The 56233-nt window shown below is 73.0% G+C and carries 53 protein-coding genes, 1 tRNA gene and 1 pseudogene (1 of these 55 running past the window's edge); 25 read left to right on the plus strand and 30 right to left on the minus strand.

The annotated features are described in order from the left end of the window. On the plus strand, positions 1–3405 hold the 3' portion of the coding sequence (locus tag OHQ87_RS15345; RefSeq protein ID WP_328338450.1) for an ATP-binding protein. Its footprint begins 2061 nt before the window's first position; only the last 3405 of its 5466 coding nucleotides appear in the window; its start codon lies beyond the left edge, outside the window; the stop codon is at positions 3403–3405. 675 nt (positions 3406–4080) lie between these two features. Here OHQ87_RS15345 and OHQ87_RS15350 read toward each other — a convergent pair. The 4 genes from OHQ87_RS15350 to OHQ87_RS15365 all read right to left on the minus strand — a co-directional run bounded on the left by OHQ87_RS15350 (position 4081) and on the right by OHQ87_RS15365 (position 8954). Then, the gene (locus OHQ87_RS15350; protein WP_328348862.1) at positions 4081–5694 is read right to left on the minus strand and encodes a class I adenylate-forming enzyme family protein; all 1614 of its coding nucleotides are present in this window, start codon (positions 5692–5694) and stop codon (positions 4081–4083) included. Between the two features lie 225 nt (positions 5695–5919). After that, complete coding sequence (locus OHQ87_RS15355) at positions 5920–6684, minus strand: ABC transporter permease (protein ID WP_328338452.1); 765 nt, start codon at positions 6682–6684, stop codon at positions 5920–5922. A 23-nt stretch (positions 6685–6707) separates the two neighbouring features. Continuing rightward, positions 6708–7688, minus strand: a complete 981-nt coding sequence (locus tag OHQ87_RS15360) for an ATP-binding cassette domain-containing protein (RefSeq protein ID WP_328338453.1) — start codon at positions 7686–7688, stop codon at positions 6708–6710. Between the two features lie 78 nt (positions 7689–7766). After that, the gene (locus OHQ87_RS15365) at positions 7767–8954 is read right to left on the minus strand and encodes a glycosyltransferase (RefSeq protein WP_328338455.1); all 1188 of its coding nucleotides are present in this window, start codon (positions 8952–8954) and stop codon (positions 7767–7769) included. A 159-nt stretch (positions 8955–9113) separates the two neighbouring features. Here OHQ87_RS15365 and OHQ87_RS15370 point away from each other — a divergent pair, with 159 nt between their 5' ends. Next, entirely contained in the window at positions 9114–10061 is a 948-nt protein-coding gene (locus OHQ87_RS15370; RefSeq protein WP_328338457.1) for a 3-oxoacyl-[acyl-carrier-protein] synthase III C-terminal domain-containing protein, read from the plus strand. 54 nt (positions 10062–10115) lie between these two features. After that, on the plus strand, positions 10116–11168 hold the full coding sequence (locus OHQ87_RS15375; protein WP_328338459.1) for a 2-hydroxy-acid oxidase: 1053 nt from the start codon (positions 10116–10118) through the stop codon (positions 11166–11168). Between the two features lie 18 nt (positions 11169–11186). On the opposite strand, the gene OHQ87_RS15380 is transcribed toward OHQ87_RS15375, so the two are convergent. From OHQ87_RS15380 to OHQ87_RS15405, 6 genes are all read right to left on the minus strand, one after another. Next, positions 11187–12212: an aminotransferase class I/II-fold pyridoxal phosphate-dependent enzyme gene (locus tag OHQ87_RS15380; RefSeq protein ID WP_328338461.1), complete on the minus strand. Its 1026-nt coding sequence runs from the start codon at positions 12210–12212 to the stop codon at positions 11187–11189. Further along, entirely contained in the window at positions 12209–13492 is a 1284-nt protein-coding gene (locus OHQ87_RS15385; protein ID WP_328338462.1) for an FAD-dependent oxidoreductase, read from the minus strand. Before OHQ87_RS15385 ends, OHQ87_RS15380 begins: the two co-directional genes overlap by 4 nt. After that, positions 13489–15189, minus strand: a complete 1701-nt coding sequence (locus tag OHQ87_RS15390) for a prenyltransferase/squalene oxidase repeat-containing protein (RefSeq protein WP_328338463.1) — start codon at positions 15187–15189, stop codon at positions 13489–13491. Before OHQ87_RS15390 ends, OHQ87_RS15385 begins: the two co-directional genes overlap by 4 nt. Then, on the minus strand, positions 15186–16223 hold the full coding sequence (locus tag OHQ87_RS15395) for a UbiA family prenyltransferase (protein WP_328338465.1): 1038 nt from the start codon (positions 16221–16223) through the stop codon (positions 15186–15188). The genes OHQ87_RS15390 and OHQ87_RS15395 overlap by 4 nt, the downstream gene beginning before the upstream one ends. Further along, a complete protein-coding gene (locus OHQ87_RS15400; protein WP_328338467.1) occupies positions 16220–17239 on the minus strand; it encodes a polyprenyl synthetase family protein in 1020 nt (339 codons plus the stop codon). Before OHQ87_RS15400 ends, OHQ87_RS15395 begins: the two co-directional genes overlap by 4 nt. Positions 17240–17455: 216 nt before the next feature. Beyond that, positions 17456–18496 carry a methyltransferase gene (locus tag OHQ87_RS15405; RefSeq protein ID WP_328338469.1) on the minus strand — a complete coding sequence of 347 codons (1041 nt, stop codon included), beginning with the start codon at positions 18494–18496 and terminating at the stop codon, positions 17456–17458. A 183-nt stretch (positions 18497–18679) separates the two neighbouring features. Here OHQ87_RS15405 and OHQ87_RS15410 point away from each other — a divergent pair, with 183 nt between their 5' ends. Together OHQ87_RS15410 and OHQ87_RS15415 are read left to right on the plus strand one after the other, a co-directional pair. Beyond that, positions 18680–19543 (plus strand): TauD/TfdA dioxygenase family protein, encoded by an 864-nt coding sequence (locus OHQ87_RS15410; protein ID WP_328338471.1) that lies wholly within the window; start codon positions 18680–18682, stop codon positions 19541–19543. 254 nt (positions 19544–19797) lie between these two features. Beyond that, on the plus strand, positions 19798–20841 hold the full coding sequence (locus OHQ87_RS15415) for an IS110 family transposase (protein WP_328338473.1): 1044 nt from the start codon (positions 19798–19800) through the stop codon (positions 20839–20841). Between the two features lie 144 nt (positions 20842–20985). Here OHQ87_RS15415 and OHQ87_RS15420 read toward each other — a convergent pair whose 3' ends face one another. Continuing rightward, positions 20986–22158, minus strand: coding sequence for a cytochrome P450 (locus OHQ87_RS15420; RefSeq protein ID WP_328338475.1), 1173 nt, complete (start codon positions 22156–22158; stop codon positions 20986–20988). Positions 22159–22355: 197 nt separating this feature from the next. Between OHQ87_RS15420 and OHQ87_RS15425 the strand changes: the two genes are divergently transcribed. Together OHQ87_RS15425 and OHQ87_RS15430 are read left to right on the plus strand one after the other, a co-directional pair. Then, a complete protein-coding gene (locus tag OHQ87_RS15425) occupies positions 22356–23534 on the plus strand; it encodes a nucleotide disphospho-sugar-binding domain-containing protein (RefSeq protein ID WP_328338477.1) in 1179 nt (392 codons plus the stop codon). 70 nt (positions 23535–23604) lie between these two features. Further along, positions 23605–24804 (plus strand): cytochrome P450, encoded by a 1200-nt coding sequence (locus OHQ87_RS15430; RefSeq protein ID WP_328338479.1) that lies wholly within the window; start codon positions 23605–23607, stop codon positions 24802–24804. Positions 24805–24918: 114 nt separating this feature from the next. On the opposite strand, the gene OHQ87_RS15435 is transcribed toward OHQ87_RS15430, so the two are convergent. Next, the gene (locus OHQ87_RS15435) at positions 24919–26331 is read right to left on the minus strand and encodes a condensation domain-containing protein (protein ID WP_328338481.1); all 1413 of its coding nucleotides are present in this window, start codon (positions 26329–26331) and stop codon (positions 24919–24921) included. An 89-nt stretch (positions 26332–26420) separates the two neighbouring features. Between OHQ87_RS15435 and OHQ87_RS15440 the strand changes: the two genes are divergently transcribed. From OHQ87_RS15440 to OHQ87_RS15450, 3 genes are all read left to right on the plus strand, one after another. Next, on the plus strand, positions 26421–27095 hold the full coding sequence (locus tag OHQ87_RS15440; RefSeq protein ID WP_328338483.1) for a 4'-phosphopantetheinyl transferase family protein: 675 nt from the start codon (positions 26421–26423) through the stop codon (positions 27093–27095). A 93-nt stretch (positions 27096–27188) separates the two neighbouring features. Continuing rightward, the gene (locus OHQ87_RS15445; protein WP_328338485.1) at positions 27189–27470 is read left to right on the plus strand and encodes a phosphopantetheine-binding protein; all 282 of its coding nucleotides are present in this window, start codon (positions 27189–27191) and stop codon (positions 27468–27470) included. Between the two features lie 51 nt (positions 27471–27521). Next, entirely contained in the window at positions 27522–28835 is a 1314-nt protein-coding gene (locus OHQ87_RS15450) for a glycosyltransferase family 2 protein (RefSeq protein WP_328338487.1), read from the plus strand. 93 nt (positions 28836–28928) lie between these two features. Here OHQ87_RS15450 and OHQ87_RS15455 read toward each other — a convergent pair whose 3' ends face one another. The 3 genes from OHQ87_RS15455 to OHQ87_RS15465 all read right to left on the minus strand — a co-directional run bounded on the left by OHQ87_RS15455 (position 28929) and on the right by OHQ87_RS15465 (position 31964). Beyond that, complete coding sequence (locus tag OHQ87_RS15455; RefSeq protein ID WP_328338489.1) at positions 28929–30164, minus strand: beta-ketoacyl-[acyl-carrier-protein] synthase family protein; 1236 nt, start codon at positions 30162–30164, stop codon at positions 28929–28931. An 85-nt stretch (positions 30165–30249) separates the two neighbouring features. After that, positions 30250–30510 (minus strand): acyl carrier protein, encoded by a 261-nt coding sequence (locus OHQ87_RS15460; protein ID WP_328338491.1) that lies wholly within the window; start codon positions 30508–30510, stop codon positions 30250–30252. A 170-nt stretch (positions 30511–30680) separates the two neighbouring features. Next, entirely contained in the window at positions 30681–31964 is a 1284-nt protein-coding gene (locus OHQ87_RS15465; protein WP_328338493.1) for a cytochrome P450, read from the minus strand. Between the two features lie 291 nt (positions 31965–32255). Between OHQ87_RS15465 and OHQ87_RS15470 the strand changes: the two genes are divergently transcribed. The 5 genes from OHQ87_RS15470 to OHQ87_RS15490 all read left to right on the plus strand — a co-directional run bounded on the left by OHQ87_RS15470 (position 32256) and on the right by OHQ87_RS15490 (position 38207). Then, a complete protein-coding gene (locus tag OHQ87_RS15470) occupies positions 32256–32744 on the plus strand; it encodes an iron chaperone (protein ID WP_328338495.1) in 489 nt (162 codons plus the stop codon). Positions 32745–32831: 87 nt separating this feature from the next. After that, the gene (locus tag OHQ87_RS15475) at positions 32832–33278 is read left to right on the plus strand and encodes a hypothetical protein (RefSeq protein ID WP_328338497.1); all 447 of its coding nucleotides are present in this window, start codon (positions 32832–32834) and stop codon (positions 33276–33278) included. Between the two features lie 200 nt (positions 33279–33478). After that, positions 33479–35737: a catalase gene (locus tag OHQ87_RS15480; RefSeq protein WP_328338499.1), complete on the plus strand. Its 2259-nt coding sequence runs from the start codon at positions 33479–33481 to the stop codon at positions 35735–35737. A gap of 165 nt (positions 35738–35902) precedes the next feature. After that, on the plus strand, positions 35903–36343 hold the full coding sequence (locus OHQ87_RS15485) for an Rv0361 family membrane protein (protein ID WP_328338500.1): 441 nt from the start codon (positions 35903–35905) through the stop codon (positions 36341–36343). Positions 36344–36533: 190 nt separating this feature from the next. Continuing rightward, positions 36534–38207 carry a ricin-type beta-trefoil lectin domain protein gene (locus OHQ87_RS15490; RefSeq protein WP_328338501.1) on the plus strand — a complete coding sequence of 558 codons (1674 nt, stop codon included), beginning with the start codon at positions 36534–36536 and terminating at the stop codon, positions 38205–38207. An 81-nt stretch (positions 38208–38288) separates the two neighbouring features. On the opposite strand, the gene OHQ87_RS15495 is transcribed toward OHQ87_RS15490, so the two are convergent. After that, the gene (locus tag OHQ87_RS15495) at positions 38289–38684 is read right to left on the minus strand and encodes a hypothetical protein (protein ID WP_328338502.1); all 396 of its coding nucleotides are present in this window, start codon (positions 38682–38684) and stop codon (positions 38289–38291) included. 251 nt (positions 38685–38935) lie between these two features. On the opposite strand from OHQ87_RS15495, the gene OHQ87_RS15500 reads away from it, so the two are divergent. Then, positions 38936–39295, plus strand: a complete 360-nt coding sequence (locus OHQ87_RS15500; protein ID WP_442930831.1) for a helix-turn-helix domain-containing protein — start codon at positions 38936–38938, stop codon at positions 39293–39295. Here OHQ87_RS15500 and OHQ87_RS15505 read toward each other — a convergent pair. Then, positions 39261–40145, minus strand: a complete 885-nt coding sequence (locus OHQ87_RS15505; protein WP_328338504.1) for an NAD-dependent epimerase/dehydratase family protein — start codon at positions 40143–40145, stop codon at positions 39261–39263. The two genes, OHQ87_RS15500 and OHQ87_RS15505, sit on opposite strands and share 35 nt — an antisense overlap. Positions 40146–40184: 39 nt before the next feature. Between OHQ87_RS15505 and OHQ87_RS15510 the strand changes: the two genes are divergently transcribed. Continuing rightward, entirely contained in the window at positions 40185–40739 is a 555-nt protein-coding gene (locus OHQ87_RS15510; protein ID WP_328338506.1) for a hypothetical protein, read from the plus strand. Between the two features lie 102 nt (positions 40740–40841). Here OHQ87_RS15510 and OHQ87_RS15515 read toward each other — a convergent pair whose 3' ends face one another. Continuing rightward, positions 40842–41036, minus strand: coding sequence for a DNA-binding protein (locus OHQ87_RS15515; protein ID WP_328338508.1), 195 nt, complete (start codon positions 41034–41036; stop codon positions 40842–40844). Between the two features lie 184 nt (positions 41037–41220). Between OHQ87_RS15515 and OHQ87_RS15520 the strand changes: the two are divergent. After that, positions 41221–41498, plus strand: a pseudogene (locus OHQ87_RS15520) (tyrosine-type recombinase/integrase); the annotation flags it as partial. Positions 41499–41576: 78 nt separating this feature from the next. Here the strand turns inward: OHQ87_RS15520 and OHQ87_RS15525 are convergent. Together OHQ87_RS15525 and OHQ87_RS15530 are read right to left on the minus strand one after the other, a co-directional pair. Continuing rightward, positions 41577–41648, minus strand: a tRNA-Val gene (locus tag OHQ87_RS15525). A 56-nt stretch (positions 41649–41704) separates the two neighbouring features. Continuing rightward, entirely contained in the window at positions 41705–42310 is a 606-nt protein-coding gene (locus OHQ87_RS15530) for a TIGR02611 family protein (protein ID WP_442930458.1), read from the minus strand. Positions 42311–42603: 293 nt separating this feature from the next. Here OHQ87_RS15530 and OHQ87_RS15535 point away from each other — a divergent pair, with 293 nt between their 5' ends. Then, the gene (locus tag OHQ87_RS15535) at positions 42604–43035 is read left to right on the plus strand and encodes an SsgA family sporulation/cell division regulator (RefSeq protein ID WP_053653619.1); all 432 of its coding nucleotides are present in this window, start codon (positions 42604–42606) and stop codon (positions 43033–43035) included. A 72-nt stretch (positions 43036–43107) separates the two neighbouring features. Here the strand turns inward: OHQ87_RS15535 and OHQ87_RS15540 are convergent, their stop codons facing one another. Next, entirely contained in the window at positions 43108–43884 is a 777-nt protein-coding gene (locus tag OHQ87_RS15540) for a glucose 1-dehydrogenase (RefSeq protein WP_328338517.1), read from the minus strand. A 222-nt stretch (positions 43885–44106) separates the two neighbouring features. Here OHQ87_RS15540 and OHQ87_RS15545 point away from each other — a divergent pair, with 222 nt between their 5' ends. Then, positions 44107–45021, plus strand: a complete 915-nt coding sequence (locus OHQ87_RS15545; RefSeq protein WP_328338519.1) for a helix-turn-helix transcriptional regulator — start codon at positions 44107–44109, stop codon at positions 45019–45021. 7 nt (positions 45022–45028) lie between these two features. Continuing rightward, positions 45029–45484: an RrF2 family transcriptional regulator gene (locus OHQ87_RS15550; RefSeq protein WP_328348864.1), complete on the plus strand. Its 456-nt coding sequence runs from the start codon at positions 45029–45031 to the stop codon at positions 45482–45484. A 28-nt stretch (positions 45485–45512) separates the two neighbouring features. Here OHQ87_RS15550 and OHQ87_RS15555 read toward each other — a convergent pair whose 3' ends face one another. The 7 genes from OHQ87_RS15555 to OHQ87_RS31370 form a co-directional block, all read right to left on the minus strand. Continuing rightward, positions 45513–46118: a malonic semialdehyde reductase gene (locus OHQ87_RS15555; RefSeq protein ID WP_328338521.1), complete on the minus strand. Its 606-nt coding sequence runs from the start codon at positions 46116–46118 to the stop codon at positions 45513–45515. Beyond that, positions 46115–46768 carry a flavin reductase family protein gene (locus OHQ87_RS15560; protein WP_328338523.1) on the minus strand — a complete coding sequence of 218 codons (654 nt, stop codon included), beginning with the start codon at positions 46766–46768 and terminating at the stop codon, positions 46115–46117. Before OHQ87_RS15560 ends, OHQ87_RS15555 begins: the two co-directional genes overlap by 4 nt. After that, positions 46765–48102 carry an LLM class flavin-dependent oxidoreductase gene (locus OHQ87_RS15565; protein WP_328338525.1) on the minus strand — a complete coding sequence of 446 codons (1338 nt, stop codon included), beginning with the start codon at positions 48100–48102 and terminating at the stop codon, positions 46765–46767. The genes OHQ87_RS15560 and OHQ87_RS15565 overlap by 4 nt, the downstream gene beginning before the upstream one ends. Before the next feature lie 11 nt (positions 48103–48113). Further along, entirely contained in the window at positions 48114–48980 is an 867-nt protein-coding gene (locus OHQ87_RS15570; RefSeq protein WP_328338527.1) for an ABC transporter permease, read from the minus strand. Then, entirely contained in the window at positions 48973–49932 is a 960-nt protein-coding gene (locus tag OHQ87_RS15575; protein ID WP_328338529.1) for an ABC transporter ATP-binding protein, read from the minus strand. Before OHQ87_RS15575 ends, OHQ87_RS15570 begins: the two co-directional genes overlap by 8 nt. After that, positions 49929–50948: an ABC transporter substrate-binding protein gene (locus tag OHQ87_RS15580; protein WP_328338531.1), complete on the minus strand. Its 1020-nt coding sequence runs from the start codon at positions 50946–50948 to the stop codon at positions 49929–49931. The genes OHQ87_RS15575 and OHQ87_RS15580 overlap by 4 nt, the downstream gene beginning before the upstream one ends. 144 nt (positions 50949–51092) lie before the next feature. Then, a complete protein-coding gene (locus OHQ87_RS31370; RefSeq protein WP_350938629.1) occupies positions 51093–51170 on the minus strand; it encodes a putative leader peptide in 78 nt (25 codons plus the stop codon). Between the two features lie 241 nt (positions 51171–51411). Here OHQ87_RS31370 and OHQ87_RS15585 point away from each other — a divergent pair, with 241 nt between their 5' ends. Then, positions 51412–51591, plus strand: a complete 180-nt coding sequence (locus OHQ87_RS15585; RefSeq protein WP_007075522.1) for a DUF4236 domain-containing protein — start codon at positions 51412–51414, stop codon at positions 51589–51591. A 147-nt stretch (positions 51592–51738) separates the two neighbouring features. Further along, complete coding sequence (locus OHQ87_RS15590; RefSeq protein WP_328338538.1) at positions 51739–52269, plus strand: potassium channel family protein; 531 nt, start codon at positions 51739–51741, stop codon at positions 52267–52269. Here OHQ87_RS15590 and OHQ87_RS15595 read toward each other — a convergent pair. Both OHQ87_RS15595 and OHQ87_RS15600 read right to left on the minus strand, forming a co-directional pair. Next, positions 52229–53179 (minus strand): hypothetical protein, encoded by a 951-nt coding sequence (locus OHQ87_RS15595; protein ID WP_328348865.1) that lies wholly within the window; start codon positions 53177–53179, stop codon positions 52229–52231. The genes OHQ87_RS15590 and OHQ87_RS15595 overlap by 41 nt on opposite strands. Positions 53180–53209: 30 nt before the next feature. Continuing rightward, positions 53210–53731, minus strand: coding sequence for a VOC family protein (locus OHQ87_RS15600; RefSeq protein ID WP_328338540.1), 522 nt, complete (start codon positions 53729–53731; stop codon positions 53210–53212). Positions 53732–53781: 50 nt separating this feature from the next. Between OHQ87_RS15600 and OHQ87_RS15605 the strand changes: the two genes are divergently transcribed. Both OHQ87_RS15605 and OHQ87_RS15610 read left to right on the plus strand, forming a co-directional pair. Further along, positions 53782–54243 (plus strand): MarR family winged helix-turn-helix transcriptional regulator, encoded by a 462-nt coding sequence (locus OHQ87_RS15605; protein ID WP_328348866.1) that lies wholly within the window; start codon positions 53782–53784, stop codon positions 54241–54243. 57 nt (positions 54244–54300) lie between these two features. Further along, entirely contained in the window at positions 54301–56073 is a 1773-nt protein-coding gene (locus OHQ87_RS15610) for a tetratricopeptide repeat protein (protein ID WP_328338542.1), read from the plus strand. The last annotated feature ends 160 nt before the right edge of the window (positions 56074–56233 follow it).

Consider the following 56233-nt stretch of genomic DNA (forward strand, 5'->3'; position numbering starts at 1 on the left):
GAACGTTCCCGGCGCGGTCAGGAGGACCTGCGCGGCCTGCTGCTGGGCTTCGACGTGGACCCGCACGACGACGGCCGGGTGCTCGACGAGTACCTCTCCGCGCGGCGGGCCGCCGTCGAGGACGGCCACCGCCCGCTGGCCGAGGAGATCGACCTCGTCGACGTCTTCGCCGACCTCGCCGAACTCAGCCGCAACCGGCTGACCGGTGAGGACGGCAGCGGCGACAGCCACGCCCCCAGCGCCCGCGAGTACTTCCACACCTATCTGCAGAGCCTCGACGTCGAGCGGGCCGGGCTGCCCGCGCCCTTCCAGGCCAAGCTGGCCAAGGCGCTCGGGCACTACGGCGTCACCGACCTGGAGCGCACCCCCGCGGTCGAGGCGGCCGTGTTCCGGATCTTCCTGGCCCAGCAGCGGGCGTCTGCCGACGCCACGGTGGTCGCGACGCTACTGCGCACCTGGCTGCGCGAGCCCCCGCCGGACTCGGTGCTGCGCGAGCCCGCCGGCCTCGCACTGGAGCGGCTGGTGGCGGCCACCCAGGTCCGTTTCCCGGTGGTCGCCGACCTGGCGCGGGGCGTGGTGTTCGCCTGGTTCGCCCAGCCGCTGCTGCTGCGCAACCGCGCCCGCCTGTACGCCTCGGTCCGCCGGCACCTGCGCCACCTGGACGCCCACCCGGACTCGGCGGACCGCACCGAGCGGGTCGCGGAGATGGTCCGCAGCACCGAGCCACTGGTCCGGGTGCTCGGCCAGCGGCTCGTCCGGGACCACCTCGACAACGCGGTGATGCTGGAGGTGCTGACCCGGCGGTACTACGGCAACAAGGGCCTCGCCGACGTACGCACCCGTCGGGTCGCCGACTGTACGTTCGTGGTCGCCGAGCGGGCCGACTCCAGCCTGCTCTCCGCAGCAGTACGGTTCGACGCGCTGGGCGACGCGCTGCGCGGGCTCGGCGAGCTGGCCGGTGACGGGTCCGCCGTCGACGCCGACATCTACCTCGGCTGGGAGAACCAGCCTGAGGACTTCGACGCGATGGCCGCCGCGCTGCTGGAGGTGGTCAACGCGCACCCGCTGCCGGCCCAGGTCCGCCGGCTCACCACCACCGTCGCCGGGCGCGGCGGCGCGGTGATGCACCACCACTTCACGTTCCGCCCGTCGAGCACCGGGATGAGCGAGGAGCGGCTGATCCGGGGTCTGCACCCGTACATCGCACAGCGGATGCAGTTGGAGCGGCTGCGCAAGTTCGACCTGACCCGGCTGCCGTCGTCGGACGAGGAGGTCTACCTCTTCCAGGCCGTCGCACGGGAGAACCCGTCGGACGAGCGGCTCGTCGCGTTCGCCCAGGTGCGTGACCTCACCCCGCTACGCGAGCAGGACGGGCGGCTGGTCGCCCTGCCGACGGCCGAGGACATCGTCGCCACCTGCCTGGACTCGATCCGCCGGGCGCAGACCCGCCGCCCGTCGAAGACCCGTTTCCACACCAACCGGATCGTCATCTACGTCTGGCCGCCGAGCGACCTGACCCGCGAGGAGATGGAGATGATCGCCGGGCGGGTCCGCCCGACGACGGTCGGTGCCGGCCTGGAGGAGATCCTGTTCATCGCGCGGCAGCGCGACCGCCGTACCGGCGAGCTCAACAAGATCGCGGTACGGATCTCCTTCGACGCCACCGGCGGAGCCGAACTGAGCATGGGCGAGCCGCCTGTCGAGCCGGTCGAGCCGCTCGACGACTACCGGCTCAAGGTGCTGCGGGCCAGCAGCCGCAACACGGTCTACCCGTACGAACTGACCGGGCTGCTCGGTCAGTTCGTCGAGCACGACCTCGACGGCGACCACGCGTTGGTGCCGGTGGACCGGCCCCGGGGCCGCAACACGGCGGCGATCGTGGCGGGCGTGGTGACCACGCCGACGCCGAGGCATCCGCAGGGCGTGACCCGGGTGGTGCTGCTCGGTGACCCGACCAAGTCGCTCGGCGCGCTGTCCGAGGCCGAGTGCCGCCGGGTGATCGCCGCCCTGGACCTGGCCGAGCAGCTGCGGGTGCCGCTGGAGTGGTACGCGTTGTCGGCCGGCGCGCGGATCTCGATGAGCTCCGGCACCGAGAACATGGACTGGGTCGCGGCGGCGCTCAAGCGGATCGTCGAGTTCACCCAGGACGGCGGCGAGATCAACATCGTCGTCGCGGGGATCAACGTGGGCGCCCAGCCGTACTGGAACGCCGAGGCGACGATGCTCATGCACACCCGGGGCATCCTGGTGATGACGCCGGAGGCCGCGATGGTGCTCACCGGCAAGCAGTCGCTCGACTTCTCCGGTGGGGTCTCCGCCGAGGACAACTTCGGCATCGGCGGCTACGACCGGGTGATGGGTCCGAACGGGCAGGCGCAGTACTGGGCGCCCAACCTGACGGCGGCGCGGGACGTGCTGATGTCGTACTACGACCACACGTACGTCGCGCCCGGGGAGGACGCGCCGCGCCGGGCGACCACCGCCGACCCGGTCGACCGGGACGTCTCCACCTTCCCGCACACCGTGGCCGGCAGCGACTTCAGCACCGTCGGCGAGATCTTCTCGGCCACCGCGAACCCGGACCGCAAGAAGCCGTTCGACATCCGTACGGTGATGCGGGCGCTTGCCGACCAGGACCACCCGGTGCTGGAGCGCTGGGCGGGCATGGCCGACGCGGAGACCGCGGTGGTGCAGGACGTCCACCTCGGCGGCATCCCGGTCTGCCTGCTCGGCATCGAGTCCCGGTCGGTGCCCCGCCGGGGCTTCCCGCCCACCGACGGCCCGGACACCTACACCGCGGGCACCCTGTTCCCCCGTTCGTCCAAGAAGGCCGCGCGGGCGATCAACGCGGCAAGCGGCAACCGGCCGCTGGTGGTGCTGGCCAACCTGTCGGGCTTCGACGGCTCACCCGAGTCGATGCGCAAGCTGCAACTGGAGTACGGTGCCGAGATCGGTCGGGCGATCGTCAACTTCCGTGGGCCGATCGTGTTCTGCGTGATCTCCCGGTACCACGGTGGGGCGTTCGTGGTCTTCTCCAAGGCGCTGAACCCGAACATGACAGTGCTGGCGCTGGAGGGCTCGTTCGCCTCGGTGCTCGGCGGCGCCCCGGCCGCGGCGGTGGTGTTCTCCGGCGACGTCAACGCCCGTACCGCTGCCGACCTGCGGGTACGCGACCTGGAGGCCCGGGTCGCGGCGGCTGCCGGCACCGAGCGGGCGTCGTTGACCGCAGAACTCGACGAGATCCGCTCGTCGGTCCGCGCCGAGAAGCTCGGCGAGGTGGCGGCGGAGTTCGACCGGGTGCACAACATCCAGCGGGCGGTGGAGGTCGGCTCGGTCGACGCGGTGATCCGGGCCGCCGAACTCCGCCCCCGCATCATCGAGGCGATCGAGTCCCGACTGCGGTGACGCCGGTCGGGCCCGGCCAACCCGCCGGGCCCGACCGGTCCACCAGGCCCGCCGGGCCCGACCGGTCCACCAGGCCCGCCGGGTCCGGCAGGTCCGGCAGGTCCGGCAGGTCCGGCAGGTCCGGCAGGTCTAACCGGACCGGCGGGTGCACGGGTGCCCGCGAGCGGCCGGTCGGTGGGCGTGGCGGCTCAGGCCCCGAGCCGCCGATGCCGGCTGCCGCCCGCCCGCCCGCCCGCCCGGGAGTGTTGTGGGCGCGGCGCTCGGACCAACTGCCAGTGCCCGGGCAGGCCAGAAAGTGTCGTGGGCGTGGCGGCTCGGGCCGAACTGCCAGTGTGCCGGCTGGCCGCCCGGAAGGTGTTGTCGCGGACAGCCTTATGTCCCACCGTCATATTTATGACGGTGGGACATAAGGCTGTCCGGGCATGGGCCGGCCCGCCCGGTGCGAGGGGGGCCGGGCACCGACGTCGCCTACAGCGACCGGCCGGGTGACAGCCAGAACGACCAGGCGGCCCAGCCAGGCAGCCGCGACCAAGGTGCTGCCGGCCCCGACCACGACAGGCGCAGCCGGCCCGACCACAACCAAGGTGCCCCCCGACCACGACAAGAGTGCAGCCGGCCCGAGCACGACGAAGGGCAGCCAGGCCGACCACGGCGAGAACGCAGCGGGGCGACGGGTCAGCCGGTGGCGGGGGTCCCCGCGTCGGCCAGCAGTCGTTGGCGCATCAGGAACTTGCGGACCTTGCCCGTCGGGCCCATCACCACCCCGTCGGCGGGCACCGTGACCACCCGTCGGAGCGTCCCGCCGACCACCGGGCCGAGCGCGGTGCGGACCTGGTCGGACCGGTCGAGCGCCGGGTCGGCGTCCTCGGCGAGCAGGAGCAGCACCTCGGTGACGATCCGGTCGTCGGCCTCCCGGGCCGCGATGACGGTGCAGTCGCGGACGTCCGGGCAGTGTTTCAGGATGCGCTCCTCGGACAGCGCCGTGTAGAGCCAGTTGCCGTCGCCCAGGTCGACCGCGTCGCTGGCCCGGTCGACGTGGTGGTAGTTGCCCTCCGGGTCGCGGTACATCAGGTCACCGGTCAGGTAGTAGCCGTTGAGCCTGGTGCGGAAGGTGTTGACCGAGTCGTTCCAGTACCCGAGCGCCAACGTCGGTGACTTGAGCCCGACGTGCCCCACCTCCCCCTCGGCGACCTCCTCGCCGGTGGTCACGTCGAGCAGGGCGATCTGCGCGAACGGGTACGGCTTGCCGACGCAGCGGTCGTAGTGGTCGCTGCCGAGGCGGTGGCTGATCCGGAAAGCGCCGTGGCCCATCTCGGTGGAGCCGAGCATGTCGACGAACTTGGAGCCGGGCACGTCGACCATGCCCTCCCGGGTGTACGTGGGGTGGCTGCCCACCGCGACCAGCCGGCGGACGTGCGACTCGTGGGCGCAGTCCCCGGTGTTGAACCAGTTGCGCACCGAACTCAGGTCACGGGTGGTCAGGTCGTACCGGGCCAGCTCGGACCAGGTCACCGCGAAGCCGAAGACGCCGGTCGGTCGCCAGCGCTCGATGGCGTCGAGGATCGTCTCGGCACTGCGCGCGAACGGGCCGCCCTGCGCTGACAGGTAGAGCAACTGGTAACCGTTGCAGAGCGCCTGGTTGACGGTGATGATGCCGGCGGTGTGCGCGGCCGGCAGCACGGAGAGCTCCCGCACCTCGCCGTACGGGCGGGACTCGGTGAGCCGGACCGCCCGGATGGCGGCGAACAGCCCGTGGTGCGAGTGGACGATCGCGGCCGGTACCCGGGTGGTGCCCGACGAGTGGGTGATGACGACCGGGTCCTCGGGGTGGTGGCGGTAGTGCGGTGGGGCCTGGTCGGGGTCGCCGGTGCCGGTCTCCGCCGCGTCACCGAGGATCGGCACCCCGAGGTCGTGCTCGCGCAGCGCGGCGTGGTCGGCGTCGACGACCACCCCGACGCCGCGCAGCCGCCTGATGAACTCGGCCGCCAACTCGATCGGCATGTTGCCGTTCATCAGGGCCGGGATCGCGCCGAGCCGGGTGAGGGCCAGGAAGTTGAGGAACACGTCGGGCGCGGACGTCACGTAGACCGCGACCGGGTCCCGCCAGCCGATGCCGCGTCGCCGGAACCAGTCCGCCCGGGCGGCGACCCGCTCGGTCAGGGTGGCCAGGGACAGCGGCGTCCAGGCGGGGATGCCGTCCACGTCGACGTCGAAGGTGATCCGTGGTGAGTCCGGGTCGACGCCGTGTTCGGCCAGTCTGAGCAGCACGTTGCCGGCCCCCAGCTCCATGTCGGCCGCCAGGGTCGCCCGGAAGTTGTCGGCACCCAACGAGTTGTCTCCTCATCTGACACGCTCACGGCCGCCGCACCCCGGCGCGACGGCCGATCTGGGACACGCTCAGGCTAGAGCGCCGACCCCCGGCAGACAATGGCCAACATCAATTCTGGGTACGCCGGCCCGGTATCCGCCCGTCGCAGCCCGCGATCCGCCCCGGCAGGCCGCGATCCGCAGACGTCAGGAGACCTCGCGGTTGAACAGGTGCGACGACCAGACCAGGCTGACCGCGGCCAGCCCGATCATGATGAGAGCACCCTGCCAGACCACGGGCGCGGCGAGCTGGCCGTTGAACAACGCCCGCATCCCGTTGGTCGCCCAGGCGAACGGGTTCCAGAAGGCAACCTGCTGGATCCACAGCGGGGCCAGCACGAGCGGGATGAGCACCCCGGCGAGTAGTGACACCGGCTGGCCCACGGTGTTGACCAGCACGCCGAGGCTGTTCTCGTTGCGCACCAACAGCGCGATGTCGTACGAGATCGAGGTGCTCAACAGCACCATCACCGACAGCAGCGCGTACGAGACGAGCAGGTTGCCCAGCTGCACGCGCAGCCCGAAGGGCAACGCCACGAGCGTGATGACCACCGCCTGCACCACGTTCAGGCAGACGTGCATCATGGCCCGGCCCAGCAGCAGGCCGGTCCGGCTGACCGGGGTCACCCGGCACCTGTCGATGATGCCGGCGCGCAGGGCGCTCAGCAGGCCGTAGCCGGCGAACAGCCCACCGAACAGGCCCATCGCCACGAACAGGCCGGGTACGTAGATGCGGTAGGCGTCGGCGTAGGTGGAGGCGCCCCGGTCCACCATCACCACCTTGAGGAACGGGGCGAACAGGACGAGATAGGTGATCGGCTGGGCCAGGCTGAACGCCACCATCACCGGGTTGCGCACCATCAGGCCGACCTCCTGCTGGAAGATCAACCAGGTGTCCCGGACCAGTTTCACTGCGGCTCCTCTCGCACCGGCGGTCACTCCTCGAGCGACCGGCCGGTCTTGGCCAGGAAGACGTCGTCCAGGCTGGGTCGGCGGGCCTCGATCGCCCCGGGCTCGATCCCCCGGCCCAGCAGGGTACGCATGATCTGCGGGATGGCGGTCGCGGCGCTGTCCACATAGAGCCGCAGGGTGCCGTCGACGGCTTCCGACGAGTGCACGTAGGGCTGTTCGGCGAGCAACTTCGTGGCGATCGGCAGCTCGGCGTCGGCCGGACCGTCCGCGACGTCGGTGCGGTTCAGGTCGATCGCGACCACGTCCCCGGAGATCTCCCGCTTGAGATCCGACGGGGTGCCCTCGGCGACGATCCGCCCACCGTCGATGATGGATACGCGGTCGCACAGGGTGTCGGCCTCGTCGAGGTAGTGCGTGGTGAGGAAGATCGTCATGCCCTCCTCGCGCAACCGCCTGACCTCCTGCCACATGCGTACCCGGCTGGGTGGGTCCAGCCCGGCGGTCGGCTCGTCCAGGAAGATGATCTGCGGCGAGTGGATGACCCCGAGCGCGACGTCGAGCCGACGCCGCTGCCCCCCGGAGTAGGTCCGGATCCGGCGATCGGCGAAGTCGGCGAGCTGGAACGCCCCGATCGCCGCCTCGGCCCGGCGCTGCGCGTCGGCCTTGGCCAGGCCGTACAGCCGGGCCTGGAGCACCAGGTCACGGCGGGCGGTCGAGTCGTCGTAGGTGCCGCTGGCCTGGGCCACGAAGCCGATCCGCCGGCGTACCTGGGCGGGGTCCCGCAGCAGGTCGACGCCCGCGATCGCCGCCCGGCCCCCGTCCGGGCGGATCAGCGTGGCAAGCATCCGCAGGGTGGTGGACTTGCCCGCGCCGTTGGGGCCGAGAAAGCCGACGATCTCGCCGCGCCCCACGGCGAAGTCCACCCCCCGCACCGCCTCGACGGTGCTGGCATGGCGACCACGCCCGACCCGGTAGGACTTGCGGAGGCCGGTGGCCTCGATCATCGAGCCTCCTCGTACGGCGACGACGCCGGGCCACGTCGGTGTCGACCGTGGACGGCGACACCTGCGCCGTGCGTCAGGTCAGGCTAGTGGGGCCGTACCCGTAGGACAATGGTCGATGCGTCGGGCGGCCAGGGCCGCGAGGTGCCGGGCCGCCGCGACCGCCCCGCCGGCGGCGGCGAACGACTCGCCGACCCGGCGGGCCCGCGCCCGGTAGCCGGGTTCGTCGAGGACGGCGGTGAGCGCGGCGGTGAGGTCGGCCGGGGTCGCCGACCGGAAGGACACCTCGATTCCGGCGCCCGCCTCGGTCACCTGGCGGGCCACCGCCGGGTGGTCGTGCCGGATCGGCGCGACGACCACCGGAACGCCGTGGGCCAGCGCCTCGGTGACGGTGCCCAGCCCCCCGTGGGAGACCAGCGCGTCGAGCCGGGGCATCAGCTCCAGCACCGGCACCCGGGGCGCGACAAGCACGTGCGCGGGCGGGTCGGGCACCAGGTCGGGTGGGGCGGTCAGCACCACCTGCACCCGGTCGGCGAGCGGTGCCGTCGCCGCCACCACCCGCTGGTAGAAGTCCCGGGCCAGGTGCTCGGCCATCGTCCCGACGGTGACCAGCACGTGCCGGCGGGTCGGGTCCCAGGCGTCCCAGGCGAAGCCCGGGGCGCCTGGGCGGTGACCCAGGGCCGGGCCGGTCAACACACACTGCTCCGGCAGTGGCGTCGCGCCGGTCAGCGCCGTGCTGGTCAGGCCGATCACCAGGTACGGCGAGAACCGCAGGTCGATCGTCTCGTCGACGGGCAGGTCGGTCATCGCCCAGACCTTGGGCAACTGCGCACGGACCCGGTCGGTGAACTCGGGCAGGTACTCCGGCGGCGGGGTGAGCTCCAGGGTGCCGACGCAGAAGGTGGCCCAGGGCACCCCGTGCCGGTGGGCGGCCAACGCACCGGCCAGCGCGTACTGGTCGACGACGGCGACGTCGGGGCGGTAGTCCGCGACCGCCCGGTCGGCGGCGTCCCGGATGAAGCGGTTGACCGGCAGCACGTGCCCCTCCCAGAGGCTGCGCACCGAGGCCATGCCGGATTCGCCGTCGAGGCGGAAGTACCGCTTGCCGGTCGGGTAGAGCGTCGCGTCGGGGCCGATCAGCGGGCGCAGGTCGCTGCGCGGCCCGCACCAGGCCACCTCGTGCCCGGCGGCCTGGAGCGCCTGGCCGATGGCGAGCGGGGCGTTGAGGTGGGACACCACAGGCAGTACGACGAACAGGAAGCGGGCCACGTCGATATTCTGGCACGCGTTGACATCGGCGCATGCCGCTGATGGGATTCAGCTCGTGGCTATCGACGACCGACGGGCACGGACGGCACCGTCCACTGTGTTCGACAACCGGGTGGTCCCGGTCGTGGCTGGTCGCCAGGTGGCCCCGGCACCGGCAGCATGACGGCGCTCGACGCGGTCTCGGTCCACCTGCCGCAGCGCCGCGTCCCGATCGAGAGCTTGGCCGGCCCGCTCGGGCTGACCGACATGCAGGTCCGGCTGTTCCGTCGGTTCCACGGCCTGGACCAGGTCCGCCGCGATCCCGAACTCTCCCTGCACGACCTGCTGCTGCACGCGGCGACCGGGCTCACCGCACTGCGCGGGCAGGAGCACCGGGTCCGGTTCGTGCTGTACGGGCGGGCGTTCCCCGTCGTGGTGCCGTACCCGGTCAACCCGCTGCACGACGTCTGCCGCGCGCTGGGGCTCGGTCATGCGGTCGCCTTCACCCTGACCCAGCAGTCCTGTGCCAGCGCGTTGCTCGCGATCGAGCTGGCCGGTCGGCTCCTGGCCGCCGAGCCGGCGGGGCGGCACGGGCCGGGCGAGGGTCCGCTGGCGCTGGTCCTCACCGGGGAGAAGGCGTTCACCCGGGACGCCCAGTTCATCCCGGAGACCTCGGTCTTCAGCGAGGGGGCGTCCGCGTGCCTGGTCAGCGCCGACGGCCCCCGGGACCGGCTGCTCGGCTACGCGTGCGCGCAGCGGGGCGAGTTCGACGTCGCCGGCGGCGCGTCCGGCGCCCAGTTCCAGCGCGAGTACCGGCCGGCGCTGGCCGAGGTGATCGGGCGGGCCCTGGCGGTGGCCGGGGTGGCCCTCGACGACGTCCGGCTGATCCTGCCGCACAACGTCAACGTGGTGACCTGGCACCGGCTCTGCCGGCTGCTCGGGTTCCCCCGCGACCGGGTGCTGCTCGACAACGTCCGGGAGACCGGCCACGTCTTCTGCGCGGACGCGTTCGTCAACTACCTGACCGCGTGCGACCGCGACCTGCTGCGCCCGGGTGACCGCTACCTGGTCGCCGCCGTCGGGGCCGGCGACGGCGCGACCTTCGCCGCGATGGTCTTCGTCCACTGACCACGCCCCGGCACCGCCCTGTGCGCACCCGACCGATGTGAGGTAAGGAGAGCCGTGCCGGCAGTCCCGTCGACCGACCTGCACCTGATCCGGGCCGCCCGGCGGGCCTTCACCGGGCCGGCCGGGCTGATGCACGACCCGGCCCACCGGGAGCAGTCCCGGCACTACCTGACGGACCTGGCCCGGCAGGACGGTAGGGAGGTGCCGGCCGACCTGTTCGACACGGCGTCCGACTCGCTGGGTCAGTCCTACGCGGAGATGGCCGAGGCGCTGATCCGGGCGCTCGTCGGGCCGGACGAACCGGTGGACCTGCTCGTCCTGGCGTTCTCCCGGCACGACATGCTGCCCGGCCGGGCCACCGCCACCTACCTCAGTCACGTCTGCCCGGGGACTCCGCTCTCCTTCGCCGTCTGCGACCAGGGCTCGGCGGCGGCCTTCAGCGCGCTGCGGATCGCCCACGCGTACGCGTCGTCGGCCGGTTGCCGGCGGGTCCTGCTGATCGCCGTCGAGCAGGCCGTCCTGCCCTACGATCCACCGACGCCCGGCCCGGCCCGGCACCAGGGGGTCGCCCTGCTCTACCGCACCACCACGGCACCGCAGGCACCGGACGAGCACGGCCCGGCACCCGGCGACAGCCCGGCACCGGTGTCGGCGGGCGTCACCGCAGCAGCCGACCCGGCGCCGGATGCCGGGGCGGGGCCGCTCCCCGGATCCGGTGGCCCGGCGGCGTCCACAGGTGACGTGGTGGCTGCGTCGGCCCGGGTGTCGGTGCTCCGCCAGCACCCGGACGTGGCGGCCGACGACGTCGCCGCGCTGGCCGGGTCCGAACTGGCCGCGCTCGCGGCCGGACGCCCCGACGTCCGGGTGCTGCTGAGCGCCGACCTCGCCACGGCCTGGCCGGCGCACCCCGTCGAGCGGGTGACGGTCACGCCCCCGGGGCAGCCGACCACCGGCCTGTGGTGGACCCTGCTCGACCTGCTCGCCACCGACCCGGGCCGGCCCCGGCCGGTGCTGGCCGCCGACTACGACCCCGACCTGCGCTACCTCTGCCTGGTCGAGTGGGCGGGCGGCACGGCGGACCACCCACCGCCGCCCTCCGGCCGGTGAGCGGCCCCTACCGGCCCGTCAGAGTCCGGTAGCCAGGGCGGTACGGACGACGGCGCACAGCCGCGCGTTCGCCTCGTCCGTGCCGACGGTGATCCGTACCCCCGCGCCGGGGAGCGCCATCACCAGGATGCCCGCCTCCCGGGCCCGCTCGGCGAACGGGACCGCCCGCTCCCCCAGCGGTAGCCAGACGAAGTTCGCCTCGCTGGGGGCCACGGTGAGGCCGAGGCCGCGCAGCTCGTCGACCAGCCGGGTACGCGACGCCGCCAGCTCGGCGCACCGCCGGGTCAGCTCGGGGGTGACCGCCTCGTCCAGGCTCGCCACCGCCGCCGCCTGGGCCAGGCTGTTCGGGAAGAACACCGCACCCGTCATCGCGGCCGACGGCATCAGCCGGGGTGGCACCACCGCATAGCCGATCCGCAGCGCGGCCAGCCCGTACGCCTTGGAGAAGGTCCGCAGGACGCAGACGTTGTCGTGGGCGCGGTACAGCTCCATCCCGTCGGGCACCTGCGGATCGGTGACGAACTCCCGGTACGCCTCGTCGACGATCACCGGCACGTCGGCCGGAATCCGGCCCAGGAACTCCTCGACCTCGTCGCGGCGCAGCGCCGCCCCGGTCGGATTGTTGGGGTTGCACAGCAGCACGCACCGGGTCTCGTCGGTCACCGCGGCGGCCATCGCGGACAGGTCGTGGCGGTACCCGTCCATCGGTACGGGCACGTCCCGGGCCCCGACGTTGCGGATGATCAGCGGGTAGCCCTCGAAGGACAGCGCCGGGCGGACCACCTCCGGGCGCGGCCCGAGGGACTGCACGAGGTGCTGGCACAGCCCGGCCGAACCGGGCCCGACGAGGATCGACTCCGGCCCCACGCCCAGCCGGGCCGCCAACGCGCCCACCAGGGCGGCGGAGGTGCGGTCCGGATACCGCTGGAGGGCACCGGCCGCGTCCTCGACGATCCGCCGGATGCTCGGCAGCGGCGGGTACGGCGTCTCGTTCATCGACAGGTCGGCCGGCGGGTAGGTGCCCACGGTGGTCGCACTGGTCATCGTCGCTCACTTCGTTGCGGGGCCGGCGGGACGGGTTGGTGGGCGTGCCGGTCGACGAGCAGCCCGAGCTGGTACATCCGGTCGACCGGGGACAGCGGGCGGACGGTCGTGCCGGACAGGTTGCCGGCGGTGAGCGCGAGCAGCCGGGGGTTGGCCGCGGTGCGCCGCATCATCCGCCCCCCGAGCAGCCGGGGCAGCCCCGACACGCTGGTGAGCATGCGGGCCGCGCTGTGGCTGACCGTGGCGACGTGGTCGAGGTGGGGCCGGCGCGCGGCGTCGTAGTCCCGCAGCGCCCGGTCCACCCCGGCGTCGTCGGGGCGCCCCCGGGCGACGGTGAGGGTCGCCGCCAGGGTCTCGGCGTCGGCGAGTGAGCTGTTGACGCCCTGCGCCGCCATCGGGTGCACCGCGTGGGCGGCCTCGCCGACGAGGGCGAGCCCCGGCACGGCCAGCCGGGCCGCCCGCAGCCGGTAGACCGCCAGGAGTTGCCGTCGGTCCAGGTGGGCCCGCAGCGCCGTCCCCAGCGGCCGGATCGCGGGCACCTCGGCGAGCAGCCTGTCGCACCAGCCGGCCAGGTCGGCGGCGGTGCGTCCGCGGAACTCGTCCGGGGTCACCTGGACGTAGAGCCGGCAGCGCCCGCCGGGCAGCGGGTAGACCAGGCACAGTCCCCGTTCGGTGCGGTAGGCCGACACCTCGTCGGCCACCTCGACCCCTGCCACGTCGAAGGCGACCAGACCGTGCGGGTACTCCTGCCGGTCGACGTCGATGCCGGCCGCCTTGCGCAGCGGCGATGACATCCCGTCGGCGGCGACCACCAGCGCCGCCCGGATCTCCTGCTCGCCGTCGCCGCCGGTGACCCGGACGCCGGTCACCCGGCCGTCGGCGGCGCGCAGCGGGCCGGTGACCCGCTGCCCCCAGCGCATCTCGACGGTGGCGGGCAGCCCGTCGGCGAGCACGGCACGCAGGTCGCCGTAGTCGGCGCAGAGGATCTGCCGGTGCCGCCCCGGCAGGGTGCGGTAGTCGAGGGCGAGCAGCGGTCGGCCCTGCGGGTCGCGGATGGCCAGTTGGTCGACCGGGCACGCGCCGGTGGCCCGCAGGGCGTCGAGCAGGCCCCAGCCGTCGAGGATGCGTACCGTCTCGGGTTGGAGGATTTCGCCCTTCGCGATGGACGCGGGCCGGCGTTGCCGGTCGAGCACCAGCACCCGCAGCCCCCGTGCGCCGAGCGCGCGGGCGGCGGCCAGGCCGCCCGCCCCGGCGCCCACCACGACGACGTCGGCGCTCATCGGACGACCGCGCCGGGTGTGACGCCCGCCCGTCCCGCGACGGTACGCCGGTACTCCCCGAGCGCCCGCAGCGCGACCGCCTGGGTGATCACCGCGTTGGGGTAGCGCAGGTGGTGGCGGATGTAGTTGCAGACCCGGGTGGGCGGCCAACCACCGTCCGGCCCGGCGGCGGCAAGCAGCCAGCCGACCCCCCGGTCGATCGCGTCGGCGTGCCCTGGGTCGCCGGTGGCCAGCAGCCCCTGGACGGCCCAGCCGGTCTCCTCCACCGACCCGGCGGTGCCGTCACCCGGCCCCCACGACCCGTCCGGCAGTTGGGTGTCGCGCAGCCAGCGGACCGCCCGGCGGACCACGTCGTGCCGGGCGTGGCCGACCCGGGACAGCGCCGCCACCACCACGGCCGTGCCGGAGGTGTGGTCGCGGTACCAGAGGTTCTCGTAGCTGCCGTCGGGGCGCGCGGCGGTCAGCAGCCAGGCCGCTGCGGCGGCGATCGCCGGGTGGTCGTCGGGGTGGCCGGCCTCGTGCAGGGCGAGCACGGCCTGGCTGGTGATGGCGGGGCACGGGCCGTCGTTGGCGAGCTTGGTGTCGCGTACCCACAGGCTCCACGAACCCCGGCTGTCCTGGCGGCCGACGAGCCAGGCCAGGCCGCTGCGCAGCACCGGATCGGCGGCGGCGTCGGGGTAGCCGGCGAGCGCCGAGAGGATCTCGGCGGACTCCAGCGTCACCGGCCAGCCGCCCACGTTGGAGTAGCTCCACCCGCCCGGCGGCACGTCCAGCACGGTGAACGCGGTCGGCTTCCGCGTGGCGTGGAAGAAGTCCCGGGTCGGGCCCAGCCGGGGGTCGGCGGCGTAGCCGGCGGCGATCAGCCCGGTCACCGCGTACCCGGAGCGGGTCAGGTCGAGGTTGGTCACCGCGTCCCAGGCGCCGTCGGGGCGGACCGCGCGGCGCAGCCAGCCCACCACGGCCGCCGCGATGTCCGGGGCCTCGCCGGAGTGGGCCAGGCCGAGCAGGACCAGGGCGGCGGGCCACGGGTCCTCGCTGAGCGCGCCGGTCCGGCCCTCGTGGTCGTAGATCGCGCGCAGCAGCCGCAGCGCCGCCGGGCGGGCCCGACGCAGGGTGGCCCGGCGCAGCCGACCGGTGGGCAGCAGGTCCGCCTGCATCAGGGCCAGCCCGATGAACGGCGCGGTACGGAACGACAGCCGCTGCCGGCGTACCCGGTCGAACAGGACGATCTCCAGCGGCAGCCGGCGCAGGGGGCCGGCCTCGGCGGTCATCCCGGCCATGGTGAGCAGTTGGCGGCAGAGCAGTGAGATGGCCGGGTCGGTCACCGTGTCGACGCCACCCATCGCGGCCAGCCGGGCGCGGCCAGCGGCGATCGCCTCGGCGCTGGCGGCCGGCGCGGTCAGGGCCAGCGCCGCGACCGCGACGGCGGTGGCGACGACCTCGCTGTCGGCCCCCACCACGCCACCCCAGCCGCCGTCGTCGTGCTGGTGCCGGCGCAGCCACCCGGTGCCGGCGTCGACCAGGTCGGCGCTGCCCACCGGGTCGGCGGCGTGCAGGGCGGCCACCGTTCCCGCGGTGCCCAGCACCGAGGCCGGCGGGTCGTCACCGAAGACCCCGTCGGGGCGCTGCCGACGCAGCAGCGCCTCCGCGCCGTCGGCGATGGCCCGGTCGAGGGCCTCGGTGGGCACAGCGGTCATGACACGTCCTCCAGGGCGGCTCGACGGGGGGTGGCCAGGGCCAGCGCCGGTCGTCCGGTGCCGAGTTCGTGGCGGGCACGCATCAGGTGCTGGGACCACCAGGTCAACCCGACCATCGGCAGGGCCAGCGCCAGTTGCACACCGACGCCGAGCCCCAGCCCGACCAGGGCGGAGGCCAGCACCACCCGCTCGACGACCAGGACGGCGTGTGCCCGCAGCGCCACCAGGACGGGCATCCCGGCGCGGTGCGCGACGAGCGGGGCGAGGGCGGCGACCCCCAGCGCCACGACGACGACCAGCGTCGCCAGGTAGCCGACCCGCCGGTCCGGCCCGGCCAGCAGGCCGGCGGTGACCGCGGCGGTGACGGTGACGGCGGCGAGGGCCAGCACGGTGTGCACCGCGAACGGCACGCCCCGGCGCACCGGCAGCGTCAGGTAGCCGCCGGCCCGGTCGCCGTCGATGTCGCGTAACGCCCCGACCAGGTTGGACATCGTGTCGTGCGACCAGAACACGACGGTCGACGCGAGCAGCACCGGCACCGTCGAGGGGACGTCCGGGGACAGCCCGACGGTCAGCGCGCCGTAGAGCAGCGCGATCGCACCGAGCGCACCCCGGACGAGATTGCCGGCGATACCGCGCGCCTTGCCCCAGCGGCTGTAGGCGACGATGCCGAACGCGGCGAGCAGCGCGGCCGAGGTGGTGCCCCACCCGCCGAGCACCGCCAGCAGCGCGAGGAGGGCGAAGCAGGCACCGCCGCACCACAGTGCCGTGCGGGCGGGCAGCCGGCCGGACGGGATCGGTCGGTGTGGTTTGCTGCCGGCGTCGAGTTCCCTGTCGAAGTAGTCGCCGAGGTAGTGGCCGCCGAGCCAGCCGGCGGTCGGCGCGGCCCACGCCGACGCCAGCAGCCACGGGTGGTGCGGGCCGTCGGCCAGGGCCGCCCCGGCGAGGCCGACCAGCCCGACATACCAGAGGGTGTACGGCCGCCAGGTCTCGACGTGTGCCCGCAGCGCCCGTACCGCGCCGGTCGTGCTCACGCCGCCTCGCTCGTCATCCAGTGCGCGATGCCGGCGAGCACGTCGGCGCTGGCGGAGGGGGTGAGCGCGACCAGCTCGGCCAGTGCCCGTTCGGCGTGCTCCACCATCTGCCGACGGGCACCCCGCACCGCGTCGACCTCGTCGAGCAGGCCGGCGACCCACTCGACGTCACCCGGGCCGGCCCCCCGCCGGTGCAGCACCGCCATCAGCTCGACCCGGGACTCGTCGGTGGCCGCGTCGTAGGCGAGCAGCAGTGGCAGGGTCGGCCGGCCGTTGTTGAGGTCGCTGGTCGCCGGCTTACCTGTCTGTTCCGGGGTGGCCACGTAGGACAGCAGGTCGTCGCGGATCTGGAAGGCGATGCCCAGGTGTTCGCCGTAGCGGGCCAGCCCGGCCGCGACCTGCGGGTCGGCACCACCGAGCAATGCGCCGACGTGGCACACGGCGCGGAACAACGCGCCGGTCTTCAACCGGATCATCTCCGGGTACCACCGGGCGCCCGCGTCCAGGTCGCCGACGAGCTGGGTTTCGAGCATCTGGCCCCGGCACAGGTCCCGCCCCGCCTCGGCCAACGCCGCGACGGCGGCCGCGACGTGCCCGGGAGGTGCCGCCGCACCTGCTTCCACAATGGACTGAAAAGCCGTGAAGATGAGGTGGTCACCCACGACGATGGCGTCGGGGATCCCGAAGGCGACAGGCACTGCGGGGCGGCCCCGCCGCAGCGTGTCGGCGTCGATGATGTCGTCGTGCACGAGCGTGGCGACGTGCAGGTATTCCATCCCCAGCGCGGCGGGCAGGACGTCGGACGGCGACCCGCCCACCGCCTCCGCCGCGTGCAGCGTCATCATCGGCCGGAGCAGTTTGCCCGCCGGCAGCAGAGCGTAGCGGGCGATCGTGACCAACGGGTCGGTCGTCTCCGGCCACCGGCGTTCGAGTTCCGCGTGCAGCAGCCGCCCCGATTCGCTGCGGGCAAGGTCGTCGATGAAGGGCGGAAAGCGCGTGAAACCAGTAACCGTCATAGCGTGTCGACCCTTTCGCAAAGGCTCGGCCCAGCCGGCACGCGAGACGTTACCTGCCGACCCCGCCCCGAACAACCATGGGAAAAATGGGCCCACGATGGAGGGACACGAATGCCGCGAACATGTTCGCCATCAAATCGGTCGATGCGCAGAGAAATCTGCCGACCTGCTCACCGTGCGTCACACCGATCGATGAGATTAGGTACGAACGTCTGATCACCGGCCGTCGGATCGGGCATCCGCGGCGAACTCCAACAGGGTCAGTCCACCGGTGCCGTGATAGGCCCCGACCGGCGCCAGGCCCGCCGCCGCGGCCAACGCCACGTGCTCGGGTTCACCCCGCTCGCGCCCACCCACCAGCACCAGCATCTGGAGGTCGTACGGGGACCGGTGCGGCACGTACGGGTCGGTCGGCAGCACCTCCACCACCAGCACCCGACCGGTGCCCCCGGCCGCCTCGGCGCACCGGCGCAGGATCGCCGTCGCGTGGGCGTCGCTCCAGTCGGTGAGCGCCCGGGACACCACGTAGACGTCGGCGCCGGCCGGCAACTCGGCGAAGAAGTCCCCGACCACCGTGTCGACCCGGTCCGCCAGCCCGTGCGCGGCGAACGTCCGGGCCGCCGTCGCCACCGGCTCGCTCCGGTCGACCAGGGTGCCCCGCAGGTGCGGGTGGGTGCCGAGCAGTTCCCGCAGCAACCCGCCGGCACCTCCGGCGACGTCCACGACATGGCCGACCCGGTGCCACGGATAGAGCGCCGCCACCTGGGGCGCGGTGAACCGCTGCTGGCTGAGCATCAACGCGTCGAAGTAGGCCCGGTAGGACGGGTGCGCGTCGAGATCCGCCCAGAAGTCGCGCCCGTGCACCGCCCGGTAGCCGGGCCCACCGGTGCGGATGGCGTGCGGCAGCCCGGTGTAGGCGAGGTCCATCCGTGCCCCCAGACCGTCGAGATCCAGGTAGCCGCCGTGCCCGCCGCCGTCGCGGTCGCGGAGCAGTTCGCCGACGTCGGTCAGCGCGAACTCGTCAGGCGACGACTCGACGAACACCCCCCGGTGCACCAGGTAGCGCAGCAGCCGGCCCAGTGCGTCCGGGTCGACGTCGCACGCGGTGGCCAGCTCGTCGAGGCGGGTCACCCCGGCCGCGATCCGCTCCGGCACCCGCAGGGTCACCGCCGTGCGTACGGCGAACGGGGTGGCCAGGTCGGTCAGCCGGGCGAGCCGGGTGGCCGGGTCGTTCTCGGTCGAGGTATCGATCGTCACCCGGACAGCCTCCCCGTCGCACCCCGCGTCCACAATGGTCGCGCCCGGGGCCCTGGCCGTCGTCCATCGGCCCCGAATGCTCTCAGGGTCGGCGCGACGGCGTCAACATCGACGGTGGAGAACCCATTCACCGCCGTGGAAGAATGCGCCGACGGCCCCCCGCCCAGACCGGAGGAACCACCGATGACCACTTCCCTCGTGCCGGAGGTACGGCTCGTCGCGGGCGCCCTGGGCGCCGAGGTCCACGGCATCGACCTGAACACCCTGACCGACGAGGGCTTCGCCCACCTGCACCGGCTGCTACTCGCCCATCAGGTGGTCTTCGTCGCCGGCCAGACCGGGTTGACGCCGCAGGCGCACGTCGCCTTCGGCAGGCGCTTCGGCGAGGTCGAGCTGCACCCGTACCTGCCCCGGTTGGAGGGGCACCCGGAGATCGTCGTCATCGACTCCGAGAACGGCGGGAAGGTCGACGTCTGGCACACCGACATGACCTTCCACCAGAGCCCGCCGATCGCCTCCATCCTGCACCTGGTCCAGCTCCCCGAGACCGGCGGCGACACCATGTGGACCAACCAGTGCCGGGTGTACGAGGCGCTCTCCGCGCCGCTGCGGGACCTGCTCGACGGGTTGACCGCCATCCACGTCATCCGGATCGGCAACGAGTTCACCAGCCGGGCCGAGCACCCGGTGGTCCGGGTGCACCCGGAGACCGGCCGCCGCTCGCTCTACGTCAACCGGCTGTTCACCTCGCACATCCCGCAGCTCAGCCGCAACGAGAGCGACGCGCTGCTGGAATACCTGTTCGCGTTCTCCGAGGGGCCGCAGTTCACCTGCCGCTACCGCTGGCGGGTCGGCGACGTGGCGATCTGGGACAACCGGGTCACCCAGCACTACGCGATCAACGACTACGAGGGGGTACGGCGCGGGCAGCGGATCACCGTGCTCGGCGACCACCCGACCGGCGACGCGCCCCGGTGGGACCACTACGTCGCCGCCCCCGGCCAGCGCTACTGGCCGGACCGGGTCAACGCGGTGGACAACTACTGACAGAGATGATGTTGGTGAGCACCTCCCGCCCGGGGTCTGACCCAGCTACTGACTGACTTCGGGTCCTTAACGGGATTTGTCGGCCTCGGTCGGGAGGTGCTCGTGCACTCACTGGACGTGGCGTTGTGACTTCATAGGAGCCTGGCTAGAGGCCCCGTCTCTGTCTTGTCCGCGTTGCCCGGCTGGTGCGTGCCGCCCTGCTGCCAGTCACGAACGACAGGACGACGATGCCCTCTATTACACCCGATATCGCCATGATCGAGGTCGCCGGCGGCGTCGATACTCACCTGGACACCCACACCGCAGCGGTGATCGACCAGGTCGGCCGAGTGTTGGGCACCCAGCAGTTCCCGGCCACGGTGGCCGGCTACACCGCGTTGTTGGCCTGGATGCGCGGTTTCGGTCGCCTGGGGCGAGTCGGGATCGAGGGCACCGGCGCTTATGGGGCCGGTCTGGCCCGCCGGCTGCGCGACGAGCAGGTCGAGGTGATTGAGGTCGACCGGCCCGACCGTAAGACCCGCCGGTTCCAGGGCAAGTCCGACCCGATCGACGCCATCCAAGCGGCCAAGGCCGCCCTGGCCGGCGACCGGACCGGGATCCCCAAGCAGCGCGACGGCCGCGTCGAAGCCCTGCGCAACCTGCGGGTGGCCCGGCGCAGCGCCGTCGACCAGCGCGCCGACACCCAACGCCAGATCAAGACCCTGATCGTCACCGCCCCCGACGAACTACGCGCCCAGCTACCCGGCCTGACCGTCAAGCAGCTGATCACCGTCTGCGCGAGGATGCGACTCGACCCGGCCGACGCCGCAGCCCCCGTAACCGCCGTCAAAATCGCCCTGCGGTCCCTGGCCCGTCGCCACCAACAACTGTCCGCCGAGATCACCGACCTGGACGAGGTCCTCGATCCCTTGGTGGCCGCCATCAACCCCGGCCTACTCGCCGCCAACGGCGTCGGCACCGACGTCGCCGGCCAACTGCTGGTCACCGCCGGCGAAAACCACGAACGGCTCGCCTCCGAAGCAGCCTTCGCCATGCTCTGCGGTGTCGCCCCGATCCCCGCCTCGTCCGGCAAGACCACCCGGCACCGCCTCAACCGCGGCGGCGACCGCCAGGCCAACGCCGTCCTATACCGAGTCGTGCTCTGCCGCCTGCGCTGGGACCCCCACACCCGCGAATACATGCAACGCCGCACCAAGGAAGGCCTCTCCAAGAAAGAGATCATCCGCTGCCTCAAGCGCTACATCGCCCGCGAGCTCTACCAGCTCATCACCTCAAACGATCTCCAACTCGCCGCTTGACATCCATAGGAGCATCCGCCCCGCCGGCGCGGCGGCGTCGGTGGGGCGGGCTCCCGGCCGGTCCGGCGGCGGAACGCCGGAGTCGGCGGCGGAGCCGTCCGGCGGCGGAACGCCGGAGTCGGCGGGCGGTGAGCGGCTTCCCGGTCACCAGGTGACCGGGAACGACGCGATGCCGCCGTTCATCCGGTCGTGCCGCCACGGGATCTCCTCGACCGGCACCGCGGGCGTCAGCCCCGGCAGGCGGCGCAGCAGTTCGCCGATCGACAGCTCCACCTGCATCCGGCCCAGCGCGGTGCCCAGGCAGAAGTGCGGTCCGAAGCCGAAGGTGAGGTGCGGCGTGCCCGGCACCCGGTCGATGTCGAAGACGTTGGGGTCGGGGAAGACCCGCGGGTCCCGGTTGCCCGCCCACGGGATCGCCATCACGCAGTCCCCGGCGCGCATCGCCACCGGGCCGAGGGTCAGGTCCTCGCGCACCACCTGGACCCGGAACATGCTGCTCACCGAGGTGTAACGGAGGATCTCGTCGGTCGCCGAGGACAGCTTCCCCGGGTCGGCCCGCAGCTTCGCCAACTGCTCGGGGTGTTGGAACAGCGCGCGCAGCCCGGCGCTCGTGGAGTTGATCTCCAGCCCGCCGAGCAGCACCCCCATCGCCAGCTCGACCAGCTCGGCGTCGACCAGCTCGTGCGCGTCCCGGCCGATCACCCAGGCCGAGAGCAGGTCGTCGCCGGGGGTCACCCGCTTGTGCGCCAACTGCCCGGCCAGGTACTCCCGCAGCTCCGCCTGCGCGACGGCGGCGTCGGCCGAGCCGTACGCGGTGACCGAGTTCAGCCCCTCGATCCACCCGTAGAACCGGGGCCGGTCGGCCACCGGAACCCCCAACACGTCGCAGACCACGTACACGGGCAGGGGCGCGACGAGCGCGGCGACCAGGTCGGCCGGGCGCGGGCCGGCCAGCAGGTCGTCGATCAGCGTGGCGACGAGCCGCTGCACCCGGGGGCGGAAGGTGTCGATGCGACGGGCGGTGAACGCCCGGCTGGCCACCCGGCGGACGACCGCGTGCGCCGGACCGTCCATGTTCAGCTCGCGGGGGCCGTCACCGTCGGGAGCCCCGGTCGCACCCAGTGGGAGCCGGGAGAACCGGGGATCGGCCAGGACGGTGCAGCAGTCCTGGTAGCCGAGCACCAGCCAGGCCGGGCGGCCGTCGGGCAACCGCACCCGGCTGACCGGGTCGGACACCACCATGTCGAGCAGCTCGCCCGGCAGGTCACCGGTGAACGGCTCGAACGGGTAGCCCCGCAGCTCGGAGACGACGGTCATGACGGGCCACCACCCGCCGGTCGGCGGTCCACATCGGGCACCGGGTAAGACTCGGCCATGGGGACGGCCGCCGTCAATATCCATTGGTACGACCGGCGACCTTCCGGGTACGGACGTCCATCGCCTAGCATCTGTGCACCAGGACTGCCGGTTGGTGCGCGGATGGGGCGGACTTGACTGCGGCTTTACGGATTCTGTTGTGCACGTGGGGCTGGCGGTCGCATTTCTACGGCCTGGTCCCGCTCGCCTGGGCGCTCCAGGCGGCCGGGCACGAGGTGCGGGTGGCCAGCCATCCCTCGCTGGTGCCGGCGATCAGTTCGGCCGGGCTGGCGGCGGTGCCGTTGGGCCGTGATCTCGACTTCGCCGAGGCGTTCGCGGGTCGGATCGGTGCGGTCGGCGCCCTCGACCCGGCCGTGTCCGCCGCCCCGGAGCCGACCGACACGCTCGAACCGGCGATCACCGCCGACGGGGGCGTGGTCCGGTTCGCCGACGCCCTCCTCGACGACCTGGTCGACTTCGGCCGGTCCTGGCGACCGGACCTGATGGTCTGGGAGCCGTTCAACCTCGCCGCCCCGGTGGCCGCCGCCGCGCTGGACGTGCCCGGCGTGCTGCACCTGTGGGGGCCGGACTCCTCGGTCACCCTCCGGCTCGACCCGGAGTCGGTACTCGGCCCGCTCGCCGGCCGGTTCGGGCTCACCGCCTCCGACGTGGACCTCACCGGCGTGCTGACGCTCGACCCGGTACCGCCGCCGATGCAGGTGCCGTCGGCCCGCCCCGGTCGGCCGGTCCGGTTCGTCCCGTACAACGGACCGGCCGTGCTGCCGTCCTGGCTGCACGGCCCGGCGGACCGGCCCCGGGTCTGCGTCACGGCGGGCACCATGATGGCCGGGGTCGGGCTCGACGACCGGCTGGGCCTCCCCCGGGTCATCCGGGCGGTCGCCGGGTTGGACGTCGAGGTCGTGGTGCTTGTCGAGCGGTCCCAGCAGGCCGGGCTCGGCCCGCTGCCGGGTAACGTCCGGCTGGTCGACGCCCCGCTGGCGCTGCGGCTGGTGCTGCCGACCTGCGCCGCGCTGGTGCAACAGGGCGGCGCCGGCAGCACCATGACGGCGCTCGGCTTCGGGGTCCCGCAGCTGATCCTGCCGCAGGTCAGCGACCAGCACTTCAACGGCGAGCGGCTGGCGGTCACCGGCGCGGGGACCTGGTTGTCCCCGACGGAGGCCGACGACGACACCCTCCGCGAGCTGGTCGGCGAGCTGATCGGCGACGGCCACTGGCGGGAGTCCGCGGCGCTGATGCGGGACCGGGTCCACGCGATGCCCGCCCCCGCCGAGGTGGTGCCGGCGCTGGTGGCCCTCGCCGCGCGCACCCGGAGCTGATCCACGCGCACCCGGAGCTGATCCACCGGCCTGTCGGACCACCCTGTCGGACCACCCTGAGGAGTCACAGATGACCCAGCCGTCGCCCATCCCGTATCCGCTCGCTCCGGCGCCCACGATCTACCACCCGTCGCCGGACTACACCAGGCTGCGGGAGACCTGCCCGGTGGCGCCCATCGCGCTGCCCGACGGGGCGTCGGCCTATCTCGCCACCCGGCACGCGGACGTCCGCCGGGTCTTCACCGACCTCCGGTTCAGCCGGGCCGCCGCTGCCGGCCCGGACCGCCCGACCCGGGAGCTGGGTTCACTCGCCGAGGACTCGCTGATCGGGATGGACCCGCCCCGGCACACGAAGATGCGCCGGGCGGTGTCGCACGCGTTCACCGTCCGCCGGGTGGAGGCGCTGCGCCCGACGGTGGCCGCACTCGTCGACAGGTCGATCGACGAGATGATGGCGGCGGGCCCGCCGGCCGACCTGATCCCCCACCTGTCCGCGCCGCTGCCGATCTACGTGATCAGCAAGCTGTTCGGCATTCCCGAGCAGGACCAGGACCGGGTACGCCAGTGGTCCGACGCGCTCGTCGGTGACTGGGACGCCGACCCGGCGGCCCCGCAGGCCGCCCTGGACGCGTTCGGCGAGATGATCGTGGAGCGTCGCCGCAACCCCGGCGACGACCTGATGAGCGCGCTGATCAACGCCTGGGACACCCACGACGACCTCACCGAACGGGAGCTCGTCTCGGTCACCGCCGGCATCTTCGTCGGCGGGCACGAGACCACCACCAACCAGCTCAACCTGTTCCTGCTGGTGCTGGCCCGGCACCCCGAGCAGCTGGCCGGGTTGCGTGGTGACGACCCGGTCGCGGTGGCCCGCGCGGTCGAGGAGCTGTCCCGGTTCATCCAGCTCGGTGACAACGGCGTACTGCTGCCCCGGGTGACCACCGAGGAGGTGGAGCTCGGCGGGGTACGCCTGCCGGCGGGCACCCCGGTGCTCCCGGCGATCGCCTCGGCCAACCGTGACGCGTCGGTGTTCGCCGGGGCGGACACCCTCGACCTGACCCGGGTCGACAACCCGCACCTGGCGTTCGGTGCGGGCCCGCACCACTGCCTCGGCGCGGCGCTGGCCCGGATGGAGTTGCAGGAGGCGCTGGGCGCGCTGCTGCGCCGGCTGCCCGGCCTGCGCCTGGCCGTGCCCGAGGAGGAGCTGCGGTTCAAGCCCGGCCTGGTGGTCCGCAGCCTGGAGTCGCTGCCGGTGACCTGGGGCCGGTGACCCGGCGGCCGGTGACCCGGCGGCCGGTGACCCGGCGGCCGGTGACCCGGCGGCCGGTGACCCTGGCGGGCCCGGGGTGTCGGTCCGGCCGGGCTGCGCCGCGCCAGCCGGCGGTCAGCCGGTGGCCGGGCCGGGGGTGACCCGGGTCGGGGCGGCCGGGTCGAAGGCCGCCTCGACGGCCACCTCCTCCACCCCGCGCAGCAGCGCCTCGGCCTGGGCCTCGGTGAAACAGCCCAGGTCGAAGATGACCTGGAGGAAGATGGTGTCCGGGTGGTCCTCGACGGTGATGAACGCCTGCTCGGGCAGGTGGTCCAGGGTGCCGTCCCAGACCAGGAACGTCTCGCCCGCCTTGCGCCGGATCTGCTCCGGGGTCACCTCCCCGGCGCGGGCGGCGTCCTCGGCCGCCTGCCGGGTCACCACCCGCCGGTCGTTGATCCGCAGGGTGACCCGGGCCGGATGGCCACGCTCGTCGTCCAGCCGGGCGCTGGCCTCGGCGAGCTGCTCCGGGTCGTAGTAGGCGTACATCCCGGCGGCGACCGAGGCGCGCCGGGCCCGGGTCACCACCTCGTCCACTGTGGTGTCGATGGCGTCCACGGTGAGCACGCCGTTCTGGCTCAGCGGGGCGATCGCCTCGGCGAAGCCCGGCCGGAACCGGTTGCCCACGATGAGTTTGGCGGTCAACGGGCTGACCCCGGTGGCGCGGCCGACCGCCACGGCGATGACCGCGAGCAGCACCCGGGAGGTGTCCGTCCTGGTCCGTCGGGCGATGGCCTGCACCGCCAGGTAGGCGGCGGGTGAGCTGAACCGGCCGTGCCAGAACCGCCGGCCGTGCCGTCCGGCCGGGTTGGTGACCTCACCGAAGGTCGTCGGCGCGATGGTGCGCAGGTGCGCCTCCCAGTGGCGGACCGCCCGGTCGCTGACCCGTTGCAGCGCCGGCGTGCGTTCCCGCCGGCCGAGGTCGAGCAGCTGCACCGTACGCGGGTCGTAGTTGCGACGGGCCGCCAGGTCGACCAGCCCGAGGTCGGCCATCAGCAGGGCCGTCGCGGTGCCGTCGACCACCAGGTGGTCGAGGGTCAGCACCCGGTGCACCAGGGCGCCCCGGTGCCGGACCACCGCCATCCGCACCGACCAGTCCCGGTAGAGGTCGTAGTGGGCCAGCAGCCGGGCGTGGCCCAGTTCGTAGGCGAACTTCGCCACGTCGGCCGGGTCGGCGTCGTCGGGGACGTCGAGCACGTCGAGGGCGATCTCCCCGGCGGCGGACACCACCTGGCAGGGTTCGCCCCGCTCGTCGGTGCCCAGCCGCATCCGCAGCGCCGGATGCCGGCTCATCAGGTCGCCGAGCTGCGCCGCCACCTGCGCCACGGTGACCCCCGCCGGCACCGGGTGCGCGCCGCTGACGTTGTGCGTCCACCCGGTCTCCCGCATGTCCTGCATGATCGCCAGTTGACCCCAGGTCAGCGGCGCGGTCCCGGCCCCCGGGCCGGCGAACGGGACGAGCACCTGTGCCTCGGCGGTCTGCGCGAACATCGGTCAATCAGAGCAACGTGGATCGGCGCGTGTCAACGCCACAAATCGCCGCCCGTCGACCCGGCGACGACGGAGCTAGAGTACGGCCCATGCCCGACACCGTCCGGATCTGGATCGGGTCGGCCCGGGTGGGCCTGGACGAGTTGGCCCGGTACCGCGCGGTGCTCGACGCCGGGGAGCGGACCCGGGCGGCGGCGCTCACCCAGGCGACCGTCCGGGACCGGTTCACGGTGGCGCACGGCGCGCTGCGCCTCCTGATGGGCCGGGCCCTGGACGCGCCACCCGAACGGCTCACCTGGCGGCGGGGTCGGCACGGCAAGCCGACGTTGGTCGACCCCGAGGGCGGGCCGCAGACGAGCCTGTCCTACTCCGCCGACCTCGTCGCGGTGGCGGTGGGCGGTGACCGGGCGATCGGGGTCGACATCCAGCATCCGTCGCCGGGGCTGGACCCGGTGGCCCTGGCCACCCGGTTCTTCGCCGCCGAAGAGGCGCGGCAGGTCGCTTCGGGGTCCACCCCGGCGACCCGGGCCGACCGGTTCGCCAGGTTGTGGGCGCGCAAGGAGGCGGTGGTCAAGGCCGCCGGCGACCGGCTCTGGCCCCATCTGGCGATGCCGGTGCACCAGGGCGACGTGGTGGAGTGCGGTGACCCCGTGGGCGTACACCGGGTCACCGACGTGGTGACCCCGGCCGGGTACCGGGTCGCGGTGGCCCTGGCGGGTGAGGCACGGTACGTCGTCGAGTCCTACCGGGGGCCAGTCGGGTGAGGCGGATCGGCACCGCGGACGAAGATCGGCGCACCCGTTGACACCCGCCGATCCGGTTTGCTCTGATGACTCCATGGTGGAGCGCAGGGTCCAGTGACAGAGCCCGACACGGTCACCGCGCCGCAGCTGCGTGCGCAGGTCGTCGACAGCATGACCACGCTGCTGACCCGGATGCTCAAACCCGGTGCGCCGGTCACCGAGCAGACCCAGCTCATGGACGATCTGGGCCTCAGCTCGTCCCTCGCGCTCGAGCTGCTGCTCGAGCTGGAGGACGAGCTGGAGATCCAGATCGACGTGGAAGACCTCGACGAGGACCGGATGACCACCGTCGGCGACCTGGCCGACTACATCACCGAGCACTGCACCCCCCGCTGACGGCCCGCGACGGGGCCTGGCCGGCGTTTCCGAAGGAGTCGTGTGCCGACCATGGACCAGCCCCGCCTGAGCGTGGTGATCCCCGCCCACAACAACGGTTCGGCGCTCGACACGACGCTGGCGTCGCTCACCCGGCAGACCCTGCCGGCGGAGGAGTTCGAGGTCGTCGTCGGCGACGACGGTTCGGCCGTCCCGCTGACCCCGGTCGTCGAGCGCTACGCCGACCGGTTGCGGATCAGCTGCGTACGCAGCGAAGCCAACCGGGGCCGCAGTGCCAACCGCAACGCGGCGGCGGCGCGTGCCGGCGCGGACACCCTGCTGTTCCTGGACGCCGACACGGTGGCGCACCCCACCCTGCTGGCCCGGCACCGGGATCACCACGCCGCCCTCGACGGTCGGCCCGGGGTCCTGCTGGGTCAGCGCTACGACCTCGACTGGGCCGGCGCGGACGCGCTGCGCCGGGGCGAACCGATCGGGTCGGAGATGCTGGACGCCGAGCGCGGCGACCCCCGACTGGAGGACATCTCCCACCCGCAGCGGATCCGGGACTTCCCCGCCGCCCCCTGGGTGCTGGGGCTGACCCACAACGCCTCGGTGGACCGTGACTCGTTCCTGCGGGTGGGCGGCTTCGACGAGGCGATGGTCAAGTGGGGCTTCGAGGATCTGGAGTTCTTCTACCGGGTGTTCCACCTGCACGGGGCCCGGCCCGACCTGTTCCGGTTGGACGTCGAGGCGCTGTCCTACCATCTGCCGCACTTCCGCAAGACGTCCAACGGGCTCGCCTCGATGGACAACATGAAGTACCTGCTGCGCAAGCACCTGCGCTACGACGTCGAGGTGCTGTACGCGATCAACACGTTCGGCCGGCACCTGGGCCGGATCCGGCTCTACGGCGAGGCCATCGAGGCGTACCGGCGGCAGGGGTTGGGGCGACCGGCGGCGCTGCCCGCCGCGCTCCGCGCGGAGCTGGCCACCAGCGCGGCGCTTGTCGTCGGCAACGGGGTGTCCGCCCTGGATCTCGGCCCCGGGTCGCACACCTACGACCACGACGCGCCACCCGGCCCGACCAACTCGCACCTGCTCGGCACCGTGCTCCAGCAGTTCAAGGCCGGCGCGCTGGATCTGATCGTCAACGTCGACCTGTGGCGCTGCCTCCTCCCCGAGGACCTGCCGGCCTTCCTGACCCGGGGGCTACTCAAGGCCGACCGGCTCGAACTGGTCGCCACCCACGGCCCGGTCGACCAGCGGGCGATGCTGCCGGTGCCCCTGGTGGCGGATCTCGACTACCTGACCGACATGCTGCACCAGCACTTCGACGTCACTGTCGACCGGCACGACACCGCGACCCTGCTCACCATCCGCTGAGTCACCCGACGCGGGGCCGCCGGAGGGCAGGCACCCCGACGCGGGGCCGCCGGACGGCAGACACCCCGACCCGTGCCGGCGGTCGGCGGCCGGTCACGCCCCGGGAGGGCCGAGGATCAGGCTGACGTTGTGGCCGCCGAAGCCGAACGAGTTGGACATGACGGTGGCCACCGGGCCGGTCCGGGGCTGCTTGCGGATGTGGTCGACCCCGTCGGCCGGGTCCGGGTCGTCGAGGTTGTGGGTAGGCGGCAGCACCCCGCGTCGCAGCGCCTCGACGCCGATGGCCGCCTCGATCACCCCGGAGACGCCGAGCAGGTGCCCGGTGACCCCCTTGGTGGAGCTCACCGGCGGGCCGGCCGCAGCGTAGACGTCCCGCATCGCGGCCACCTCGGCCGCGTCACCGGCCCTGGTGCTGGTGCCGTGGGCGTTGAGGTAGCCGATGTCGGCGGGGGCCAGGCCGGCGTCGCGCAGGGCCGTCCGCATGCAGTGTGCGGCACCGGACCCGTCGGGGCGGGGGGTGGTGGGGTGGTAGGCGTCGTTGTTCGCGCCCCAGCCGAGCAGGTCGGCGTGCCGTCGCGCACCGCGCGCCTCGGCGTGCGCGGTGCGCTCCAGGACGAACACCCCGGCGCCCTCACCGAGGACGAGGCCGTTGCGCCGACTGTCGAACGGGCGGCTCGCGGCCGTCGGGTCGGACCAGCCCCGGGCGAGCGCGCGGGCGTTGCCGAACGCGTCGACGAAGGTCGGGAAGAGCGGTGCCTCGCTGCACCCGCAGACCACCAGGTCGGCCTCGTCGGCGCGGAGGATCCGCACCGCCTCACCCAGCGACTGGGCCCCGGCGGCGCACGCCGTGCCGATCGACGAGGTGTAGCCCCGGATGCCGTATCTGATGGCGATCCGCGCCGCGCCCATGTTCGGCAGCGTCCCGGGCAGCAGGTACGGGCTGACCCCGAACCGGCCCCGCTCGGCCCGCGCGAGCACCTGGCTCGCCAGCGTCGACAGCCCGCCGACGCCGGAGACGATCACGGCGATGCGGTACGGGTCGACGTCCCGGCCCACCTCGACACCGGCGTCGGCCAACGCGTCCCCGGCCGCCCGCAGCGCCATCACGATCGAGCGGTCCACCACCCGGGACTCGGGGCCGGGCAGCACACTGGCCGGGTCGATCTCCGGGCTGAACGCCGCGACGTCGACGACCCCGTCGACCGGGTGCCCCTCGGGCGGTCTGCGCAGGCCGGAGCGGCCCGCACAGACCGCGTCGAACACCTCGGCGGCGGAGCTGCCGACCGGGCTCACCAGCCCGATCCCGGTCACCGTCACGCCGGCCCGCACGCGCGTCCCTCCCGCCCGGCCACGGCGACGCCCCGGGCCACTGACCGGTCGGGGACCTGGCTGCGGGGTGGCGCGGCGGGCACGGTCAGTGCGCCGAGGCGGGCTGGATGCGCAGCGCCACCGCGCGGCAGAACTCTCCGACGGTCATCATCGCCAGGGCCTCGGCCTCGTCGTCGTCGAATGCCACCCCGAACCGGTCCTCCACCCGGACTGCCAGCTCGGCGAGGCCGAGGGAGTCCACGTCGAGGCCGGCCGGACCGAACACGGTGTCGTCGTCGGCGTCCTCGATGTCGTACTTCATCTCGGTCAGCGCGGCGAAGAGGAAGGCGCGGATCTCGTCGGTCATGTCCGTGGGTCTCCTTTCCGGAGGTCGGCGTCGGCGGACCCGGCGGCCGGTGGGACGCGTGAGGCGTGGCAGGTGGCCGGGGACGCGGCCGGGAACCAGGTGCGACGTCTGCGTGACCGTCGCCGATTGGCCACCGGAGCAGCCGCTCCGTTTGAATCGACCTTACTCAATCAAGCCGGTTTCGCAAGGTCCACTTGGGCCGTGCCGACGAGCCGATCGGCGCGCGGATCGGCCAGGCGCACCAGCAGCCGGTCGTGGCCGCGCAGCATGAGTTCACGCCGTTCGCCGGGTGCCGCCGCGAGCGCCAGCGCCGGGAACCTGTCCAGCAGCCGGGGCAGCACGAGTCGGCCCTCCGCCCGGCCGAGCGCCGCGCCGAGGCAGTAGTGCGGCCCGGCGCTGAACGCCAGGTGCCGGTTGTCCGGGCGGGACGGGTCGAAGGAGTCCGGATCGGTGAACCGGCGGGGGTCGCGGTTGGCCGCCCCGGTCAGCACCAGCACCGACCGTCCTTTGCCGACGGTCAGCCCGGCGATCTCGGTGTCCTCGGCGGCGTAGCGCACCGCGAAGTGCACAGGCGGCTCGTACCGCAGGATCTCCTCGACGTACGCCGGGGCGAGGGACGGGTCGGCGCGCAACGCGGCAAGCGCGTCGGGCCGCGCCAGCAACAGGGTCAACCCGTTGCCGAACAGGTTCGCGGTGGTCCGGAACCCCGCGTTGTACGTGACGATCAGGTTGGCCAGCAGCTCCGCCTCCGACAACTGGTCGGGGTGCTCGTCGCGGCTACGGGCGAGGGCCGAGACGAGGTCGTCGCGGGGCTCCGCCCGCCGGGCGGCAAGCAGCGCGGCGAAGTAGCCGGTCAGCTCCTCGGCGGCGGCGTTGGCGGCCCGGATCTCCCGGAACGAGCGCGGCCCGATCTCCAGCACCGCGTCGAACGCCCGCACCCGGGACGGGAACCAGTCCCGGTCCCGCTGCGGCACCCCCAGCAGCTCGCCGACGACCGCGCTGGGCAGCGGCAGGGCGAACGCGGCCATGAAGTCCACAGGTCGCCCGCCCGCGCCCGCCTCGGCGAGCCCGTCGAGCAACCCGTCGGCGATCCGCAGGATCGTCGGCTCCAGCGCGGCGACCCGGCGGGCGGTCAGCGCCTGGCCGAACAGTTGGCGCACCCGGGCGTGGTCGTCGGCCGGGGCGTTGAACATGCTGGCCTGCAGGGTCCGGATCACCGCGTGCTCGCGCCAGCGCAGGCCGGACCGGTCCAGGTGGTCCGCGTCGAGCACCCGGAAGACCGGATCCCGCAGGACCCGGTGGGCGGCGTCGTGGCCGTGGACCAGCACGGCGTACGGGGCCGTCGGGGGGAGCGCGACAGCCTCCCCCAGCTCGTGCAGCCGGGCGTAGTACGGGTACGGATCGCGGCGCACCTCGTCGCCGAGCAGGTCGTCGAGGGATACGGAGAAACCCATGGCGCTCCTCGTACGGCGTGCACGGGCGGAGGATGCGGTGACCATAGACGCATCGACGGCGACGTGTCCACGACCGGGCCGACCGACGGCACCGGGCGCACCGGGCCGGTTGCCGTCGCCACGGTGAATCGGCCGGTCAGCCGTCCCGCCCGGGTGGTACGGCGGAATCCGGTGTGACAGTCGGCCCCGGCCGGTCAGGAATCGAGAAGCCACCGCCGTCACCTGGTCATAGCCTTTGTCCAGGTGGCCGGCAGGACGCCGCGCCTCGTCCCACCCAGTGAGGGAGCCCGCGTGCCCACGAAGAGTCCGACCACCACGTCCGGCGGCGACACCGCCGGGAAGGCCGCCGGGGCCGATGCCACCGGGTTCAGCGCGGAGGAGCGGGCCGCGATGCAGGAACGCGCCGCCGAGTTGCGCGCCGAGGGGAAGAAGGGCGCCAGGAAGGCCGACGGGATGCAGGCGGTGCTGGACCGGATCGCCCAGATGGCCCCGGCGGACCGGGCGCTCGCCGAGCGCGTGCACCTGACGGTGATCACGGCGGCTCCGCAGCTGTCCCCGAAGACCTGGTACGGGATGCCCGCGTACGCGAACGAGGACGGCAAGATCGTCGTCTTCTTCCAGGACGCCGGCAAGTTCAACTACCGGTACTCGACACTGGGTTTCCAGGAGGCGGCGCAGCTCGACGACGGTGATCTCTGGCCGGTGTCGTACGCGCTGCTGGCCTGGAGCCCCACGGTGGAGAAGCGGGTCCGGGAACTGGTGACGGCGGCGATCTCCTGATCCGTGCCGGGGCGGCCCGCCGCCGGCCCGCCCCGGCACAGCGGCACCGGCGGGTGTCATCGCCACCCCGGCGGGTACCCGGCGAGGATGACGCCGACCAGCAGAGCCCTGATCGCCGGCGCGGCCGGTGCGTCCGCCCTCAACGCCGTCACCTACCTCGACATGGCGATCCGGGCCCGCCCGGCCAGCAGCGCCGCCGAGGACAGCGCCGGCCGGCTGGCCGAACTGGCCCACGTCGACCTCGGTGATCAGCGGACCGCCCCGAACCGGCGGTCCGGGCTCGGGCCACTGCTCGGCTACGTCACCTCGGTGGCCACCGCCGCCGGCTACGCGGCGGCGGGCGGTCGCCGGCTCCCCACAGTCGTGTCCGTCCTGGCGCTGACCGGCTTGGCGATGATCGGGTCCAACGGCCCGCTGACCGTCCTGCGGGTCACCGATCCACGGACCTGGTCCGCCACCGACTGGATCACCGACCTGGTGCCGCACCTGGCGTACGGCGCGGTGACCGCCGTCACCCTCAGGGCGCTGCGCTGAGCCACTCGACCGCCCTGCGCTGAGCCACTCGACCGCCCTGCGCTGAGCCACTCGACCGCCCCGCGCTGAGGCCCTCGCCAAGCGCCGGCGACCCGGTCCGACGGTGGAAACACCGGGTGGCATCGGCGTGTTTTGCGGGGGGATGCCCGGGTAGGGGGAGACGACCTGTTCCCCGCTCCACACATCGAGGTGCCGCCCAGATGGAATCCCGCAAGCCGACCGAGGTCGTCAAGGACGTGGTGGACGCCGCAGCCGAGAAGGTGTCCGACCTGATGACCCCCGACGTGCCTGGTGCGCCGGGTAGCGCTCCGCCGACCGTCGACGAGCCCACCACCCCGCACGACCCGCTGCCGCCCAAGAAGGAGCAGGGCGCACCGGAGACCCGTACCCCGACCGGTGCCGAAACCGGCGCACCGACGGTGGCCAACGGTCAGCAGGGTGAATACCTGACCACCTCGCAGGGGGCCAGGCTGCGCGACACCGACCACTCGCTGAAGGCCGGTTCGCGCGGCCCGACGCTGCTCCAGGACCACCACTTCCGCGAGAAGATCACCCACTTCGACCACGAACGCATCCCCGAGCGGGTGGTGCACGCCCGGGGCGCCGGCGCGCACGGCGTCTTCACCGGGTACGGCGCGGAGGAGGTCACCCGGGCCGGTTTCCTGCGCAAGGGGAAGGAGACCCCGGTCTTCGTCCGGTTCTCCACCGTGCTGGGCTCCCGGGGCTCGGCCGACACCGTCCGGGACACCCGTGGGTTCGCCACCAAGTTCTACACCGACGAGGGGACCTTCGACCTGGTCGGCAACAACATGCCTGTCTTCTTCATCCAGGACGCGATCAAGTTCCCCGACATCATCCACGCCGGCAAGCCGCACCCGGACCGGGAGATCCCGCAGGCGCAGAGCGCGCACGACACCTTCTGGGACTTCGTCTCGCTGCACACCGAGGCGCAGCACCACACCATGTGGAACATGTCCGACCGGGGCATCCCGCGCTCGTACCGGACCATGGAGGGGTTCGGGGTGCACACCTTCCGGCTGGTCGACGCGGCCGGGGCGACGGTGCTGGCGAAGTTCCACTGGAAGCCGAAGCTGGGCGTGCACTCCCTGGAGTGGGAGGAGGCGCAGATGCTCAGCGGCATGGACCCGGACTTCCACCGGCGCGACCTCTACGACGCCATCGAGGCCGGCGCGTACCCGGAGTGGGAGCTCGGCCTCCAGGTCTTCCCGGACACGCCGGAGGAGACCTTCGCCGGCATCGACCTGCTCGACCCCACCAAGATCGTCCCGGAGGAGCTGGCCCCGGTGCAACCGGTCGGGCGGCTGGTGCTCAACCGGACGCCGACGAACTTCTTCGCCGAGACCGAGCAGGTCGCCTTCCACCTCGGCCACTTGGTCCCGGGCATCGACGTCACCAACGACCCGCTGTTGCAGGGCCGGCTCTTCTCCTACGTCGACACCCAGCTCACCCGGCTGGGCGGCCCGAACTTCTCGCAGATTCCGATCAACCGGCCGCACGCCCCGGTCAACGACATGCTCCGCGACGGGTTCCACCAGCACGCCGTGCACGCGGGTGTCGCGCCCTACCGGCCGAACTCGCTCGACGGGGGCAACCCGTTCCCGGCCGGGGACGCCGAGCACGCGTTCCTCGACGTGCCGGTCACCGTGGCCGAGGCCCCGAAGGTACGCGCCAACCCGGCCTCCTTCGACGACCACTTCAGCCAGGCCCGGTTGTTCTGGCTGAGCATGTCGCCGGTGGAGCGGGAGCACATCGTCCGGGCCTACACCTTCGAGCTGGGCAAGTGCTACCACCAGGCGATCCGGGAACGGCAGTTGCAGTGCCTGGCCAACATCGACCCGGTGCTCTGCGCCGAGGTGGCCACCGGCCTGGGCCTGCCGGCACCGCAGCCGACCGTGCCGCTTGCCGACGTCGCGCCCAGCCCGGCGCTGTCCCAGGTCGGCGGCCTCTGGCCGGCCGACGGCCGGACGGTCGGCATCGTGGTGGACGCCGGGGCCGACGCCGCCGGTGTCGAGCAGGTCCGCCGGGAGGTGTTCGCCGCCGGCATGGTGCCGCTGGTGATCGCCGCGCACGGCGGCACTGTGGGCGGCCTGACTGTGCAGCGTACGTTCGCCACCGGCCGCTCGGTCGAACTGGACGCGTTGCTGCTGGCCGGGGCACCCGCGCCGGCACCGGACGCGCTGCCGGCCCGGGACGCCAAGGCGGGTGCGGCGGACGCCACTGTCGTCGACCCGCGGGTGCTGCTGCTGGTGCAGGAGTGCTGGCGGCACGCCAAGGTGATCGGCGCCTGGGGCGACGGCGTACGGGTGCTGGAGCTGGCCGGGGTGGTCGGCGCGGTGGGCGTGGTGACCGGTGACTCCGGGGCCGGCGTGCTCGCCGACGCGCAGACCCTGATGGCCGCGCACCGGGTCTGGGAACGCTTCCCCGCCTCGGTCTCCTGACCGCACGGCTCGTCGACGGGGGCGTCCGCACCGGACGCCCCCGTCGCGCTGCGCGTCCGTCCCGCCGAGGGCCGCCGGTGACCGGTCCCGCCGAAGGCCGAAGGTCACCGGTCCCGCCGAAGGCCGCAGGTGACCTGGGTTGCCGGGAGACCGTACCGTCGTGCCGTGGCCACCGAGGCAGAGCTCTCCAGCCGTGGTTTCGTGATCATGATCTTCGGCGTCGCCGCGTTGCTCTGCTGCGGCGTGCCGGCCGGCAGCGTCTACCTCTACCGCAAGGACACCCGGGACGAGCCCGGCATCCGCGCTGCCGCCGACGCCTACCTGTCCGCCGTGGTCAGGCATGACTACAACGGGGCGTACGACATGTTGTGCGCGGCCGACCGGCGCCGGGAGTCACGGGCGGACTGGCTGGACCGCCCGGCGGCCGGCTACGGGGTGACCGGGTTCCGGATCACCGACGTGACGATCGAGCGCCCGAGCGAGACACCGACCCTGCGTTGGGTGACCGCCGAGGTCACCTATTCGGACCAGGCACCCCGGACGGTGCACCTGAACGTCGAGCAGCAGGACGGCGACTGGAAGGTGTGCAGCCCGGACGTACGGTGACCGGCCCCCGGCCCCCGGCCCCTGGACGGGCGGGCGCGGGCGGTACGGCCCGGACGCAGGGCGCGGGCGGCGGCAGCCAGCACCGGGTGTGGTCGACGGGCGCGTATTGACGGCAGATGTCAGACGAATTACGTTGGCGGTCGTCGATATATTTCCTATCGTGGCCTGCACTCCGACGAGGAGCGTGCACATGTCCAGACGTAGAGTCGCCCTGCTGTTCCCGGTACTGCTGGCGGCGAGCCTCGGCACCGCGGTCGTCACCGGCGCGGCGGTGCTCAGCAACGCCCCGCCCGCGCAGGCGCTGGAGAACGGCCTGGCCCGGACCCCGCAGATGGGCTGGAACGACTGGAACTCGTTCGGCTGCAACGTCAACGAGACGCTGATCCGGCAGACCGCCGACACGCTGGTCTCCAGCGGCATGGCGGCGGCCGGGTACGAGTACGTCAACATCGACGACTGCTGGTCGACCAAGCAGCGCAACGCCAGCGGTGACCTGGTCGCCGACCCGGCGAAGTTCCCCAGCGGCATGAAGGCGCTCGCCGACTACGTGCACGGCAAGGGCCTCAAGCTGGGCATCTACTCGTCGGCCGGGACGACCACCTGCGCCGGCTACCCGGCCAGCATCAACTACGAGCAGCGCGACGCCAACCTCTGGGCGTCCTGGGGCATCGACTACCTCAAGTACGACAACTGCGGCGACCACCTCGGTCGCAGCGGGCAGCAGCGCTACACCGCGATGCGGGACGCGCTGGCGGCCACCGGCCGCAACATCCTCTACAGCCTGTGCAACTGGGGTCAGGACAGCGTCTGGACCTGGGGCGCGTCGGTGGGCAACTCCTGGCGCAACACCGGTGACATCGGTGGCAACTGGAACTCCATCATGGGCATCCTCGACCAGCAGGTCGGCAAGGATTCGTACGCCCGGCCGGGCGCGTGGAACGACCCGGACATGCTGGAGGTCGGCAACGGCCCCACCGAGACCGAGTCGCGGGCACACTTCAGCCTCTGGGCGCTGTTGAACGCCCCGCTGCTGGCCGGCAACGACCTGCGCACCATGTCGGCGGCCACCCGGACGATCCTGACCAACACCGACGTCATCGCGGTCAACCAGGACTGGGGCGGCCGGCAGGGTTACAAGATCAGCGACTCCGGCGACCTGGAGGTCTGGCGCAAGCCGATGTCCACCGGCGCGGTGGCCACCGTGCTGCTCAACCGGAGCGGCGGCACGGCCACGGTCTCCACCACGGCCAGTGCGCTCGGCCTCGGCAGCGCGTCGTCCTACGCGGTGCGCGACCTGTGGGCGCACAGCAACTCGACGTCGACCGGCACGATCAGCGCCTCGGTGCCGGCGCACGGCGCGGCCATGTTCCTGGTGACCGGCGGCGGCACTCCCCCGCCCACCACCGCGCCCCCGACCACCGCCCCGCCGACCACCGCGCCCCCGACCACCCCGCCGCCGACCACTCCCCCTCCGGGCACCACGACGGCCGTCCGCAACGTCGCCGCCGGCCGCTGCCTGGACGTCAACGGCGCGACCCAGACCAACGGGGCCACGGCCATCATCTGGGACTGCCACGGCCAGACCAACCAGTCGTGGACGTCGACAGGCAGCCAGGAGCTGCGGGTCTACGGCACGAAGTGTCTGGACGTGAACAACGCCGGCACCGCCAACGGCACCTCGGTGATCATCTGGGACTGCAACGGCCAGCAGAACCAGAAGTGGCGCTTCAACACCGACGGCACGATCACGGCGGTCGGCTCGGGGCGCTGCCTGGACCTGGTGTCCAACGGCACGGCGAACGGCACCCGTACCCAGATCTGGGACTGCAACGGCGCCGCCGGCCAGCGGTGGAGCCGCAGCTGAACCGTCGGCCCCGGTAGCCGGGGCACCGTGAGACCGGTTACCCGATCGCCGCTTGCCGGCGGTCGGGTAACCGGTTTTCGGCTACCTGTCGAACTTCCACGGCTGCGGGCCGAACAGGTCGGTGCACGCCGAGAGCAACTGACGCTGCGCCTCGGCCACCCGGGCGTTGGTAGGCCCCGGGTCGACCTTCGGATCGTCCTCGACGAAGAGGTCCCCGGCCTCCTTACCGACCACGGCCAGTCGCCGACCGGCCTGCTGGATGCCCGGGTCGGTCGACAGGACGGCCCGCGAGGCGGGACCGGTGGCCGCGCTGAAGCTCAGGTCGTTCTCCTCGATCGCCCGGGCCACCGACAGGCACGCGCCGGCGGCGAACCGGTCCGAGGGCTCGGTCGGGCTGGCGGCTGCGGGGGCGGCCGGTTCGGTGGGCGCGCAACCGGCGACGAGGAGCAGGGACACGGTGGCGACGATGCGAATCACGCCTGGAGCGTAGTGGCTGCCGCCGCCCCGCGAGGCCCTGCGGCAACAGGTGCCCACAATGCGACGGCCATTGCATGGGAATTGCGCGGTGATGGCTGTTGTCACACCTTTCTTGTAGGGTCGAAAACGCGTTCCGATGGAATGGCATCCCACGTCCCGACAATTCCCCGGGTGCCATTTCGATGTCTCACCGACACCGAGAAGCATGTAACAAAATGCAACGTGGACAGGAGTGGCGGATGGCCGAGGACATGGGCTCGACAGTCCCCCGACGGCAGCTCGGGCGGGCGCTGCGCGACCTGCGCACCGAGGCGTGCATGACGCTCGACGGTGTGGCCGAGGCGCTGCACTGCAGCCGGCAGAAGATGTGGCGCATCGAGGCGGGCCCCGGTCCGGTGCGCCCCATCGACGCCCGGTTCATGTGCGAGCTGTACGGGGCAACCCGTGAGCCCTCACCTTCAGCCCCACCGCCTGGACCACCTTCGTCCGGTCCACCAAGCCGACGCACTGAGCGGCACACCAGACGGGAGGGCAGCCGGCACCCTCGCCGGCTGCACTCCCAGGCACACCCGTGGCCTAGCGATCTCCGCTCTCCCGGTCCGCCTCGGTGATGAACAGTTCGGTGAGCAGGAGGTCGGCGAGGTGGGTGGGGTGGAGGCCCGCTTCCCGGCCCGTGCGGTCGTGCCGCATGCCAACGCCTCGCAGCGCGACCCGTACGACGCCGGTGGGCAGCCGACGGACCCGGCGGGGGCGGCCGACCTCCTCGGCGATCCGGGTGATCATCTCTGCCCAGCTCAGGTTCTCGTCGGCGACCGGGATGTCCCCGCCGCGTGCCTGTGCGAGCGCGTCGGCCGCGATCTCGGCCACGCTGCGCGCCGCGACGGTGGCGGTCCCCCCGTCGGGGGCCACCAGCGGTCCCCGCGACCGCGCCCACCGGTAGAGCGGACCGGCCCAGTTGGGGAGCGGGTCACCGGCCCCGCCGAAGACGAACGGCAACTCCAGCACGGCGACCGGCAGCTCCGGGCCGGCGGCCAGCCGTCCCTGCCGGGCCTGCTCCCGACGGCATCCGATGTACGGGTGCCGCTCCGCGAGCCGCCACTGTGGATGTAGCCGGTCGAAGTAGGTGTAGTAGGAGCCCAACACGACCGCACGGCTGAGCCCTTCGTCGCGGGCGGCGGTGAGCAGGCGTACCACCGGGTCGACCAGCTCGCGGTGCAGGACCGGCCGGATCGGCTTGGGCAGCACCCGCTGTTCGTCGGCGCGGGTGGCGACGACGACCCCGTCCTGGCCGGCGAGCAGCGGCCGGAGGTCGTCGGTCGAGGCGGACCCGAGATCGAGCAGGTGATCGACGCCCGGGCGGGCGGTACGGGCCACCGTGGTCACGGTGTGGCCCCTGTCGCGCAGCACGTCGACGACATGGGTGCCGATCAGGCCACTGCCACCCAGCACAAGAATTTTCACGTCTCATCGTCCACACCGCACCCGGCGGATTGTCAAGCCATGCTCTCCCGGCACCGCCCCGGCAACCCCCTCGCCGCCGGGGCCGGGCCGAACCCGCGCGGCCGTCAGGTGCCGGCGTCGTACGGCACGTACCGGTCATGCCGGTACGACGCACACCGGACCCACCGTCGCTATCGCGTGGGCCGGGTCGCCAGCTCGGCGAGGAACCGCTCGGCCCGGCGGGTGCGCAGGAACGCCGCCCGCATCGACCTGGTCGAGCGCGGTCGCGGCGGCACCGGTCTCCCCGCCGGCGATCAGCAGCTCGCCGAGCAGACCGTGCCAGGCGGCGACGTCCGAACGGGGCGGGTCGAGCAGGTGGGTGACGATGAGCTGCCGCGCCTGCTCCGCGTTGCCGATCGGGTCCTGGCGCTATTGGCAACGGCGCTGGCTCCGGTTTCCCTACAGCAGGCCCCCATTCACGCGTACGACCTGCTCGGTCAGGATTACTCGCTACTGCCGGGCTGCTCCTCGCGGTCCTGGCACGAATTCGCCTCACGCTACCGGCGACGTCGCCGGCCTCACCATGGGCCGCTCGTCCTTGATCTCGGAGCCTGAGTGGACGCCCCGGTCGGGCTCACATCGCCAGCAGACCCGGTACAGCCCGGCGACGGGAGGCCTCCGCCTATGTGCCCGACTGGCACTGCTGCCGAGGAATCCCTAACCGAGACTCAGATCGTGCTGCTCCAGAGCGCTCTGAATGATCCCGAGTGCCTTCGGTCCCACCCCGTGCAGTACGGCCAGTTCTGCGCGCGGCACACCCGCGAGGTCGCGCAACGTCGGGTAGCCGGCTTCGGTCAGCGCACGCGTCGCCGGCGCACCGATCTTCGGCAGGATGTCGAGGGCGACGCTCACGTCGCTGACCCTACGCGCCCGGGACACGGACGTGAACGAGGCCCGAAGGCACTGCGGTCGCCGGCCGATGGGACGGTGCTGCGGGTGATGGGTCCATGCGGTGATCCGCACCGGGGCAGTCGTACTGGCCAGGTCAGGATGCGCTGACGGACGCCGGCAGCCGGGTGGATGAGGTCGCCCTCTGAACGACCTCGTGTTCACCACCCGCTACGGCACCCCGTCCAGCCACGCAACTTCCCACGCTCCTGGCAGACGAGGTGCCAGAGAGCCAACGTCAGGCCGGTCACCATCCACGATGCCCGGCGGACCTGCGCCACCCTCCTGACCGACCTCGACGTGCATGCACGGGTCGCCATGCGGATCCTCCGGCACGCCCGGTTCTCGGTGACGACGGAGATCTACACCCAGGTCTCGTCCACGGTGACCCGGGAGGCGCTCAAGCGCCCCGGCGACTCACGCGGGACTGACGGGCTGCCGCACGACAGCAGAAGGGCCACCTCCCGAAATCGGGAAGCGGCCTCTGACCTGCGGAACTGAGAGTGGGCGATGCTGGTATCGAACCAGCGACCTCTTCGGTGTGAACGAAGCGCTCTCCCACTGAGCTAATCGCCCTCAGCGCTGTTGACTCTACCCGATCGTGCGACGGAGCCAAAAACCCGGGGGGTGGGTCAGGTCGTGGCGAGGTAGTGCAGCAGTTGGGCGACCAGGTCGATGCCGAGGCTGTACTTGAGCGAGAGCCAGAGCACCACGGCGACGAAGACCAGGCCGACGGAGCCGAGCAGGAACCGCATGGCCAGCGAGCGGGTGGTGGCCCACCGGGTCCAGGCGTGCACGTGTCGGCGGGTGAAGCCGAGCAGCCGGCGGGCCCAGTGGAACTCGACGGCCCAGATGGCGAGCCCGGCGATGACGATCAGCCAGCCGGGGCCGGGCAACGGGATGAGGGCGATGCCGACGGTCACCACGAGCGCCCCGGCGACGGCGATGAAGATCTTGAGGGCGACCCGGCCGGTGGGGTTGGCCCGGATCAGGTCGAGGGTGGTGCGCAGCCGCCACCGCCAGCCGGTGGGCCGGGCGGCCAGGGCGGTGCCGCCGGATCGACGTCGGCCGCCGTTGGCCACAGGCCGGGACCGGTCACGGACAGCCCGGGAGGCGCGACCGGCGTCGGAGGTCGTCCGACCGTCTCGGTCCGGTGGGTTGATCGGCACCCTGTCACCCCGCCTTTTGGCTGCTCGGGCCCCTACTTTCGGTGACTCGGCAGTACTCCCCGCATCCATTGAGGAACGCTTCGTGGCCATTTCACCCCCCAGTGTCGTCCCGGCCCGTCACTTGCGCAGACCACTGGACGTTACCGGAGTAAGTCGACGACTGAACCACCCGACTTCGGACGGGCTCCCGACTGGGCAGAACCGGAAATCCTACAAGAATTCTCACATTCTCGCGGCGATTCGGACCTCCTTCCCACCACTGGGTGAAGTCAGCGTATGGCGGAGCGTAGCCAGCAGTAGCACCTGAGGATGGGAAAAGCGGGACACGCGCGTTCCGCAGCGGTGCCGGGGGGAGAACGTCCATGAGTGTCATCCGACCGACGACCGTAGAGGTCGAGACGTCGCTAAGGCTCGTCGCGCCTGACGCCACCGCCTTGCCGGTGCGTGCCAGTCTGCGTTACGACCCTGCTGACCCGTATGCGGTCCATGTCCTGTTCCACGCCGAATCGGCCGGTGGCGAGGCGGTGAGCTGGTCCTTCGCCCGCGAACTGCTCGTCACCGGCCTGGACGAGCCGGCCGGCATCGGCGACGTGCGGGTCTGGCCCTGGGCCACCCCGCGCGGCGACTTCGTCGCGCTGGCCCTGTCGTCACCCGACGGCAACGCCCTGTTCGAGGTCCCGCGCAGCGTGCTGGTGCGCTTCCTGCGCCGGACCTACGTCGTCGTCCCACGCGGCCGGGAGGCCGAGCACCTGGACGTCGACACGGCGGTGACCCGGCTGCTCGCCGGTCGCTGACCAGCCTGCACCGGAGCCGCGCGGATCTGCCGAGTCCGCGCGGCTCCGGCCGTCCACCACCGGGTACGCCGGTCAGCCGTGCGTGGTGATGCCGCCGTCCACCGGGATCACCGCGCCGGTCAGGTACGCCCCGGCCCGCGACGACAGGTAGATCGCCGCGCCGGCCATGTCCTCGGGACGACCGATCCGGCCGAGCGGCACCTGCTGCTCGACCGCCGCCCGGGATGCCGGGTCGTCCAGGGCGAAGGCCATCATCCTGCTCTCGAACGGGCCGGGGGCGATCGCGTTGACAGTGATCCGCTCGGCGGCGAGCTGGTGGGCGAGGCTGCGGGTGAGCATGTGCACGGCCGCCTTGGTGGCGGAGTACGCGTACACCTCCATCATCGGCACCCGGAGGCCGTCGACCGAGCCGATGTTGATCACGCGGGCCGGGTCGTCGTCGCTGGCCGCCGCGCGCAGCACCGGCAGCAACGCGGTGGTGAGTCGGAACACCGCCTTCACGTTGACCGCCCAGAGCTTGTCGAACGCCGCCCCCGGGTACGACTCCAGCGGCGCGCCCCAGGTCGCGCCCGCGTTGTTGACCAGCACGTCGAGCCGTTCGTACCGCTCGCGGACGGCGGCGGCGAGGACCTCGGCGCCCGCGTCGTCGCCCAGGTCGGCGGGGATCGCCTCGCAGCGCCCCTCGGCGGACAGCTCCTCGGCGACCGCCGCGCACACGTCCGCTTTGCGGGACGAGATGATCACGGTGGCCCCGGCCCGGACGAAGCCTCGGGCGATCATCAGCCCGATCCCCCGGGAACCACCGGTGACCAGGACCGTCTTGCCGTCGACCGAGAACAGGTCCGTCATGTGCATCCCCTCGCGTGCCGCCGCCCTTACCGAGCGGTAACGTAGCCCGGCCCCGGCGACCGGACAACCCCGCCACCCCGGCCGGCACCACGCGGACCCGCCGCACTCGCGACAGCATCCCGCCGCCACGGCACGAGCGCGACAGAGTCCCGCCGCCGCGAGCGCGACAGAGTCCCGTCGCCGGGATGCGGCCTGAGGCGTCCGCGGTTACGGTCGAAGGCGATGGTCCCTTCCGGTCAGCTCTCCCCGGCAACCCGTCCCGACCTGCCCCGCGCCGAGATCGACATCCTGGAGCTGGGCGACCTCACCCCCACCACCGGTCCACCCCGGCCGTCCCTGCTCGACACCGACCTGCTCGTGCTGGTCACCGGCGGGCACGGCATCATCGAGCTGGACTTCCGGGCGCTGCCCTGCCGGCCCGGCACCCTGCTGCGGGCCGCTCCCGGTCAGGTGCTGCGCTGCCCCGCGCGTCTCGACGCGATCGTGCTCCGCTGGCACGTCGAAGCGCTGCGCGGCCTGGACGTCGACCCCGACGCCGTGCCGCAACACCACCAGCTGACAGGTGAGGACGAGGACGCCGTCATCAACGAGGTCTCCCAGCTCGTGGTGGACCACCGCCGGCACCGGGACGATCCGGCCGCCCGCGCCCTGCTCCGGCACCAGCTCGCGGTGCTGCTCATCCGGCTGGCCCTGCTGCCCGGTGCCCGGGACTCCGGGCGGACGCCCGACGACGCCGATCCGCAGCGCGCCGAGGTGGTCACGTTCCACCGGTTCTGCCGCGAGGTGGAGTCGGGTTACCAGGGCACCCGCCGGGTGGAGGACTACGCGGCCCGGTTGGGCTGCTCGGTGCGTACCCTGACCAGGGCCTGTCTGGCGGTGACCGGGCGCAGCGCCAAGCAGGTGGTGGACGAGCGGGTCGCGCTCCAGGCCCGCCGGTTGCTCGCCGCCACCGACGAGCCGGTGGCCCGGATCGGTCGGCAGCTCGGCTTCCCCGAGCCGACGAACTTCGGCCGGTTCTTCACCCGGGAGGTGGGGGTGAGCCCGGGTGCGTTCCGGGCCGCCCGGGGCCGTCCGCCGTCGCGGATCGCCCGGCCACGTCGACCCGCCGACCCCGCCACCCCCGACCGGCAGGCATGATGGCATGGTGCAGATCTCCGCGCGCGGCGACTATGCGGTCCGAGCGGCCCTGAGCCTGGCCACCGCCTACCCCTCCCTGCTCTCCACCCAGTCGATCGCCAGCGAGCAGGACATGCCGCGCAAGTTCCTCGAAGCCGTCCTGGCCGACCTGCGGCGGGCCGGCGTGGTCCGCGCGCAGCGCGGCGCGGAGGGCGGTTACACCCTGGCCCGACCGCCGCGCGAGGTCACCGTCGGGGCGATCCTGCGCGCCGTCGAGGGTCCACTGGCCGGGGTACGCGGAATGCGCCCCGAGGAGACCAGGTACGAGGGCTCGGCGGAGAACCTCCCCCGGCTCTGGGTGGCCGTCCGCGCCGCCGTCCGGCAGGTGTTGGACGAGGTGAGCCTCGCCGAGGTGGTCAGCGGCCGACTCCCGACGCACGTGCGGAGGCTGACCACCCTGCCCGACGCGTGGGAGCCACGCTGATCCCACCGCGTGCGGACATTCGCTGCGTTCAGAGCGTCTGGATCACCTCCTCGGCGGTGAGCCGGGGCAGCCGGTCCTGCCAGGCGTCCGGCCCGGGGTGGCCGATGTTGACCAGCAGCAGCACCTCGTGCCGGCCGTCGGGGAAGAACTCCCGCTGTACCCCGCCGGCGTCGAAGCCGGCCATCGGCCCGGCGGCCAGGCCGGCAGCCCGCACCCCGATCAGGAAGTAGCCGATCTGGAGGGTGGCGTTGAACCGGGCCTGGGCGACCCGGTCCGCCCGGTCGGCCAGCCACTCCCGCGCCTGGGGCCGGTGCGGGAACAGCTCCGGCAGCCGCTCGTGGAAGTCGACGTCGGCGGCGAGCACCGCCACCAGCGGCGCATCGGCCGTCTTGACCCGGTTGCCACTCGACACGTACGGCAGCAGCCGGGTCCGGGCCGCCGTCGACCGGAGCAGCAGCACCCGCAGCGGTTGGCCGTTGAGCGCGGTCGGGCCGTACCTGATCAGCTCGTGGATCGCGGCGACCTGCGCGTCGTCGACCGGTTCGGCGGTGAACGTGTTCGCCGTCCGGGCCGCCCGGAACAGCAGGTCCTGGGCGGCCCGGTCGAGCGCGAGCGGGGGTTCGACGGTGGTCACGCCGGCACCGGCGTGCCGGGGGTGGTGTAGCTGCCCCGGTGGTGGACCAGCGGGTCGCCGTCGATGCCCGGACCGAGCGCGAGCGGTTCGGCGATGACCAGGGTGTGATCGCCGGCCGGCACCCGGTGCACCACCCGGCACAGCAACCTGACCAGCACGCCGTCGAGCAGCGGCACCCCGAACGGGCCGGGCGTCCAGGCCCGGTGCGCGGCGAACCGGTCGATGCCGCTGGTGGCGAAGATCCGGGCCACCCCGGTCTGCCCGGCGCCGAGCAGGTGCACGCCGACGTGCTCGGCGCGGTCCAACACCGGCCAGCTCGACGAGGTGACGCCGAGGCAGAACGACACAAGCGGCGGATCCAGCGACACCGAGGTGAACGAGGTGGCGGTGAAGCCGGCCCGGATCGGCACGAGGTCCCGGCCGCGGCCGGTCGGGTCGGGTCGGCGGGCCACGGCGGTGACCACGGTGACCGTGCTGGCCTGCCGGCGCAGCAGGCTGCGGAACAGGTCGGCGTCGACGGGCAGCAGGTCGGTGGGGCGGGTCGGTGGGGCGGGCGGCAACAGGTCGGCGTCGACGGGCCGGTGGCCGGGGCGCTCGCGCAGGTCGGGGTCGAGCCGGAGCGGGTCGACCGGACGGTCCAGGGTGGTCATGCGGTCACCAGCTCCCGGTCGGTGGCGTAGCGGGAGGCCGGTCGGGGCAGCCCGTAGTGCTCGCGCAGCGTCCGGCCGGTGTACTCGTGGCGGAACAGGCCCCTGGCGCGCAGCAACGGCACCACGTGGTCGACGAAGTCGTCGAGTCCGCTGGGCAGTAGCGGCGGCATGATGTTGAAGCCGTCGGCGGCGCCCTCGGTGAACCACAGTTCGATCTGGTCGGCGACCTGTTCGGGGGTGCCGGCCACCACCCGGTGCCCGCGTCCGCCGCCGAGCCGGCCGATCAGCTGCCGGATGGTCAGCCGCTCCCGCCGGGCCAGGTCGACGACGAGCTGGTAGCGGCTCTGGTGCGACTGCACGCTTGTCGCGTCGGGCAACTCCGGCAGCGGGCCGTCCAACGGCAGACCGGTGAGGTCGACGCCGGTCATCCCGGACAGTTGCGCCAGGGCGTGCTCGGGGACGATCAGCGCCTCCAGCTCGTCGGCGAGCCTCCGCGCCTCGGCCTCGGTGCCGCCGAGCACCGGGGCGATCCCGGGCAGCACCTTCACCAGTTCCGGGTCGCGGCCGGCGGCGACCGCCGCCTGCTTCAGTGCGGCGTAGAACCGCTGCCCGTCGGCGAGGGTCTGCTGGGCGGTGAAGACCGCCTCGGCGTACCGGCCTGCGAAGGTGACCCCGTCCGGGGAGGAGCCGGCCTGCACCAGCAGGGGTCGACCCTGCGGCGGACGCGGGGTGTTCAGCGGGCCGCGTACCCGGAACCGCTCACCGACGTGGCCGACCTCGTGCACCCGGTCGGTGTCGGCGAAGATCCCGGCGGCCGGGTCGAGGACCAGCGCGTCGTCCTCCCAGCTGTCCCAGAGCTTCACCGCCACGTCGACGAACTCGGCGGCCCGCCGGTACCGGTCGGCGTGCGCCGGGTGGTCGTCCAGGTTGAAGTTCCAGGCCTCCCGCGCCTGGGCGGAGGTGACGATGTTCCAGCCGGCCCGGCCGCCGCTGAGATGGTCCAGCGAGGCGAACTTGCGGGCCAGGTTGTACGGCTCGTTGTAGCTGGTGGAGACCGTGGCGATCAGGCCGACGTGGGTGGTGACGGTGGCCAGCGCGGCGAGCAGGGTCAGCGGCTCGAAGACGGCCTGGATGTTGTGCCGGACGGCCGGGCCGACGGCGAGCGAGTCGGCGAGGAAGACCGAGTCGAGGGTGCCCCGCTCGGCGGTACGGGCCAGCTCCTGGAAGTGTCGCAGGTCGGTGACCCGACGCGGGTCGGTACGCGGGTGCCGCCAGGCCGCCTCGTGGTGGCCGACGCCGAGCAGGAAGGCGTTGAGGTGCAGGGTGCGGGTCATGGGTGTCCGTCCTATCCGGCGGTGACGTCGACGCGCCAGGTGGAGAAGCGGCGTTCGACGATGACGAGAAGCTGGTTCACGACCAGTCCGATGGCAGAGATGGTGATGATCCCGGCGTACATGTCGGGGATGGCGAAGTTGTACTGGGCGTAGTTGATCAGGTAGCCCAGCCCGGCCTTGGCGCCGACCATCTCGGCGGCGACGAGCACCAGGATCGAGTAGGCCCCGGCGAGCCGGACGCCGGTGAAGACGGTCGGCACGGCCGCCGGCAGGATCACCTTCTGGAACAGCCGCAGGTGGTCCAGGCCCATCGACCGGGCCGAGCGCACCAGCAGCGGGTCGACGCCCTTCACCCCGGCGATGGTGTTCAGCAGGATCGGCCAGGAGCAGGCGTAGACGACCAGGGCGATCTTGGAGGTCTCCCCCAGCCCGAGGATCAGCACGAAGACCGGCAGCAGGGCCAGCGCGGCGGTGTTGCGGAACACCTCCAGCAGCGGACTGAGCAGCTCCGCGAGGGGGCGGTACCAGCCGATCAGCAGGCCGAGCGGGATGGCGGTGAGCACCGCCAGGCCGAGCCCGGTCAGCGACCGGGTCAGGCTGGCACCGACGTGGTCGGCGAGTTGCCCGCTGGTCAGCAGCGCCCACCAGGCGACGAGCACCTCCGACAGCGGCGGCAGGAAGACCCGGTCGACCAGCCCGGCCCGGGGTGCGGTCTCCCAGATCGCGGCCAGCGCCAGCAGCGCGGCGGTGCGGTGCAGCACCCGCCCAGAGAGGCCGGCGAGCCGGGCGAACGGACCGGACCGGGCGACGGTGGGCACCGCCGGGGGTACGACGGCCGGCGGGGCCAGTCGGACGGGACGGTCGGCGATGTCAACCAACGCGGGCCTCCTCGGTGTCGACGGTGGACGTCCCGACCGGGACGGCAGTGGACGCCCCGGCCGAGGTGGCGGTGGACGCCGCGACGGGGGCGGCGGAGCGGCCGGGCCACCGGCGGCGGGTGGGCCGGGTGGGGCGGTCGGGGCGGCGTTCGGTGGACTGGGCGGCGCGTACCTCGTCGCGCAACGACGTCCAGATGTGGTGCCTGTGGTGCCGGAAGGCGTCGGAGGAGCGCACGTCGTCGACCGCGCCCCGGTCACCCAGCTCGATCTCGACGACCTGCTTGATCCGCCCCGGGCGGGAGGTCATCACGGCGACCCGTCGGCCGAGGTAGACGGCCTCGTCGATGCCGTGGGTGATGAAGACGATCGTCTTGCCGGTGGCCTGCCAGATCCGCACCAGCTCGTCCTGGAGCGAGTCGCGGGTCTGCGCGTCCAGGGCGGCGAACGGCTCGTCCATCAGCAGGATGTCCGGGTCGTACGCGAGACTGCGGGCGATCGCCACCCGCTGCTTCATGCCCCCGGACAGCTCGTGCGGGTAGTGCGCGGCGAACCCGCTCAGCCCGACCAGTTCCAGGTGGTGGGCGACCAGGTCGGCGCGTTCGGCGCGGGGCACCCCCTTGGCCTCCAGTCCGAAGGCGACGTTGCCGGCGGCGGTGCGCCAGGGCAGCAGGGCGTACTGCTGGAAGACGATGCCCCGGTCGAGGCCGGGGCCGGTGACCGGCCGGCCGTCGACGAGGACCTGACCGGAGGTGGGCCGGGACAGGCCGCCGAGCAGGTCGAGCAGGGTGGACTTGCCGCAGCCGCTGGGGCCGACGACGACCAGGAACTCGCCGGGGCGTACCCCGAGGGTGAGCTGGTCCAGGGCGGTGACCGCGCCGGTGGGCGCACGCCGCCCGGCACGGACGTCGAAGGTCTTGGTGACCCGGTCGAAGAGGACCTTGTCGGTGCTCACGCGGCACCCCCACCGGAGGCGAACGGGTTGTAGTCGTTGGTGTAGATGTCACCGGGCTTCGGCCGGTCGCCCTTGAGCTCACCGGCGTCGGCGAGCCAGTCGATCCAGGTGGTGAACTCCCGGTCGGTGATCACACCGCCCCTGCCGGCGACGCCGCTGCTCTTCCAGAGGCGCACCAGGGACGGGTCCTCGTTGCGGCCCCGCTTGGCGATGATCTGTTCGAGCCGGGTCACCACGGTCTCCCGGGGCTGGGTCCGGGCCCACTCGACGGCCCGGCCGACCCCGCCGACGAACGCCTTGACGGTCTCCGGGTTGCGCCTGATGAAGTCGTCGCGGAACACGTAGGCGCCGGCGCTGAACGCACCGAGCAGTTCGTAGTCGGTGAAGACGGTACGGATTCCGCCGTTGGCGACGGCCTTGTCGCGGATGACGCCACCGAGCACCGCGACGTCGATCTGCCGGGCGCGCAGCGACTGCTCGGTGTTGACGGGGGGCAATGCGACAAGCTCGACCCTGGCGATCTCGGGGGCGGTCAGGCCCCCCTTGACCAGCCAGGTCTTGAGCACCGCCTCGGCGTGCGCGCCAAGGGTGTTCATGCCGACCTTGCGGCCGATCAGGTCGCGCGGGCCCTTGATCGGGCTGTCGGAGAGGACGTAGTAGCCCTGGAAGGTCTGCGCGTCGGAGCCGTAGTAGCTGACCACGGCGGTGATCGGGGCGCCCGCGGTGGCGAGCTTGACGATCGCGCCGTTGAACGCGCCACCGAAGTCGCTCTGCCCGGTGGCGGTGGCCTGGATGTCGGCCGGACCTCCTGTGACGTTGCCGATCCAGTCGAGGCGTACGTCGCCGAGGTAGCCGAGGTCGGCGGCGAGTTCGGGGAGGGTGACCTGGCCGACGGAGCCCTGGTAGCGCAGGGTCGTGGTCTGTCCGGCCGCCTCGGCGTCGGTGCCGCAGGCGGTGGCGGCGGTCAGGGTGAGCAGGGCCGCGACGGCGGCGAGGGTACGACGAAGTGGGGACATGGAAGTCTCCTGATCTGGTGCACGGTAGGGGCCGCGCGGCGCGCGGAGGTACGCCGCAGCGCCCGGCGTCGGGCCGTCGTGGGCCGGGCCGGTCGGTGCGGCGGTGCGGGTGAAGAAGGTGACGGGACGCGGACGGGCGTCAGCTCAACAGAGCGCGCTCGCGTGCCGGACCAGGTCGACGTGCACGCGGGCGGTGAGGTGGAGCTCGTCCCGCTGCGACATGACCTCATGGTGCCGGCCGCCGGGCGGCCCGGTCAACGCCCTTCCAGAAGATGAGACTGGGATCTGGATCCCAGCTCCGTAATGCGCTCACCTGGGTTTATCAGTCCGTAACACCTATCGAGTTTATAGAGATTCACGGCACCGTCCAGCTCGGACGGGAGCAGGTTTCGGATTTCGTGGATGTGGGCATCTATCGGGCCGAGACGACAACGACGACAGGGAACGCGAAGGGAGCGCCACGATGGGTCTGATGTTCCGCAAGCGCAAGAAGTACGGGCCGATCATCCTGAACTTCACCGAGAACGGCTTCTCCTCGTGGAGCATCAAGATCGGTCGCTGGTCCTGGAACTCCCGGGCCAAGGCGCACCGCGTCGACCTGCCTGGTCCGCTGTCCTGGAAGCAGGACAAGTCCCGGGCCTGATAGCCCTTCCTCGATCGGGGTGCCGGTGGTTCACCGGCACCCCGATCGTCGTCTGTGCGCCCGACGTCCTCCGCGAACCCGACCCGGCACCGGCCGGGTTCGCCCGTTCGCCGGATCGGGGCCGCCGCGACGGCGCAGAATCTCCGCATGGCACGCGACGACGCAAGCTACGCGCGGGCGCGACGGCACACCCTGGCGGCCTGCGTCCTGCTGCTGGCCAGCTACTTCCTGATTCCGTTGGAACCCGATCCGAACGGCCTACGGCTGACCCTGCGGGCGGTGGGCACCCTGCTGCTGATCGCCGTGGTCACCTTCCTGGTCACCCGCCAGGTGGGCCGGCAGCTCGGCAACCGCGCACCCGTCGGCGGGAACGAGGTCCGGTCGTTGAGCCGGCTGGTGGTGGCGCTGGTCGCCGGGCTGCTCGCCTTCGCGGTGGCCGACTACGTGGTGGCCGGTAGCGGGTCGGAGCAGTTCTCCGGGTTGCGTACCCGGTTGGACGCGCTCTACTTCGCGCTGACCACCCTGACCACGATCGGCTACGGCGACGTACACCCCCAGGGACAGCTCGCCAAGGCGATCGTCTGCGTGCAGATGGTGTTCAGCATCGGGGTGATCGCCACCGGGGCGTCCATCGTGGTCAAACAGTTGACCGACCGACCGGGGCGGGACCGCCACTGATCAGCACGTCCCCGCCGAGCCGCCCGTGCTCCGGCTCCCGGGTGACCGCGCCGACCGCCAGCAACTCGGCGAGCGCGCGCCCGGCGTCCACGGCCCGGTACGCCGTCGCGGTCAGCGCGTGCCGACGCAGCTCGGTCACCGTACGCGGGCCGTGGCGGGCCAACTCGGCAAGCAGTTCGCCGCGCAGCGGACCGGCCGCCGGTGGGCCGGCGACGTCGAGCAGCCCGCCGGCCGGGTCGCGGTAGCGGACCGCACCGGACCCGCCGGCGGAGTCGGCAACGGACCCGCCACCGGATCCGTCGGCGGACCCATCACCGGAACCGTCGGCGGTCCAGAGTGCTTCCTTGAAGGCTTCCAGGCTCTTGTCCAGCCCGGTGCCGAAGGCGACCAGTCGGGCCGGTGACCCGTCGGCGGGGACCAGCTCGACCTCGGCGACCAGGGGGAACCCGGCAGCGGTCAGGGCCGGCCGCAGGGCGGTGGACCCGGCGGCGGTGAGCAGCACCTCGGCCGGTCGACCGGTGGCCGTGGCGGCCAGCAGCGCCGGGTCGGGTGCCGCGCCGTCGACCAGGGTGAGCAGCGGTGCGCCGGCCGCGCCGGCCGCCTTGAGCACCACCGGCAGCCGGGCCGGGTCGCCGGGCACCACGTGCACCGCCACGTCGGCCGGGAGGGTGGCCTCGACGGCACCGAGCCGGGCGGGCAGTTCGGGACCGCCACCGGCGAGCACCAGCACGGTGAGCCGGCGGCCCCGGAGCCGGTCGGCGAAGCCGGCCACCACCCGCAGGGCCGCCTCGGCGGTGCCGGGGTCACCGGCGTACGACAACGCGAGGGTGGCCCGTCGGGAGCGGTGCAGGGCCCCCGGCAGCCAGTGGTCGAGCTGGCGGACGAGCAGCTCCCGCAGGACGGCGTCGATCGGCATCCTGTCGTTCTACCGTACGGCGGTTCAGGCCGGGACGGAGATCCCCACCCCGCCCCGGGTCTGGCCGCCGTAGCGGGCCCGTTCGCGGTCGAGGTCGAGCCGGCCGATCCGCTTGCGGGCGGCGAGGGCGTCCTCGTCGAGCTGGTCGGCCGGGACGATCCAGACGATCTCGAACTCCAGCCCGTCGGGGTCACGGCCGTAGAGGCTCTTGGTGGTGCCGTGGTCGGAGGTGCCGACCAGGGCGTCCGCGGCGGCCAGTCGCTGCGCGGTGACAGCCAGCTCGTCGAGGGTGTCCAGCTCCCAGGCCAGGTGGTAGAGGCCGACGGTGGCCCGGCCGGCCTGCGAGCGGCCGGCGGCCGCGCCGATCTCGAACAGGCCGAGGTCGTGGTCGTTCGTCGAGTCGGGGGCCTGGAGGAAGGCCGCGCCCCGGAACCCGTCCGGAGTCATCGGCACCGGGCGGAAGCCCAGCACGTCGCGGTAGAAGTCGATGCTGCGGCGCAGGTCGGAGACGTAGAGCACGGCGTGGTTGAGGCGATGGATTCCCATGCCGTCCACGGTAGCGCGCTTTGGTTGAGCGTTCAACCATTCCGGTTATGATGACCGTCATGACCCGCTGGCTGAGCCCCGACGAACAGCAGACCTGGCGCGCCTTCCTGGCCGCCTCCCGGGCGCTGACCGACACCCTCGACCGCGAGCTGCAACGCGACGCCGGAATGCCGCACGCCTACTACGAGATCCTGGTCCGGCTCTCCGAGGTCCCCGGCCGGCGGCTGCGGATGAGCGAGCTGGCCGACCTCACCGGCTCGTCGCGCAGCCGGCTCTCGCACGCCGTCGCCCGGCTGGAGACCACCGGCTGGGTCCGCCGCGAGGAGTGCCCCACCGACCGGCGCGGCCAGATCGCCGTCCTCACCGACGCCGGTTTCGCGGCCCTGGCCGCTGCGGCGCCCGGCCACGTCGAGGGGGTACGCCGCCACCTGTTCGACGCGCTCAGCCCGGCCCAGGTCGACCAGCTACGCCGGATCAGCGAAACCCTGGTCGCCCACCTGACCGGTTCTTGACCAAGTTGCCTACCGGCAAGGGTTGTACTAACCGTCGCCGGCCAAGCACGATGGGGCGTGTCTTCCGGCTTCGGTGAACTGACCCTCCAGGCGCAGCACCTGGTGTCCGCCGGCGACCTGGCCGGTGCCCAGCGTCTGCTCGCCGACGCGCTGACCGACGCGGATCCCCGCCCCGACCACGCCTCCCCCGAGTTGACCGAGGCCGCCGGGCTCCAGGCCCGGCTGCTGGTCACCCTCGGTGAGCCGCACTCGGCACGAGGCTGGGCCGCCTTCGCGTACGCGGCGTCGAGCCGGTTGTACGGCATTTCCGACCAGCGGACCATCTCGGCGGCGGCCACCCTGGCGGCGGTGCTGCACCGGGTCGGCAGCGACGTCCGTGCCGCCCGGCTCTACTCCGAGGTGATCCTGGAGCTGACCGCGCACGACGGCCCCGAGTCGCTGCGGGTGCTCGCCGCGCACGCCGACCTGGCCACCGTGGAGTATGCCCGGGGTCAGTGCGCCCAGGCCCGCGAACGTCTGCAGGACGCCTGGGAGCTGCACCGCGAGGTCTACGGCGACGGGCACGCCAGCGGGATCAAGATGCTCGCCCGGCTCGGCGCGATGCAACGCGACTGCGGCCGGTTCGACGAGGCCCACGACAACCTCGCCCTCGCCCGCGAGCTGGCCCGCCAGCACCTGGCCGCCGACGACCCGCTGGCCCGGCAGGTGGCCGCGCTGGCCCGGGCCGCCGCCGACCCGGACCACGTCTGCGACGACGAGCCCACCCCGGAACGCGACGCACCTGTGGTGCCGGCCGCCCGCACCCCGCCACCCGCCGAGGGGCCACCGGACCTACCGGCTTGGTCGGCCGGGGCGGTGCCACCCGACGAGCCCTACCCGCCGACGGTGCCCGGCCAGCGGCTTCCCGCCGAGGACACCGGTTACCCGCAGGGCACCGGACGGCCACGCCCCTTCGACCACCCGGGCAGCTTCGCAGCGCCCGGCCACCCGACCCCCACCGGCTATCCCACCCCCGACAGCAACCCGGCAGCAGGCGGCTACCCCGCCGGCAGCAGCTATCCGGCCGGGTCCGACTACCCGGCCGGATCGGACCAGGTCGGGAACGACGGTCACTGGTCGTCCGGCAGCGGCTACCCGGCCGGGTCCGACCAGGTCGGGGACGGCGGGCACTGGTCGTCCGGGTCGGCGGCCGCCGGGATGGCCGGGCCCGGGGCAACCGGCGGTGGGCGGGAATACCGTTACGCCCCGCCGCCGACGCAGGGCCACCCCGACGAGGAGGCCCCGGGGGTACGCCGGATCGGGCCGCCGACCCCGACGGTGGACCCGTCCCGGCTGCTGCCCGTGCTGGTGCCCCGCAGACACGCCCCGCCCCCACGCCGCCCGGGTGCCGTACCACTTGTGGCGGCCGGGGTCGCGGTGATGCTGCTCGGCGCCGTCGCGGTGATCGCCGGAGTGTCCGGGGTGGGTGGCTCGGGCGACCCGCAGCCCGTCGTACCGAGCAGTCCCGTGGCCACCCCGACCGCCGCCGGTACGCCGAACGCCGCGCCGCCCGCCTCGCCCGGTACCCCGCCGGGGCGGGTGACGCTCCGCGACCGGCCCGACGGCATCGCGCTGACCTGGACGTACCCGGCCGGTGGCGAGGGCCCGGTGGTCCTCTCCGCCGGGCAGGCCGGGCAGGACCCGCGCCCGTTCGAAACCCTGCCGCCCGGCACGGACAGCTTCGTCGTGCACGGTCTGGACCGCACCACCAACTACTGCTTCACCGTCGCCGTGGTCTGGTCCACCGACGTGGTGGCGCGGGCGAAACGGGTCTGCACCACCCGCCGCTGACCCCCACCCCACCCTGCCCCACCCCGCCCACCCCCACCCTGCCCCGCCCTGCCCCGCCCCGTCCCGCCCCGCCCTGCCTCCGTTGATCAAGAGGTTCACGCCACCCACAACGCAATTCTTGACGTAAACCCCTTGATCACCGCCTCAACCACCCCACTCG

The sequence above is a fragment of the Micromonospora sp. NBC_00421 genome, assembly GCF_036017915.1.
GTDB lineage: Bacteria > Actinomycetota > Actinomycetes > Mycobacteriales > Micromonosporaceae > Micromonospora.

Bases quoted from the DNA above. Each gene is read 5' to 3' on its own strand.
- OHQ87_RS15350 (WP_328348862.1), bottom strand. From the start codon at position 5,694: ATGGAGCTGGGGGCCGGCAACGTGCTGCTCAGACTGGCCGAACACGGC.
- OHQ87_RS15360 (WP_328338453.1), bottom strand. From the start codon at position 7,688: ATGATCGAGGCCACCGGCCTCCGCAAGTCCTACCGGGTCGGGCGTGGT.
- OHQ87_RS15370 (WP_328338457.1), top strand. From the start codon at position 9,114: ATGACGGCGCTCGACGCGGTCTCGGTCCACCTGCCGCAGCGCCGCGTC.
- OHQ87_RS15380 (WP_328338461.1), bottom strand. From the start codon at position 12,212: ATGACCAGTGCGACCACCGTGGGCACCTACCCGCCGGCCGACCTGTCG.
- OHQ87_RS15385 (WP_328338462.1), bottom strand. From the start codon at position 13,492: ATGAGCGCCGACGTCGTCGTGGTGGGCGCCGGGGCGGGCGGCCTGGCC.
- OHQ87_RS15390 (WP_328338463.1), bottom strand. From the start codon at position 15,189: ATGACCGCTGTGCCCACCGAGGCCCTCGACCGGGCCATCGCCGACGGC.
- OHQ87_RS15400 (WP_328338467.1), bottom strand. From the start codon at position 17,239: ATGACGGTTACTGGTTTCACGCGCTTTCCGCCCTTCATCGACGACCTT.
- OHQ87_RS15410 (WP_328338471.1), top strand. From the start codon at position 18,680: ATGACCACTTCCCTCGTGCCGGAGGTACGGCTCGTCGCGGGCGCCCTG.
- OHQ87_RS15415 (WP_328338473.1), top strand. From the start codon at position 19,798: ATGATCGAGGTCGCCGGCGGCGTCGATACTCACCTGGACACCCACACC.
- OHQ87_RS15420 (WP_328338475.1), bottom strand. From the start codon at position 22,158: ATGACCGTCGTCTCCGAGCTGCGGGGCTACCCGTTCGAGCCGTTCACC.
- OHQ87_RS15430 (WP_328338479.1), top strand. From the start codon at position 23,605: ATGACCCAGCCGTCGCCCATCCCGTATCCGCTCGCTCCGGCGCCCACG.
- OHQ87_RS15435 (WP_328338481.1), bottom strand. From the start codon at position 26,331: ATGTTCGCGCAGACCGCCGAGGCACAGGTGCTCGTCCCGTTCGCCGGC.
- OHQ87_RS15440 (WP_328338483.1), top strand. From the start codon at position 26,421: ATGCCCGACACCGTCCGGATCTGGATCGGGTCGGCCCGGGTGGGCCTG.
- OHQ87_RS15450 (WP_328338487.1), top strand. From the start codon at position 27,522: ATGGACCAGCCCCGCCTGAGCGTGGTGATCCCCGCCCACAACAACGGT.
- OHQ87_RS15460 (WP_328338491.1), bottom strand. From the start codon at position 30,510: ATGACCGACGAGATCCGCGCCTTCCTCTTCGCCGCGCTGACCGAGATG.
- OHQ87_RS15465 (WP_328338493.1), bottom strand. From the start codon at position 31,964: ATGGGTTTCTCCGTATCCCTCGACGACCTGCTCGGCGACGAGGTGCGC.
- OHQ87_RS15475 (WP_328338497.1), top strand. From the start codon at position 32,832: ATGACGCCGACCAGCAGAGCCCTGATCGCCGGCGCGGCCGGTGCGTCC.
- OHQ87_RS15480 (WP_328338499.1), top strand. From the start codon at position 33,479: ATGGAATCCCGCAAGCCGACCGAGGTCGTCAAGGACGTGGTGGACGCC.
- OHQ87_RS15490 (WP_328338501.1), top strand. From the start codon at position 36,534: ATGTCCAGACGTAGAGTCGCCCTGCTGTTCCCGGTACTGCTGGCGGCG.
- OHQ87_RS15500 (WP_442930831.1), top strand. From the start codon at position 38,936: ATGGGCTCGACAGTCCCCCGACGGCAGCTCGGGCGGGCGCTGCGCGAC.
- OHQ87_RS15510 (WP_328338506.1), top strand. From the start codon at position 40,185: ATGCTCTCCCGGCACCGCCCCGGCAACCCCCTCGCCGCCGGGGCCGGG.
- OHQ87_RS15530 (WP_442930458.1), bottom strand. From the start codon at position 42,310: ATGGATGCGGGGAGTACTGCCGAGTCACCGAAAGTAGGGGCCCGAGCA.
- OHQ87_RS15535 (WP_053653619.1), top strand. From the start codon at position 42,604: ATGAGTGTCATCCGACCGACGACCGTAGAGGTCGAGACGTCGCTAAGG.
- OHQ87_RS15540 (WP_328338517.1), bottom strand. From the start codon at position 43,884: ATGACGGACCTGTTCTCGGTCGACGGCAAGACGGTCCTGGTCACCGGT.
- OHQ87_RS15545 (WP_328338519.1), top strand. From the start codon at position 44,107: ATGGTCCCTTCCGGTCAGCTCTCCCCGGCAACCCGTCCCGACCTGCCC.
- OHQ87_RS15560 (WP_328338523.1), bottom strand. From the start codon at position 46,768: ATGACCACCCTGGACCGTCCGGTCGACCCGCTCCGGCTCGACCCCGAC.
- OHQ87_RS15565 (WP_328338525.1), bottom strand. From the start codon at position 48,102: ATGACCCGCACCCTGCACCTCAACGCCTTCCTGCTCGGCGTCGGCCAC.
- OHQ87_RS15580 (WP_328338531.1), bottom strand. From the start codon at position 50,948: ATGTCCCCACTTCGTCGTACCCTCGCCGCCGTCGCGGCCCTGCTCACC.
- OHQ87_RS31370 (WP_350938629.1), bottom strand. From the start codon at position 51,170: ATGTCGCAGCGGGACGAGCTCCACCTCACCGCCCGCGTGCACGTCGAC.
- OHQ87_RS15585 (WP_007075522.1), top strand. From the start codon at position 51,412: ATGGGTCTGATGTTCCGCAAGCGCAAGAAGTACGGGCCGATCATCCTG.
- OHQ87_RS15590 (WP_328338538.1), top strand. From the start codon at position 51,739: ATGGCACGCGACGACGCAAGCTACGCGCGGGCGCGACGGCACACCCTG.
- OHQ87_RS15600 (WP_328338540.1), bottom strand. From the start codon at position 53,731: ATGGGAATCCATCGCCTCAACCACGCCGTGCTCTACGTCTCCGACCTG.
- OHQ87_RS15605 (WP_328348866.1), top strand. From the start codon at position 53,782: ATGACCGTCATGACCCGCTGGCTGAGCCCCGACGAACAGCAGACCTGG.